This is a genomic window from Pantoea sp. CFCC18179 (assembly GCF_059412405.1).
Map to the genome: position 1 here is coordinate 112,247 of NZ_JBNBPM010000008.1, position 57,671 is coordinate 169,917.

The window sequence follows — 57,671 nt, forward strand, 5'->3', positions numbered from 1 at the left end:
TGATGTTCTTTCCATATTCATCTCCCTAAGAATAATTTGGATTGCCATAACGGCAGACACGCCACAAAAGGTGGGCGTAAATTAATAAGCGAAATGTCGTTATCGAGTTCTAGCGGAAATTAGCTCAACCGATTATAAACGGCCTCCGAGTTTTAATTCCAACATCGATTCACCCTGCGGTAATAATTAACAGGTTAATTGTTCAGGCGCGCTGTACTAAGTGCAAAATTAATCGTTGATAAGACAACGCAGATGTAACTGCATATAATTTTAGTCGCGATGTTTTTAACCTTTGCTCGCGTTTAGACATCAATTCGCCCATTTAAAATCCAATCATTGCTGGAGTTAATCAAAAAACTTCTGCGGATATTCCGATTCACGTTAAATTGAATAAATATGAAAGTCGCATTTTTCTCTATCGTTATCAGAGCAGAAGTGATTTTTCAGGCAAGTTTACGCAAGTCTGTGTGCAACTGTTTCCACATTTACGCCTCTATTTTTCGCATGCTTAAATTGCTTTAACCATTAATCGCGCAACGCGGATGGCGTGGATTAATATAATGCGCGCCCGATCACAACGCTTTTCGGATTAAACCTAAGCGCGGCGGCGCTATGTTTTTCACCTTCCTTTATATGTTCAGAGTTATCCCGCTTTTCGACTTAGGATTACCAGATAAATCATTTAAGCCTCGCAGCCTGCTCTGCCAGTATTGACCTCATCAGTTCTGAATATCAGATAATCAATAACTTTCAGTTATAAGGAGTGACTATGCGGGTTATTACGCTGGCGGGCAGCCCTCGCTTCCCTTCACGCTCAACGGCGCTACTGAGCCTCTGCCAACAGGCGCTGGAAGCACGCGGTGTTGAAGTCATTCCGTGGAATATCCACAACTTTCAGCCGGAAGATTTGCTGTATGCGCGCTTTGATTCTCCGGCACTGGCGGCGCTGAAAGCCGATCTATTACTGGCCGATGGCGTGATTGTCGCCACGCCAATCTACAAAGCCTCCTTCTCAGGTGCACTGAAAACCTTGCTCGATTTGCTACCCGAACGTGCGCTGGAACACAAAGTGGTGTTGCCATTAGCCAGCGGCGGCAGTGCTTCACATCTGTTGGCGGTGGATTACGCCCTTAAGCCGGTGCTCAATGCACTTAAGGCGCAAGAAGTCTTGCATGGCGTGTTCGCCACCGACGGGCAAATCACCGATTACGATCGCCAGCCGCAGCTTGATGCGTTGTTAGCCGAACGCATTGATGACGCGCTGGATACCTTCTGGCACGCGCTGCATCGTCGCCAGCCACGTTACGCACAAGCGGTATAAAGGAAGAAAAATGAAAAGGATGTTTTCGGGTCTGTTGCTAGCTCTGTTTACCCTCAGCGCGCAGGCAGTCGATGCACCACAGCAACTGCGCATTGGTTACCAGAAAGGATCGGTCAGCATGGTGCTGGCAAAATCGCACAAGTTGCTGGAGCAACGTTTTCCACACACGCAAATAAAATGGGTGGAATTCCCGGCCGGGCCGCAAATGCTTGAAGCCTTGAACGTGGATAGCATTGATTTAGGCAGCACCGGCGATATTCCTCCGCTGTTTGCGCAGGCAGCGGGCGCCGATCTGTTGTATGTCGGATCAGAGCCGCCGAAACCGCAGGCCGAAGTGATTCTGGTGCCGAAAGATAGCCCGATTCACAGCGTGGCCGATTTGAAAGGCCATAAAGTAGCGTTCCAGAAAGGCTCCAGTTCGCACAACTTGCTGCTGCGCGCGCTGGAACAAGCTGGGCTGAGTTTCAAAGATATCCAGCCAACCTATTTAACACCAGCCGATGCCCGCGCGGCCTTCCAGCAAGGTGATGTCGATGCGTGGGCGATATGGGATCCCTACTACTCCGCCGCGCTGTTGCAAGGCAACGTGCGCGTATTGGTGGATGGCAGCAAACTCAATCAAACCGGTTCTTTCTATTTAGCCACGCGCAAATATACCGAAGCCAACGGTGCTTTCGTGCAGCAGGTTTTGCAGGGATTCAGCGATGCCGATGCCCTGACGCGCAGTCAGCGCGATCAAAGCATCGATTTACTGGCGCAGGCGATGGGCTTGCCGAAACCGGTGATTGCCAGCTATCTCGACCATCGTCCACCCACCACCATTACGCCGGTCAGCGCCCATACCGCGCAGGCCCAACAGCAAACCGCCGATCTGTTTTATGCCAACCATTTGATGCCGGTGAAAGTCACCATTGCTGACCGCATCTGGCATCCACAATCGGCGCAGCCATAAGGAATTCAATCATGAGCATATCCGTATTTTGGTTTCTTCCGACGCACGGCGATGGTCACTATCTTGGCACCGCAGAAGGTGCGCGCCCGGTGGATCATGGTTACCTGCAACAGATTGCGCAGGCCGCAGATCGCCTTGGCTTCGGCGGCGTGCTGATTCCGACCGGTCGATCCTGTGAAGATGCGTGGCTGGTAGCGGCGTCATTGATTCCGGTTACTCAGCGTTTGCGGTTCCTGGTGGCGTTGCGTCCGGGGGTGATTTCGCCGACTCAAGCCGCACGTCAGGCAGCCACGCTGGATCGCCTGTCGAATGGCCGCGCGCTGTTTAATCTGGTGACCGGCGGCGATCCCGAGGAGTTGGCTGGTGACGGCGTGTTCCTCGATCACCGCGAGCGCTATGAAGAGTCCGCCGAATTCACCCGCGTGTGGCGTCGTGTTGCCGAGGGCGAAACCGTTGATTACGAAGGCAAGCACGTCAAAGTTCGCGGTGCACGCCTGATGTTTAAGCCGGTGCAGCAACCGCGCCCGCCGCTGTGGTTCGGTGGTTCATCCGAAGCCGCGCAGGATCTGGCCGCTGAACAAGTTGATGTTTATCTAACATGGGGCGAGCCGCCCGCATTGGTTAAAGAAAAGATTGAGCAGGTACGCGCCAAAGCCGCTGCACAAGGCCGCACAGTGCGTTTCGGTATTCGCCTGCATGTGATCGTGCGGGAAACCAATGAGGAAGCGTGGCAAGCCGCGGATCGCCTGATTGCGCATCTGGACGATGCCACCATCGCCAAAGCGCAAGCGGCGTTTGCGCGCACCGATTCTGTGGGTCAACAACGTATGGCGGCATTGCACGGTGGACACCGCGACAAGCTGGAGATCAGCCCGAATTTGTGGGCGGGTGTTGGTTTAGTACGCGGCGGCGCGGGCACCGCGCTGGTTGGCGATGGCCCAACTGTAGCGGCGCGCATGCAGGAGTATCAGGATCTCGGCATCGAAACCTTCATTCTTTCCGGTTACCCGCATCTGGAAGAAGCTTATCGCGTTGGCGAATTGCTGTTCCCGCACCTGGATCTGGCGATTCCTGAAGTGCCGAAACCGCGCGTGGTGCAAGCGCACGGTGAAGCGGTCGCCAATGATTTCACGCCGCAGAAAGTATCACAGAGTTAAGGAGCAGATGATGGCGAACGTTAAAAAGCAGCTGAGTAATGCCGTGCTGCCGTGGGTGCTGCCGGTGGTGTTGATCGCCGTGTGGCAACTGGCATCGCAGGTGGGTTGGTTATCGACGCGCATCTTGCCGTCGCCGGAAAATATTCTTATCACCTTCTGGAAACTCACGGTGAGCGGCGAGTTGTGGCAAAACCTGGCGATCAGCGGCTGGCGCGCTGCCATCGGTTTCTCAATTGGCGGTTCGATTGGTTTGATTCTGGGATTGATTACCGGCACCTCGCGGGTGGGCGAACGTCTGCTGGACACCTCGGTGCAAATGCTACGTAACGTGCCGCATCTGGCGCTGATTCCGCTGGTTATTCTGTGGTTCGGCATCGATGAGTCCGCCAAGATTTTCCTGGTGGCGCTCGGCACGCTGTTCCCGATTTACCTGAACACCTATCACGGCATTCGCAACATCGATCGCGGCCTGGTTGAGATGGCGCGCAGTTACGGTTTATCCGGCTGGAGCTTGTTTATTCAGGTAATTTTGCCCGGTGCGTTGCCGTCAATTATGGTCGGCGTGCGCTTTGCCCTTGGCCTGATGTGGCTGACGCTGATTGTGGCGGAAACCATTTCGGCCAACTCCGGCATTGGTTATCTGGCGATGAATGCGCGTGAATTCTTGCAAACCGATGTGGTGGTGGTCGCCATCATTCTCTATGCCCTGCTCGGCAAACTGGCTGACGTGGCGGCACAACTGCTGGAGCGCGTCTGGCTGCGCTGGCATCCGGCTTACCAATTGAAGGAGAACGCATGAGCAACGCAACTTTGAATCCGGCGCGCCTGAATCGCGGCACGCCAGTTGGCGTGAACAGCGTCACCAAGCAATATGGCGATCGCACCATCCTCAATAACATCAATCTGCATATTCCTTCGGGCCAATTTGTGGCAGTAGTGGGTCGCAGCGGCTGCGGCAAAAGTACTTTGTTGCGTTTGCTGGCGGGATTGGAATCGACCACGCATGGGGAACTGTTAGCCGGAAACGCCCCGCTTTCGCAAGCGCGCGAAGACACGCGTTTGATGTTCCAGGATTCGCGTTTGCTGCCGTGGAAAAAAGTGATTGATAACGTCGGGCTTGGTTTGAAAGGCCGCGAATGGCGCAGCGCCGCGCTGGAAGCATTGGCAGCGGTCGGCTTGGCCGATCGCGCCAACGAATGGCCAGCAGCGTTGTCGGGCGGACAAAAACAGCGTGTGGCGCTGGCGCGCGCGCTAATTCACCGTCCCGGTTTACTGCTGCTCGACGAACCGCTGGGTGCGCTAGATGCATTGACGCGCATCGAAATGCAGGGCTTGATTGAGTCACTGTGGCAGCAACATAACTTCACCGTGTTATTAGTGACGCACGATGTCAGCGAAGCGGTGGCGATTGCCGATCGCGTGTTGCTGATTGAGGAAGGTCAGATCGGTTTGGATTTGCTGGTCGATTTGCCACGCCCGCGCCGTCGCGGTTCAGCACGGTTGGCAGAATTAGAAGCCGAAGTGTTGGATCGCGTGATGAAGCGCGGTTTGACGGAGCAGCCGTTGAAGTTCGCGCAGCAGAGTTAATTCAGGACGCGCGATAAATCGCGCCGCTACGGATGCATGCAGTTTTCCATAGCGGCGCAGTTTATTGCGCGTTGTTTTATCAGGCGTTCAATGCCTTGGTGATCTTCTCGTACAGATCGCCCGACAGCTTATCCAGCCCTTTCAAGGTTTCCAGCGCCTGACGCATCAACGCCTGACGTCCCGCATCGTAACGCTTCAAACGAATTAACGGTTCGATCATGCGCGCCGCCACTTGCGGGTTGCGGGTGTTGAGATCGGTCAACATCTCCACCAGGAATTGATAACCGCTGCCATCTTTGGCGTGGAAGGCTGCTGGGTTAGCAGAAGCAAAAGCGCCAATCAGCGAACGGATGCGGTTCGGATTGCCCATGGTGAACGAACGGTGGTTCAGCAGTTTGCGCACGTTGCTCAACACGTCGGCGGCTGGGCTAGTGGCTTGCAACACAAACCATTTGTCCATCACCAAACCATCCTGATGCCAGCGTTCATCATAGGCCGCCAACAGCGCATCACGGCACGGTAGATTGGCCGCGACGGCCGCTGCTAACGCTGCCAAGGCATCGGTCATGTTGGTCGCTTGCTGATATTGCGCCTGCACCAGTTTGTCGGCTTGCGCGGCATCGCCGAAGGCCAGATAGCCGAGACAGACGTTTTTCAAGCTGCGCTTACCGATCTCCGCATGCTCGATTTTGTATTCGCTGCTTTGGTTGGCCAGATACAGCGCGTAGAACTCGTCGTTGAGTTCGTTCGCCAGCGTGCGCACCAGCGCGTCGCGTACCGCCGCTATCGCCAGTGGATCGATGACGTCGAACAATTCCGCGATTTCATTTTCTGACGGCAATGACAAGATCAACGCTTTCAGCGCCGGATCGCCCTGCTCATCCAGCAATACTGCGCGGAACGCATCGGCAACATGCAGCGGCAGTGAAAGCGGCTGACCTTGCTGATGGCGTGCCACGTTCAAGCGAATATAGGTGGCGAGCAAGCTCTGCGCCGCATCCCAACGCGCGAAATCATTACGCGCGTGACGCATCAGGAAGGTCAGTTGCGCATCACTCCATTTATAGTCGAGCTTCACTGGCGCAGAGAATTCACGCAACAGCGATGGCACTGGCTGGAAATAGACGTTATCGAAGATAAAGGTCTGGAATTCTTCGGTCACGTTCAACACATGATGCACCGGATGGCCGTTATGTTGCAGCGGAATGACCTTACCTTCGTTATCGTACAGTTCGATATCCAGTGGAATATGCAGCGGCAACTTCTCTTTCTGCTCGGCAGTGGCCGGTGTGCGCTGAGACACGTGCAGCGTGTACTGCTCCAGTTCTGGATTGTAGTCATCGCGCACCGTCAGAATTGGCGTTCCCGCCTGGCTGTACCAGCGACGGAACTGCGACAAATCAACGTTAGACGCATCTTCCATCGCCTGCACAAAATCGTCACAGGTCGCTGCGCTGCCGTCATGACGCTCGAAGTACAATTGCATGCCTTTCTGGAAATTCTCTTCGCCCAGCAAGGTGTGCATCATGCGGATCACTTCAGAACCTTTTTCGTACACGGTTAAGGTGTAGAAATTGTTCATCTCGATCACCTGATCCGGACGGATCGGATGCGCCATCGGGCTGGCATCTTCGGCAAACTGTGCACCACGCATCACGCGCACATTATCAATACGGTTAACTGCACGCGAACCGAGATCCGAGCTGAACTCCTGATCGCGGAAGACGGTTAAACCTTCTTTCAGGCTGAGCTGGAACCAATCGCGGCAAGTGACGCGGTTGCCGGTCCAGTTATGGAAATATTCGTGGCCGATCACCGCTTCAATGCCGAGGTAATCTTTGTCGGTGGCGGTTTCCGCTTTTGCCAGCACATATTTGGAGTTAAAGACGTTAAGGCCTTTGTTCTCCATCGCGCCCATGTTGAAGAAATCTACCGCGACGATCATAAAGATATCGAGGTCATATTCGAGATTGAAACGCTCTTCATCCCACTTCATGCTGGCTTTCAATGACGTCATCGCCCAATCGGCGCGATCCAGATTGCCGCGATCGACGAAGATTTCCAGCGCCACATCGCGGCCTGAACGGGTGGTAAAACTGTCGCGCAACACATCAAAATCACCGGCCACCAGCGCAAACAGGTAGCACGGTTTTGGGAATGGATCTTGCCACTTCACCCAATGACGACCATCTTCATGGCGGCCGCTTTCCAGCTTATTGCCGTTCGACAGCAAGTAAGGATAACGCGCGGCATCAGCAATAATGGTGGTGGTAAAGCGCGCCAGCACATCGGGACGATCCAGATACCAGGTAATATGGCGGAAACCTTCGGCTTCACATTGGGTACACAGCGCTTCGCCGGATTGGTACAAGCCTTCCAGCGCGGTGTTTTTGTCTGGGTGGATGTCGTTAATGATGGTCAGCGTGAAGTTTTCGGGTAATTGGCTGATGATCAGCGCGCCGTCTTCTTCACGGTAATGCGACCATGGATTGCCATCCACCGCCAACGACACCAGCGTCAGATCTTCGCCATCCAGACGCAATTCAGCATCTGTTGCACCCAAACGCTTCACCTGACTCACCGCAGTGACGCGCGTGGCGGCGGCATCCAAATCAAATGTCAGATCGATATCAGTAATGGTGTAATCCGGCGCACGGTAATCGTGGCGATATTTAATTTGCGGCTGTTGCGTCATAAGTCCTTCTCGCATCTCTCATCGTTAATATGTTGTCCCGTCAAAGTCTAAGCGGGTTGTGCCTTTGTTACCACGTACAATGCGTGCGAGGGTGCAAAAGGCTACAATTCATTAACAATGGCACAAATGACCCTCGACCTGCCACCCGCAATTATGGTGTGATCGCGGTCATTACTGTTTTATACTCCTGCGTCTTTATGACTTTGTTGAACACCGGGCTTTGCTCCGCGGAAGAGGATGCTGAAACGCACCATGACTGGACATGCTTCCCCGATTTTGACCACGCTGCTTGATACCGATGCGTACAAGCTTCATATGCAGCAGGCCGTATACCATCGCTATTATGATGTCCCGGTTACGGCGGAATTTCGCTGCCGTGGCGACGAACTGCTCGGTATCTATGCGGATGAAATCCGCGCGCAAATTGACACGCTGCCTGCGCTCGCCCTGAGCGACGATGAATATCACTATCTCAGCAGCCTGCCTTTCTTTAATAACGATTACCTCAATTGGCTGCGCCAGTTCCGCCTCGATCCCTCACAGGTGAATGTCCGCAACAATAATGGCCACCTGTCGATTCAAATCAGCGGCCCCTGGCGCGAAGTGATTTTGTGGGAAGTACCGCTGTTGGCCCTGATCAGCGAAGTGGTGCATCGCCATCGCACGCCAGAGTTTGGCGTTGAACAGGCGGTGGCGCATTTGCAGCACAAGCTGGTCGATTTCCACCAGCAAGTGGGCGATTTGGATATGTCGCGCTTCCAACTGATGGACTTTGGTACGCGCCGTCGTTATTCCAAAGCGGTGCAAGGCGCGATTGTCAGCACCTTGAAAGCCGACTTCCCATGGTTAGTGGGCACCAGCAACTACGATCTGGCTCGCCGCTTGCAACTCAATCCGGTCGGCACCCAAGCACATGAATGGTTCCAGGCGCACCAGCAAATCAGTCCGGTGTTAGCGAATAGCCAACGTGCCGCGCTGCAGTCATGGCTGGATGAATATGATGATCAGCTCGGCATCGCGCTGACCGATTGCATCACCATGGATGCCTTCCTGCGTGACTTCGGCCCAGGCTTTGCCCATCGTTATCAAGGCCTGCGGCACGATTCGGGCGACCCAGTGGAATGGGGTGAAAAAGCCATTGCGCACTATCAACGTCTGGATATCGATCCGAAAAGCAAAACGCTGGTGTTCTCCGATAACCTCAATCTTGAGAAAGCGCTGGCGCTGTATCGTCACTTTGGTCAACGTGCCAACGTGGTATTTGGTATCGGTACAAGGCTGACCTGTGATATTCCTGGCGTCACGCCGCTGAATATCGTGATTAAACTGGTGAGCTGCAACGGCAAACCAGTGGCGAAACTCTCCGACAGTCCGGGCAAAACCATCTGCCAGGATAAAGCGTTTGTCCGCGCGTTGCGCAAAGCCTTCGATTTGCCGCTGGTAAAAAGAGCCAGCTGATTCTCATTGCAGGGTGCTTGCACCCTGCTCTCACGCAACAAATCTCCTGTTAATCCGGCAATTTTGCTTGTTTCCTGTTGGCTCGTAAGTAACATAGCAAAACCCCGGAATGGGGATTTTATTGACCCTTCTTCTTATATATAGAGAGATATTTATGAGCGTAGTGCCTGTAGCGGATGTACTGCACGGCCGTGTCGCGGTTGACAGTGAAGTCACCGTACGTGGTTGGGTGCGTACCCGAAGAGATTCAAAAGCCGGTCTTTCCTTCATCGCCGTTTATGACGGTTCCTGCTTTAATCCCGTTCAGGCCGTCGTCAATAATTCTCTGAATAATTATCAGGACGAAGTGCTGCGTCTGACCACCGGCTGCTCAGTGATTATTACCGGCAAAGTGGTTGAGTCGCCGGGTGAAGGTCAGGCATTCGAACTGCAAGCCACCAACGTGGAAGTCACCGGTTGGGTGGATGATCCGGATACCTATCCGATGGCGGCGAAACGTCACAGCATCGAATATCTGCGTGAAGTCGCGCACCTGCGTCCGCGTACCAACCTGGTGGGTGCTGTCGCGCGTGTTCGTCACACGTTGGCGCAAGCGCTGCATCGCTTCTTCCACGAAAACGGCTATTTCTGGGTGTCGACCCCGCTGATCACCGCTTCGGATACCGAAGGTGCTGGCGAGATGTTCCGCGTTTCAACGCTGGACCTGGAAAACCTGCCGCGCGATCCGCAGGGAAAAATCGATTTCGATAAAGATTTCTTCGGCAAAGAAGCCTTCCTGACCGTTTCCGGTCAGCTCAACGCGGAAACCTATGCCTGCGCCTTGTCCAAGGTTTATACCTTTGGCCCAACCTTCCGCGCAGAAAACTCCAACACCAGCCGCCATTTGGCTGAATTCTGGATGCTGGAGCCGGAAATCGCTTTCGCTACGCTGGACGATGCGGCTGCACTGGCTGAATCCATGCTGAAATACGTGTTCCAGGCGGTTCTGAATGAACGTGCTGATGACATGGCATTCTTTGCCGAGCGCGTCGATAAAGATGCCATCGCGCGTCTGGAGCGTTTCGTCACCACTGACTTTGCACAGGTGGATTACACCGACGCGGTTGAGATCCTGCTGAAGAGCGGTCAGACCTTCGAAAACCCGGTTTCATGGGGTGTTGATCTGTCGTCTGAACACGAGCGTTATCTCGCCGAGCAGCACTTTAAAGCGCCGGTGGTGGTGAAAAACTATCCGAAAGACATCAAAGCTTTCTATATGCGCATGAACGAAGATGGCAAAACCGTGGCAGCGATGGATGTTCTCGCGCCAGGAATCGGTGAAATCATCGGGGGTTCACAACGTGAAGAACGTTTGGATGTGCTGGATGCGCGTCTGGCTGAAATGGGTCTGAATAAAGAAGATTATTGGTGGTATCGTGATCTGCGTCGCTATGGCACTGTGCCACACGCTGGCTTTGGATTAGGTTTCGAACGATTAATAGCCTATGTCACGGGTGTACAAAATGTAAGGGATGTTATCCCCTTCCCACGTACGCCACGCAATGCGAATTTCTGATTTTCGCCATTAATTATAAGTAATTCATATATATAAAGAGGTCGGCCTAGCCGGCCTTTTTTTATTTTTGTAAATTTAGAGTTCTCTCACAAAGTTCCCAATATTTTACATTTTGTAATACATATTTTCCTTTTGATACTTAATCGAGAGATTTGAATCATTTTCGGGCTAGAATTAGCAACCCTGTGATGGAAAGATGCGTGCAGACACAGGAGACATCAAACTTCTCTCAAGGTTCCTGTAAAGGTTTCTTGACGGCAGTGGCAGATGTCCAAATAACTCCAATGAGGGTAATAAATAATGATGAAGCGCAACATTCTTGCAGTGGTTATTCCAGCTCTGTTAGCTGCTGGTGCAGCAAACGCAGCAGAAATTTATAATAAAGACGGCAACAAGCTGGACCTGTACGGTAAAGCTGTTGGTCTGCACTATTTCTCTGATGATGCTGGCAGCGATGGCGACCAGACTTATGTTCGCTTCGGCTTCAAGGGTGAAACCCAGATTAATGACCAACTGACCGGTTACGGCCAGTGGGAATACAACGTTCAGGCTAACAACTCTGAAGGTTCTGACGCACAAGACGGCAACAAAACCCGTCTGGGCTTTGCTGGTCTGAAATTCGGTGATGCCGGCTCAATCGACTACGGTCGTAACTACGGCGTTGTGTATGACGCAATCGGCTGGACCGACGTTCTGCCAGAATTCGGTGGCGACTCTGGTTATTCAGATAACTTCATGAACGGTCGTAGCACCGGTCTGCTGACCTACCGTAACACCAACTTCTTCGGTCTGGTTGACGGTTGGAACTTCGCAGTACAGTACCAGGGCAAAAACGATCGTTCTGACATCCGCCGTGCCAACGGTGACGGCTATGGCCTGTCAACTTCATACACCTCACCAATCGGTGTTGGCGTAGCAGCAGCTTATAGCAGCAGCGATCGTACTAACCTGCAATCTGCAGGCACAGTGGTTGATAGCGACGGTACTGCAGTAGCAACTGGTGTTGGTGCTGGTAAGCGTGCTGAAAACTGGGCAACTGCTCTGAAATATGACGCTAACAACGTATACCTGGCTGCAATGTACGGTGAAACCCGTAACTCAACGCCAATTTCAGGCGCACAAGCAACTCTGGCTGACGGTACTCAAACTACCGTTTCTGGCTTCGCTAACAAAGCTCAGAACTTCGAAGTTGTTGCACAGTACCAGTTCGACTTCGGTCTGCGTCCGTCCATCGCTTACGTGCAGTCTAAAGGCAAAGACATCGAAGGCGTTGGCGATGCTGACCTGGTTAAATACATCGATGTGGGCGCAACCTACTACTTCAACAAAAACATGGCTACCTATGTTGATTACAAAATCAACCAGTTGAACGATGACAACCCACTGGGTCTGGCTACCGACGACGTTGTAGCTGTTGGTCTGGTATACCAGTTCTAATCACCTGATTAGCATTGTGTAAGACCTAAAAACGGAGCCTTCGGGCTCCGTTTTGCATTTCAGTGATCGGCTTCTCAATTAGCGCCACTACTTTATACACTCGACTTATTTCTTTTTTATGTCAGCGGTTGGCAAGCGTGTCGTCTAACGCTAACCTGATAGCTCATTTCGCTAAAGTTCACGCAACTGGACCTGACTCATGTTTGAATCGATCTCTGCCGCACCCGCCGATCCTATTTTGGGATTAGCTGACCTGTTCCGCGCCGATGACCGCCCGAATAAAATCAACCTTGGCATTGGTGTCTATAAAGATGAAACCGGTAAAACTCCGGTGCTCACCAGTGTTAAAAAGGCTGAGCAATATCTGCTGGAAAATGAAACCACCAAGAATTACCTCAGCATTGATGGCTTGGCTGATTTCGCTCGTTGCACACAAGAATTATTGTTCGGGAAAGAGAGCACACTGATCTCTACGGGACGTGCTTGCACGGCGCAAACCCCCGGTGGCACCGGCGCATTGCGTGTCGCAGCAGATTTCCTGGCGAACCAGACTAGCGTCAAACGCGTTTGGGTGAGCAATCCAAGCTGGCCAAATCACAAAAATGTGTTCAATGCCGCTGGTCTAGAAGTGTGCGATTACGATTACTATGACGCGGTATCGCATAGCCTTGATTTCAACGCGATGCTGGCATCGCTGCAAGAAGCCAAAGCTGGTGATGTGGTGCTGTTCCACGGTTGCTGCCATAACCCAACCGGCGTCGATCCTTCGGCTGAGCAATGGCAGCAGTTGGCGCAGCTGTCACAGGACAAAGGCTGGCTGCCACTGTTTGATTTCGCCTATCAAGGTTTTGCGCGTGGCCTGGACGAGGATGCTGAAGGTCTGCGCATTTTTGCCGCTTCACATCAGGAACTGATTGTCGCCAGCTCTTATTCCAAAAACTTTGGTTTGTACAACGAACGAGTTGGTGCACTGACGTTGGTTGCCGCTAATAGTGATGTGGCGAAAACATCGTTCAGCCAGGTGAAATACACTATCCGCGCTAATTACTCTAACCCACCGTCACACGGTGCGGCCGTAGTCGCGACCATTCTTAGTAACGAAGCGCTGCGCACTATCTGGATTCAGGAACTGACCGATATGCGCCAGCGTATCCAGCGTATGCGTCAGCTGTTTGTGAATACGCTGGCGGAAAAAGGTGCGAAGCAAGACTTTAGCTTCATTATCAAGCAAAACGGCATGTTTTCGTTCAGCGGCTTGACCAAAGATCAGGTGATTCGTTTGCGCGAAGAGTTCGGCGTTTATGCTGTAAATTCGGGTCGCGTCAACGTGGCCGGTATGACGCCAGACAATATGTCTGCGTTGTGTGAGGCGATTGTCGCGGTGCTTTAATCGTTATAGCGATAAAACATAATGGGCCATTACGGCCCATTTTTTTATGCTTGCAGGAATGGATTACTGATTCGTTCACGTCCCAAGGTTGAAATTGGACCGTGGCCAGGCACAAAAGTCACATCATCGCCGAGCGGCAGCAGCTTGGTTTTAATCGCTGCGATTAAATCACTATGACTGCCCTGCGGGAAATCGGTTCGCCCGACACCACCGTTAAAAATCACATCGCCAGAAATGAGCAGGCGGCCAGCGCGGTCGAAAAACACGATATGTCCCGGTGTATGGCCAGGACAAAGCAGCACTTCCAACGTCGTATTGCCAAGTTGCACCGTTTCACCCTCTTCCAACCAGCGATCTGGCGCAAGCGGCGCGCATTCCGGCAAACCAAACATACGGCTTTGGGTGGGCAGATTATCCAGCCAGAATGCATCAAGCGGATGTGGCCCAACAATTGGCACCTGATAATGTGCTGCGAGCTCCGCTGCGGCGCCAACATGATCAAGGTGTCCGTGGGTGAGCAAGATTTGTGACGGCGTTAAACCACGCTCAGCCAGCACGGCTTTGATGGTTTCCGCATCGCCACCGGGATCAACCAGTGCGGCTTGTTGGGTTTCATCATCCCAAATGACTGAACAGTTCTGGGAAAAAGCCGTAACCGGAATAATTAGGTAATTCATAGCGCTCCATGACCGACACACGCAGCGCTGCCGGTATCAGGACCAGTGCCTTGCAGGCCCGGTATCTATGTGTACGAAGTTGCTGCGCGGGTAATATCCTACACCACCAGCGCGCATAGATAACGCCGCTTTGCGAACATTGCTCAACGAAATTCCCTCAATATGGAAATCCATCGCTTGTCCTTTGGTGTGATAGCTCTTCTTCGCCACGCCAGGACCAGATTCACGCAACATATTGTTGGTCGCCAGCGTGCGATAACCCGAAATCAGTTGAACGGGTTTACGCGTATCCAACAATGTTTGTAAGCGATAAAGCTGATCAAACAGGTGTGGATCGATGTTCTTGACTTGGTTGGCGCGGTAATCGCGGAAGAAGTGATTTAAGCGGGCTAACTCATCCTTGTCATAACGCTTACCATTGAAAAACTCAGTTTTGAGGGTTTCGCCGGTGTGAAGGTTACTAAGTGTCAATACTCGTGGGCGTGCGGTTGAAAGCGAAGCCAGTGCGGAGCCAGGAAGCAATGACAATCCAGCTGCTGCGCCTCCAATTAACAGTAATCGACGACGTTGAGAATCAAAATTAGCCATGAAGCGGGGTTACCTATTTAAAGCGGATGAAATATGCGCAAAAAGTGCACAGGCCGAACATTAACTGTCGCCTGGCACTCAGTCAACCCAGAGAATGGCACAACATGACCAAAACCAGCTCGAAATCAACTTTTCGAGACTGGTCTTGGGAAATTTCTGATTAAAGGAGGATAAACAAATCAAGCACTAAAGTAGCAATTGTCCTGCTTTACTTAAGACCTGGCTACCGGAACGGGCAGGATTATCATAATTGTAAATATCTGTACGATATTGCGGTTGTCCATCATCAGCAACCCAAGCGGTCAGATAGTAGAGGTTAACTGGGATACGATGACGAATCGACACGTAACGGGTGTTTCCCTCTTTCAACGTGTCAGAAATGCGACCATCGTTCCAGCCGACGTCCTGCAACAGCAAATCGGCCAGTTCCGAAGCTTTGTTCACACGCACGCAGCCCGAACTTAACGCACGGATATCGCGTTGGAACAGCGTGTGGTTCGGCGTGTCATGCAGATAGATAGCATCGGAACTTGGCATATTGAATTTGTAACGACCTAACGAGTTAGTCGCGCCGGGTGCCTGACGAATGCGGTATGGGAAACTGGCGGCCGAGACCATATGCCAATCAATCATTGAAGGATCGATCACTTCTGCATCCGCGCTCCAGCCCGATAACAGCGTGTAGCCGTGCTTATACAAATAGCTCGGATCCTGTTTCACCTTCGGCACAATATCCTGACGCACCAGCGTGGTCGGCACATTCCACGGTGGATTGAGCACCACATTATTCAAAGCGCTACGCATCAACGGCGTTTTGCGGTCCGGACGTCCCACAATCACGCGTGAAGATAGAATTGTCGCGCCATTGTTGTAGTAGGTCAGGGAATAGTTTGGGATGTTGACCATGATGCCGTTGTGCATGTCATCTGGCAGCAAACGCAAACGCTGGATATTCAGCGCCAGCAGCGAGGCACGCATCTGTGGTGACACATTCAGCCATTCACGGGTACGCGGACCAATCGCACCATCATCGGCCAATCCCTGCCAGTGCTGGAAGCGCTTAACGCCTTCCACCAATGTATTGTCATACACATTGGGGCCAGACGCTGGCGGAGGAGCAACAGCATTATTGGCTACTTCAGGGGTTTGAGCGAGAGCTGAACCCGCGTCGATATCATCAAAGTTAGCGGCAGACGGGCTGACCGCGACTGGCTGATTACTCTGGCTCACCGGAACCGGCGCGGTAGGCACCGCATCTTCCGCTGGCGTTGGCGTGCTGCTGTGACTGGCAGTTAACATGCCGGTGCGTTGCAAAATCTCACGCAGTGCAGGCACATCATTGCTCACCTGTCCCGGACGCAGCGTGCCTTTGTCCATCAGCTGCGGCCACGGACGATGATCGGTCAATAAGGTTTTCAGCGCATTGTGCATCAAGGCATATTGCGGATGTTGCGGCTGCAAGGACATAACAAAGCTACGACTGCCGCCACCGTTCACCGCATTCTGCCATTGGTTGATCGCTGCCAGCGCTGGCATGGTGAGTTTGTACGGCACGTTGCTGTAAAGCCAGGTTTCACCCTGTGTTGGCACATTCGCAACAAATTGCAGATAGCCCAGCATCGCATCACTCAGCACCACATCGCGCGCGAAGCCTTTGATGTTGGGATTGGTCAGCCGCTCAACCCAGCGTGTAAACTGCGGCTGTACGCCGGAAAGTGCCACTTCCGCCAGTTGCTGCTGGAAAGCCTGCACAGCATCATGATCCTGCCACAGCGGCGCCATATTGCGCGACGCATAAATGCCGGCTAAGCCAGGCAAGTAGAAAGGTTGTTCTGCGGCGCTAAACGCCTGCTGAATCTGATGCTGGCTGGCTGCAACAGTCATCGTGCTTTGCGTGGAGTTGGGCAACGTAGACGTGATCGCCGCATAGCTGGTAGCCAGCGGAGATAATACCAGTGATAAACCGAGTGCAATTGCAGCGCGGTTCATTTTGCTCTTATTGTTCAGCAACATCCCTGCCCCCTTCTCACCAATGACACAGCGCCCTGAAATCGCCATGTACAACCCTACTCATAATGTTGAGTATACGAATAAAAAACGGCATCTGCCTCTAAGTGCCGATGCCGTTTACAGATTAAACGTAGTGCTGTTTTTTAACCAGATTCAGCGCTAGGTATTTTCTATTTCCAGACCTAACCCTGGGTTTTCTTGTTTCACCGGCGAAGGATCCGCAGAGAAGCCTCGCAAACCAACCACATGCACGTGTTCGGTGTTGTTAAACACTTTACGTACCAGTTTGTAAGTGGTGCCTTTCTCAGGACTAATATTCTCTGGCGCTGCGATAACCAGCTGCATTTCCAGACGTTCGCATAGCTCAAAAAGTGTAGCGATGGAACGCGCATCAAGACGCGCCGCTTCATCAAGGAACAACAGACGGCACGGAGAAATGTCTTTGCCACGCAGACGACGAGATTCCTCTTCCCAGCTTTGCACCACCATCACCAAAATCGACATACCGGTACCGATCGCTTCACCGGTAGAAAGTGCGCCACTTTCGGCACGCAGCCAACCGTCAGATCCACGGTTAACTTCCACTTCCATTTCCAGATAGTTGCGGTAGTCGAGCAGCTCTTCACCAATGGTTTGCGGCGTGCGCTGGCCCATATCGATTTGCGGATTCAGACGTTGATACAGCTTCGCCAGCGCTTCTGAGAAGGTTAAGCGGTTGCTGGTAAACAGATCCTGATGCTGTTCATGCTCTTCCGACAGCGTATCCAGCAGCGTTGAATGTGCCTCACGCACGTTAACGTTGAGGCGCACGCTACGCACCTGACCAAAGCTCACGGCTTGCAAGCCCTGGTTCAGTTGGCGAATACGGTTTTGCTCACGCTGAATGGTTTTGCGAATGATGTTCGCTGCACTGCGAGAGCTGATCGCCAGCGTCTGTTCACGCGCGGTCAACTCTTCGGTCAGGCGGTTCAGTTCGATTTCCATCTGCTCGATGGCTTCAACCGGATCGTCAGTACGAATGATGTCCTGACGAATACGCTCGCGCAGATGCTGATACACCGCGATAAAGAACTGAATCTTGCGCTCCGGCCGCTTCGGATCTTCGGACATACGCAACACATCGCGCAGATGTTCGTTATCCGCAACCGCCAGACGCAGCGCACCCAATGCCTTATCCGACATCGAGCGCAGTTCATCACCGCTGAGATAAGCCAGTTCACGGCGATGCAGACGACGCTCCACGCCGTTCTCTTTCACCAGACGCAATACCGTGCACCAACCGGCTTTCGCACTGACGACTTGCTCACGGATCTGATGATAATCGCGCTCCAGCTTGCGCAATTTCTTCTGCAAGCTGTCCATTTCCGCTTCGCAGAAGGTGATCTGTTTTTCCAGCTGATTGCGACGCGCACGGTTGTGGCTCAGTGCGGTATACAGCTCATCACGACGCGCACGCGCGCGTTCTTCCGCGCTGGCGTCAGCGTGAACGCCGATATCTTGCATCTCTTGCTGTAACTCTTTCAGCATGTCGCGCTTGGCATCGTAAGAACTTTTCAGCGAGGCCAACACTTGCGAATACTGCGTCAACTGCGCCTGATGTCCGCGCAGGCGTTCGCGCGCGCGGCTGCGCTCGCTTTCCGCATGCTCGAGACGCTGACGCAACTGTTCGTTGAGATCGGAATTGCCGCCCAACATGCCCGCTGAACTTTCGTAGTTAAAGTGCGCACGGCGCTGCACCACTTCAGTCAGGGCAAACGCCTGCTGACGGGCATCGCGCTGCTGCTGCTGGGCCTGTTGATAATCGCGTTGCAGCTGATCGTGCTGCTGCGGATCGCTTTGCAGCACCGAAATCAGCGGCTCCAGCTTGCTGAGTTTCGTGCCATGTTGATGCAGGAAACGCGCGGCTTCTTGCGCTTCTTCAACGCGTTCACGAATCTCTTCGCAACGATCGCCGAGTGTATCATCAAGCAGCAAATTGACGCGCGGCAGTAAGCGGTTCAGTTGGCTCACGCCCTCTTTGGCCTGTTCAAACTGCGCACGTTGCTGCTGATTATCATTTTCGTGCTGCGCCAGCGCGCGCTCCAGCTCACCACGGCGGTTGTTGAGCTGACGAATCAGTGCTTCCGGATCTTCATCAAATGCCACCGCTAAATGGCTGCCAATGAAACGGCTGAAAGATTGATGCAAACGCTGCGTTTTCTGCACATCGAACGACAGGGTGGCATAACGTTCTGCCAACTGTTCACGTTCGTTATTCAGCAATTCCAGCTGGTTTTCACGTGCTGCACGGCCAAACAGCGGTACTTTCGGGAAGCGAGAGTAGCGCCACTGACGCTCCGCGACTTTCACCACCACCGCTTTTTCCAGCTCTTCGACGCTGAACACGCTATCGTCAAACGCTTGCGGATCACCTTCGATCAAATAGAGATCTTCTGGGCAATCGTCGAGTCCGTCGAGTAATTCACGTACCAGCGACAAATCCGGCACCACGATGGCGTGGCGTGATGGGCCATACAACGCCGAGAAGTACGGCGCATCGTCGAGCGTCACGTCGTCGTAAATTTCCGACAGCAGCACGCCGCCGAAACGTTCCGCCAACTGCGTTAGGCGTGCATCTTCCGCGCCGCCCGGTTGACTCAAGCGCTCAATCTGTTGTTCAACTTCACGCTTACGTGCCGCTAATTCGTCGCGCTCAACCGTGGTTTCACGCTCGCGCTCCAGCAATTGCTGCATGAATTCGGTGATTTGCTGGCTGCTGGTCAGCTCCTGACCGGTTTGTTCACTTAATTGCGTCAGAATTTCCTGCGCCGCCAGCCAATGCGGGGCGCGCGCGGTCAATGTAGTGATGCGTTCACGCAGTTGCTCAAGCTCCTGACGCATCAACATGCGACGTTCACCGGCATCCGCTACGCTGCTGTTGAGCTGTTCAATCTGCGCTTCCAGTTCACGCAGCAAGCCATCCAACGCATCTGCATCGTATTGCTGGCCCTGACGTTTACAGAAATCCGCCAGCAAACGTTCGGCATCATGCTGCTCGCGCAGACGCGTTTCCAGTTCATTCAAACGCAGACGCAACGAGGAGAGCTGATCGGCGTGATGACGCTGATTGGCGGCATCGCGCAGCAGTTCACGGCCAACTTGCCACGCATCCTGACGACCGACATCGCCGGCAATGCTGGTGACTAAAGTCAACGCCTGCTCGAACTGGCTGTGCGCGGCTTCGGCCACGCTGAGTTTCTGCTCCAGACGCAGCAACTGCTCGGTGGCTTCTTCTTCGCGCGCCTGGAAGGTTTCCTGCCATTCGGCCGCGTTATCAATGCTTAAGTCCGGCAACTGGCATTGCGTGCGCGCTTTTTCCAGCGCCTGCAACGCTTGCTGATACTGGATGGCGCGCGTCTGCTGCACGTCGAGCGCCTGCTGGAAATCGGCGAGCTGGCTTTTCAGCTCATCCACTTCCACTTCAGCCGCTTCAGCGCGCGCTTCATTCTCTTCCTGCACTTCGCGCGCTTCAGCCACCACTTCGTTCTGTTCTTCGAGGCGATAGGTCAGCTCTTCGAGATCGGCATCGTAGCGTTCGATTTTTTCCTGCTGGCGCATGGCGGTTTGCACCAGATTGAGATGATCGCTGGCACCTTGATAATCGGTTTCCAGATCGCTTTCCGCACCGTTATGCTCCGACAACTCGCGCGCCATTTCGATGTGGCGATACTGCTCGGAAACCAACTGATTACGGCTGGTGAACAGTTCGCTGCGCAGTTGCAGCGCACCGTCGAGATGAATGCGACGCTCATTGGCGTGACGCATGTAGTCGGCGGAAACATAGCTGGTGGCTTCGGAAATCAAATGCTTGAACAGATCGCGATCCGATTGCGTAACGCGAATCGCTTCCAACGTCATACGGTTTTCACGCAGCGCGGCTTCCATATCCTGGAACGCTTTACGCACGCCGCCATTTTCCGGCAGCAGGTAATCACGCAGCGATCGGGTGATGGCGCTGGAAATACCGCCGTACAGCGAGGCTTCGATCAGGCGATAGAACTTGCTGCGATCGCTGGCGTTGCGCAGACGACGCGGCACCACGCCGAGTTCAAACAGTACCGCATGATAATCAGTCACCGAGTTGTACTGGCGGAACTGCACGCCTTCTTGCGCTTCCACGCGCTCCTTCACTTCCGCCAGCGGCACAACGCGCGCCTGACGATTATTAAGGACTTCGGTCAGCATATCGGTCGGCTGCGAATCGCTCGGCAAGCCATGAATACTGAACGGCTTGATATCCACTTTTTTATCGCGCCCAGCCACTTGCTGCAGACGCACGCCGACAATCACGCGTTGATGACGGGAGTTCACCACGTCCAGCACCGAATAACAGACACCCGCACGCAATTTACCGTGCAAGCCTTTATCACGGGAACCGGAGGTCGCGCCAGCTTCAGTGGTGTTACGGAAGTGCAGCAGCGTTAGGTCAGGAATCATCGCCGTCACGAAGGCGGCCATGGTGGTGGATTTACCGGCACCGTTACCGCCCGAAAGCGTGGTCACCAGCGCATCAAGATCAAAAGTACGGGCAAAAAAGCCGTTCCAGTTGATCAGCGTTAGCGAACGAAATTTACCGCGTTCAATCATGCTTGTTCATCCTCCGCGTTATCACTTGCGTCGCTCTCAGCGTCAAAATCGTTATCTGTTTCTTCATTTTCTGCCGCGGCTGGCGTGCTTTCCAGCGTCATCGCTTCGCCATCACGAATCAGGCGCAACTGCGCTTCACGCGCGTCGTCACCGCTGCGCACGTCAGCGCCAAAGCGGAACACCGATTCGGTGATGCGGAATTTGCTGTTGTCGTTGCCCATATACCACACCATGCCGAGACGGCGCAGGCGGCTCAGTGAAGCACGCATTTTTTCTTGCAGCTTGGCGCGATCGAGATCGGAGCCGGTTGAACGCTGGTTCACCAACTTCAGCAATTTGCTTTCATCGGCCAGCGATAGCAACTCGTCATACAGCTCTTGCTGCGTGAAGATGCCTTCATTCGCCAGACGTTCCGGGCTGAGATAGAGATAACAAAGTATTTTGCCGACCATCATATCCAGTTCAGACAGCACCGAACGTGGGATCAAGGTGGTGGAACGCGGGCGTAAATAGAAGAAGCCTTCTGGCGCGCGAATCAACTCGACGTTGTAGCGAGCGTAAAACTCTTCGAGATATTCCTGGTAATCCATCAGGAAGGCGTGATTATCCAGCTCTTCAATACCAATGTGGCGTCCAGCACGTAATTGGCTATCGAGCGCCGGGAAAATCGGGTTAGCCAGAGCCAATGCCAGTTTTACTGGCATCACTTGTTCAATATTTGTCGATGACATGTGCCTGCACCTTGGCTCCGTAATCATTAATGGCCTGCCATTGCGCGGGCAGACCGGCTAAATCAGCTTCGGCCACGCCGAGTCGCACCGCTTGATCGATGACGATACGCGCCAGATCAAAGTGGCGCGCACGTGGATATTGCGACAGGTAATCGCGCATCACCGTGGCGAGATGGAGCGGCTTTTGCTCCAGCTTATAAATTTGCAGCGCTTCTTCGATCATCGCGGCCAACTGCTCGCGAATCTCATTAAACTCTTCGTATTCCATCTCCGGCGGCAACTCGCCCATCACTTCGTCATTACGCAGCGTCATCTCTTCATCACGCATATCGTAAAGGCGATCGGCATTGGCGTAAGTGAGCGCCCATGGCTGGTCGAAGTAGTTCTGCACCGACAAGCGCAAACGCTGCGCAAACACGCGGTTTTTGTCCATGTCGATGGCGGTACGAATAAATTTGTGAACGTGGCGGTCGTAGCCGATCCACAAATCGATGGCTTGCTGGCCCCAACTGATGATGCGATCCAGCTTGTTTTGCAGATCGAACACCAGCTTATCGACAAACCCGAGATCCGGGCTGCTGAGCGTCGCATCCTGAATACGCAACAAATTGGCCTGCAATTTGTCGCCTGCGGCTTCCAGCGTATCCTGCAACTCGCGCAGGGTACCGGAGGTTTCCGACAGCAACATTTCACAGCTGGAGATCGCCGCGCGCCAATCTTTGTTAAGCAGATCGGCGATGTCGGTTTTCACCGCTTGCTGCTGCTCATCCATCAGACGTTGCGTCATATCGATGCTATCGAAGATCTCCGCTACCGAATATTTCAGCGGCGCAAACACGTTGCGATGCCAGTGAAATTCGTCGCCGTCTTCCTCGGCGGCATCCGCGGCGCGTTTCAGCTCTTGGGCGACGATCGACAATTGCATCGACAGGCGCAGCGTGGAGAATTCACGCTGGCGGATGTAATAGTCGGTAATGCCGATGGCCAGCGGCGTCAGACGATATATCGCGTGGCCTTCGGTCAACTCGCTGGTGAAGCGATTAAGTAAACGCTGACGCACCATATCATTGATGGCGTTGTTAGCGCGTACCTGCACGGTTTCGTGGGTTTGTTCGAAAGCCTTGCTAACGTGACGAAATGCGTCAATCAGCTCGCCTTCGGTCATCTCGCCGTCCATACGCTCACCGTTTAAGGTGGCGATAGCCAGCAAAAAGGCCAGACGTTCTACCGGCAGCGCAAGTGAAAAGTCATTCTTGCGCGCCCATGCCACCAATTCGGGGACCGTCTGGGAAAATTCGCTCATAGTTGATCCTTCTACCTGGGTTTGCGCGCGGTCACGTGGATATAGCGCCCTAAGCTTAAAAAGGGCTCCTGGCGACAGAAACGCCGTTCCATCTCAATGATTTCCTCAACGCTCTTCCCTGCGCCGGGTTGCGGCTTCATGTAATCACAGAAGACGCGAATACCAGCACGCCGTTCAATTTCAAATCCGCAATCTGTTAGCCAGCGCGAGACATCATCGGGGTCGCGCGGAAAATCGGGCGACAACGTGCGCTTTTTGCGCTTGCTCATATTGGCGCGCATATAGCCGAAATTGCCGAGCGTCAGGGTGCGGAAGGTCAGGCCGTGCGCGTTGTAAAACATCAATGACAACACGCCGCCGGGTTTTAATGTATGCCACAGCGCTTGCAACACTTCTTCCGGTTGCGCCACCCATTCCAACACCGCGTGAAACAATACCAGATCAACCTGCGTATCCAAATGTTCACCCACCTGCTGGGCGCTAATTTGTTTGAATTGCATGTTGTGGCTCACACCCGCGGCTTGGGCATGCGCTTCGGCCAGCTTGAGCATTTCGCCAGAGAGATCGCATAGCAGCACTTGATGACCGCGCGCGGCGAGGCCACTTGAGATTTGCCCCACTCCGCCACCGGCATCCAGCACCTTTAGCGGCCCATCTGGCAACGTGGGTAACAGGGCGTCGAGTTCGTCCCAGACAATCGCCTGACGCACTTGCCCTTTGCGCGTGCCATAAATGTTCTGTGAGAATTTGTCCGCCAGATCGTCAAAGTTACGATCCTGCATGATGATGGCTCCGCTTTGCTGCATTCAACTTGTGCTATTTTGTCACAGGCTCATCAAGAATGAACCTTTCATGCCACCGTAACTGTCTGGCTGCTGTTTTTTCGGACAAAAGGAGCAATTTCCCATGTTTTTCGCGTTAAAAAAAGTAATTGGCGGGATGTTGCTCCCTTTGCCCCTGCTGATATTGCTGATGGCAGCGGGACTTTTACTGCTCTGGTTTAGCCGCTGGCAAAAAAGCGGCAAAATCCTCATCTCAATTAGCTGGCTCCTGCTGCTGCTCTTAAGCCTGCAACCGGTCGCCGATCGTTTGCTGTTGCCGCTCGAAGATCGCTATGCAACATGGAACGGAAACGAGCCGATCGATTATATCGTGGTACTGGGTGGCGGCTACACCTTCAATCCGAATTGGGCACCGAGTTCGAATTTGATCAGCAATAGTCTGCCGCGTGTTACTGAAGGTGTGCGTCTGTGGCGACGCTATCCACAGGCGAAGATGATTTTTACTGGTGCGGCAGCGGGCGAGAATCCGCGCAGCAGTGCCAGCGTTGCGGCTGAAGTGGCGGAGAGTTTGGGCGTGCCGCGTGAGGCCATTATTCAGCTCGATCAACCTCGTGACACGCAAGATGAAGCAAGAGTGGTGAAACAAACCATTGGCCAACATCCGTTCTTGTTGGTGACGTCAGCCAATCACCTGCCACGTGCCATGCAGTTTTTCCAACGTGCCGGCATGAACCCTTTAGCTGCACCGGCTAATCAGCTCGCGATCACTTCGCCGTTAAATTGGTGGGAACGTGTGCTCCCTTCGCCGGTTTGGCTAAGTCACAGTGAACGGGCGATCTACGAAACGTTGGGGCAAACATGGCTGCGATTGCGCGGCGGCGATCTCGACTCATCCCAACCAGGGGAGTAATTGTTCGCGGGCGTTATCAAAACGTGGGCGATCAAATTGCCCGCTGCTCACCAGGGTGTCGATGCAATCCCAAAGCTGATATAACCAGCGCCGCCAGAGGAAACCTTCCGACACGGGAGCGCGCTGCAAATAGTGTTGCAGCAATGACGCTTCGGCTCCGCTATCTGCCAGGCGCATCAAATCATATTCGCGCGGTGCCCAGAGAATATTGCCCGGCTGCATCATCGCAATCAGTTGATCGCTATGCGCTTCCTTGAGCATGCTGGCTAAACGCCAGTTACCGTGCACCAGCACACATGGATCGTCGAAGCCGGTAAACATGCGTGGCAAAAGTTGACGACTGCGGAACAGAATCTGTCGATCTTCCAGCGTGAAAAATGGCGGCGAAAGATAGCCCAAAGTTGACCACAACACTTCAACCCGCTGGCGATACCACGCAGGCCAGTTGTTTTCCTGCACGCTGTCTACGCTGCCGACTAAACCATGGCTGTCTATGCGATGCCACGCCAACACGCCTTCCACCATCTGCTCGCACAGCTGCTCCCAGCGCGCAGCATTACGTGCCGGCGCTTCCGCCGATACACCATTAAAACGCGCCATCAGCAGCATTTCGTGTACCGGTTTTTGCTGACTGAGCACCAAGCCGAATACCGCAGGCACCGCAACTAAACCATCGTGACTGAGCATGGTGAGCTTTTTGGCTTCCAGCGCAGCGCGTCCCTGATGACGAAAATACTTCGCCACCAATGGCATCGGTTTTCCGTCGTTATCGTACAACGCGTAAAGCCGCGTTTGCGCCTGTTCGCTGATAGTTTCAAGACGGCTGATGCTTTCACCTAGCACCAACGTCAATTCTGAACGGAGCTGTTCCATGCGATATCCTCCGAAATAAAATGGCTAGAATATGCTGGAGGCGATGGCGGCGAGAAACCTAGCGCCAGATCAAACTTTACGGCCAGCAAGAGGCGCTGGCCGGTCGGAGATTAGCCCTGCATCGCGCGGCGAACGCGCTCAAGGTCTTCCGGCGTATCCACTCCCACGCTAGGAATGGTTTTTGCCACCGCAACGTGAATTTTTTCACCGTACCACAACACCCGCAGTTGTTCGAGCAGCTCAATGTGCTCCAGCGGGCAAGGCTCCCACGCGATGTAGCGACGAACAAATCCAGCGCGATAGGCATAAATGCCTAAATGGCGCAGCAATGTGTCACCGATTTGCTCACGTGAACGCGCGTAACGCTCGCGATCCCACGGAATGGTCGCGCGTGAGAAGTACAGCGCATAGCCCTTGGCGTCCATCACCACTTTCACCGCGTTGGGATTAAAGGCTTCTTCCGCATCGGTAATCGGCACTGCCAGCGTCGCCATCCCCGCCTCGGACTGCGCTAAATTGCCCGCCACTTGACGCACAATCTCAGCCGGTATCATCGGCTCATCGCCCTGCACGTTGACGATAATGGTGTCATCGGCAAATTGATATTTCTCAATCACTTCCGCCAAACGCTCGGTGCCAGATTGATGATCAAGTCGCGTCATGCACACTTCACCGCCAGCCGCAGTCACTGCTGCTGCGACATCGGGATGATCGGTCGCAACTATCACACGATCAGCACCCGATTCACGTGCGCGCTCCATCACGTGCAGTACCATCGGTTTGCCTTGAATATCCACCAACGGTTTGCCCGGCAGGCGCGTTGACGCATAACGTGCAGGAATAATGGCAACAAAACTCATGGATGAATCTCTTCAACAGATAACGTGCGCGCTTCAACCTCCAGCAGCACCGGAATACCGTCGCGAACCGGGTAAGCCAGGCCGTCAGGCTTGCAAATCAGCTCTTGCTGTTCTTTGTTGAAATACAATTTTCCGTTGCACACTGGGCAGGCAACAATTTCGAGTAAACGATGATCCATAATCTTCTCCTTCAGGACCGATTTAGTCAGCTAGCATAGCATATTTACCTTGGCGCTTATGATGGCAGGCACTTGCAATATCGCGCTTTCAAACACTAATCAGCCAACGATTTGACCACGCATCCAGCAGTTCAGCCGGGGCATTTTCAATAATCACTTCATTCGCGCCTTGCCATTGGGCAAAGCGATTAATGACTTTTTGCACATCATTGAGAAATGCATTGCTGATGCGCGTATCGGGTTCTAACCAAAGTGCACGAATCACCAATTGCTGTGCCTGGCGCTCCATTTTGGCATCAATACGGGCTTTCAATGCGCCACGGTGCAATACCGGCAAGACGAAATAACCGTATTTGCGCTTTTCTGCTGGCGTATAGCACTCAATGCGATAATCGAAATTGAACAGCTCGAGCGCGCGACGCCGATCCCATACCACCGGATCGAACGGCGACAACAGCGCGGTATGAGTTGCTGTTAAGGGATTTTCCAGTAAGGGCAATAAACTGCGATGTAGCCACATTTCGCCCAATTGCTCGACTTCAACCTGCACGATCTCGCCGCGCTCAGCCGCATCGGTTAACCATGATTTAAGGGGTGCACGCTTGAGGCGATAGTAATCCGCCAGCCAAGTTACACGGAAAATGCCGAGGCTACGCGCACTGTGATTCAGCATGCGTATCACGGCGTCGTCTTCACTCAAGGCATGCTCTTTATCAATCCAATCCGGCATTACACGGCTGTGTAGATCGTAAACGCGCTGGAAATTACGTCGTTCAACCACCATCAATTTGCCCGCGCTAAACAAATTTTCCAGGTGACGTTTGTGCGGCTTCCAAGCCCACCAGCCCGGTTTAATTTGTTTGTCATTACTGAAGTCAGCGGCTCGCACGGGGCCGTTGCTGGCAATGTGCTCCAGCAGCTCAGCAATTTCCTGTTGATGTTCTTCAACCCACTCGGCGTTATATTTCCAGCCCAGTCGCTGCGGCTCTAACATCCGATGGCGTAGTAAAGAGTAATCTTCAAACGGAATGAAGCAAGCTTCATGCGCCCAATATTCAAACAGCGATCCCGATGCCAGCGCCTCTTCCAGCCAATTGGTCGGATAGGTTCCAAGGCGACTGAATAGCACCAGATAAGGACTGCGCGCCACCACATTAATGGTGTCGATTTGCAGCAGAGACATTTGACGAACGGTGGCGTGAATATCGGCAAACCGCGCCCGACGGCCAAGTGGACGCAGAAGCCCCTGAGCAGCTAAATGCAGATGACGAGCAGTTTGGAGCGAGAGGGAAGCGGTGAGATTCATGGCTCTTTTCCCTTTCAGAAAATTAACGCACGCGAGTGCAGAGGTGGGCAATATCATCCAGCAAGATAGCTACTTTGGTTCCCTGCAAATGCGCATCAACCGGCAGATACCACCAATTCGGACGCGCGAAACTGCGGCATTTCACCGCATCTTTTTCCGTCATCAGCAAACATTGACCGTCATGCGTTAACAAACGTAATTCGTCTTCGCTATAGGCATGGTGATCGGCAAAAGCAACTTCCGCGATGGTGTTGACGCCTTGCTGCTTGAGAGTGTCGAAGAAGCGAGGTGGATGACCGATACCGGCCATAGCGACAATATTCGACAGTTGGTTTACTTCCGCCGTCTCGCCGCTAATTAAATTAATCGCTAGACCTGGCTGCAACGTCATGGCGATTTCGTCAGCCTGTGCCGCACCGCCGTTAACGATCACCGCATCGACATCTTGCAGCCGTGATGCACGCTCGCGCATCGGTCCGGCCGGTAACCACCAGCCATTACCAAAACGGCGCATCCCGTCCACCACCACGATTTCACGATCGCGCTGCAACGCATAGTGTTGTAGCCCATCATCCGTGATGATCACATCCACATCCTGCGCTGCGAGTAAGGCTTCCACCGCCAGACGGCGCTGAGGAGCAACCGCCACCGGTGCCCGCGTACGCTGGGCAATCAAGACAGGTTCATCACCAGCCTGAGCCGTTGGCGTTTCAGCCGTAACCAATAACGGATAGCGTTCAGCTTTACCGCCGTAGCCACGGGAAACCACGCCGGGACGTAATCCACGCTGCTGCAGCTCTTGCACCAGCCAGATAACCACAGGCGTTTTACCATTGCCGCCGGCAGTAAGATTGCCGACGATGATAACCGGACAAGGTGCTCGCCAGCTTTTGCGCCAACCGCGTTGGAAGCTGAGGCGAATCAGCCAGGTGATCGCCCCATACAGCAAGCTTAGCGGCCAAAGCAGCAGCCACAGTGGCGAGCGACCGCTCCAGATGCGTTCAATCATTGACCAAACTGCAGTTTGTGAAGTTGCGCATAGGCACCCTTCTGTTCCAGCAGAACAGTATGCGTACCACGTTCAACAATACGACCATCTTCCACCACCACAATTTCATCGGCTTTTTCGATGGTCGACAGGCGGTGCGCAATCACCAATGAGGTACGGTTCTTCTGTAACTCATCCAGTGCGGCCTGGATTGCACGTTCTGATTCGGTATCCAACGCCGAGGTGGCTTCATCAAGGATCAGAATTGGGCAGTCACGCAGTAACGCGCGCGCAATCGCAATACGCTGGCGCTGTCCACCTGACAACAGCACGCCGTTTTCGCCAATCACCGTATCAAGACCGTTGTCCATTTTCTTGATGAAATCCATTGCATGCGCCATGGTCGCTGCTTGTTCTATCTGCTCACGGGTGTACTGCCCGGTGCGCGCATAGGCAATGTTATTGGCAATGGTGTCGTTGAACAGATGCACGTTCTGAGAAACCAATGCCACCTGATTACGCAATGAACTCAAGGTGTATTCGCGCAGATCGTGCCCATCTAGCAAAATCTCACCGCTATCGATATCGTAGAAACGCGTCAACAAACTGGCCATGGTGGATTTACCGGAGCCTGAACGCCCAACCAGCGCGACCGTTTTGCCTGCTGGCAGTGACAAGTTGATATCGCGCAACGCTGGGATATCACGACCTGGGTAGGTGAAAGTCACATTACGGAATTCAACATCACCTTTGGCGCGAGCCATTTCACGCTTGCCCGTATCCACTTCTTGTTCGCTGTCGAGGATGGAGAACAACGTCTGGCATGCCGCCATACCGCGCTGGAACTGCGCATTGACGTTAGTCAGCGATTTCAGCGGACGCATAAGTGCGATCATCGAAGAAAACACCACGGTGATGGTACCGGCAGTCAGTGTATCCATCACGCTTGGGAAGCTTGCCGCGTAAAGCACAAATGCCAGAGCTAATGAGGCAATGAGCTGAATAACCGGATCAGAAATGGAGGACGCTGAGACTAACTTCATGCCCTGCTGACGCATCTTATTGCTGACTTGCGAAAAACGCTGGGCTTCAACTTCCTGACCACCAAAAATCAGCACTTCTTTGTGCCCTTTCAGCATCTGTTCTGCGCTGGTTGTCACCTGCCCCATGGTGTTCTGCATGTTCTTGCTGATGTTACGGAAGCGTTTCGACACCGTACGAATAGCGAATGACACGATAGGTGCTAAGACGATGAGAATCAGCGACAGCTGCCAGCTGTAATAGAACATCATGATGAACAAACCAATGATCGAGGCACCTTCACGCACGACTGTCACAAGCGCACTTGAAGAGGAAGAGGCAACCTGTTCCGAATCGTAGGTAATACGTGACAACAATGTGCCAGTGGATTGCTGATCAAAGAAAGTAACCGGCATCCCCATCATATGGCCGAATAAACGGCGACGCATGTTCATCACCACGTTGCCAGAAACCCAGGAAATACAGTAGCTAGAGATATAGCTGGTCACACCGCGAACCAACATCAAACCAATTACGACTAAAGGCATCCACAGCATTACGGATCTGTCAGCTTTACCGAAACCATCATCCAGTAAAGGCTTCAACAGAGAGAGCATCAGGGTATCGCCTGCCGCATTGAGTATCAGCGCCACGGCTGACACATACAGGCCAGCCTTGTGGGGCGCAATCATCGGCCAAAGTCGACGGAATGTCTGCCACGTTGAGAGATCTTTATCTTGATGCATTATTTATTCACGCTGTTTGAAATAGCCGCTCATTCTACCTGGATTCACGTTTGACGCCAAACCACTGATGATACCAGCGGGGCATTATTTGCTCTCTTAAGCCCTTAATTTGCCAATGACCTTGCTGAATACCAATGTGAATCTGACCGGATTGTGCTGTGTCGAACCATAGATAGCCATTCTCTCGATAGCGCTGCACTACGGCTTGGGCGGGCATACGCCAGGCGTTGTAACGCGCCACTGACGCAAATGCAGCTTGTCCTGCAACATTACGTAACAGTAATGGCCCTGATGAAGTACGGCTGCCATGATGTGGTACCTGCAACAGTGTGGTGTTTAGCTTCTCTTTTTCCAGGGCAACAATTTTTCGTTCGGCATCTAATTCAATATCACCTGTGAGCAGCAAGCTAACTTGCCCATCATCCACACGTACCACGCAGGAATCATTGTTTTGCCCTTGCGCATGATGAGCTGGCGGCCATAACGCGGTGAATTGCAACTTTCCCCACTGCCACTGCTGCCCTCGATGGCAAGGAAGGTGCCCATTTTCCATCAATGCACTGCGTATACTCAGCATTGGATTGGCGTCGAGCAATGAGTTTAGACCACCTCGGTGATCAAGATGCTTGTGGCTGAGTATCAGAGAATGCAAACTTTTGCCCTGAAATTGCAGCCAAGGCAAAATTACGCGTGAACCGGCATCATCCTTCTTCCAGCCAGGGCCTGCGTCATACATCACCACTTCATTTCCTTGTGTGATGGCGATGGCTAATCCGTGCCCCACATCAATCATGTCAATTTGCCAATCATCACGCTGAGTATTGGCGCGCCAAAATGTGATCGCAAAAAACAGGCTAAAAGTCGGCATGATGCAGTAATAAATGAGACCACTTCGCCAGAGGAGTAATCCTCCCCAAAGCAGCGCTATAGCTGGCAGGCTATCACTCCATGCCCACCACCCGACTGGTAACCACTGCAATCCCTGCAGCACTTTGTTTATAGACAAATCGGCAAGTGACCATAACCCCGAAGATGCCGATGCTATAGGCATCAACATCGCCAGCAAGATCAGGGGAACCGTGATAAAGGACACCACCGGAACGGCCATTAAATTTGCCAGCAGAGCACTTAAGCTAATTCCGTGGAACAGATAAATTTGTAACGGGGCCATGAGCACCATCATGCCAATCTGGAGATGCAGCAGTTGCAGCAGCAGCCATCTGCGTTGGGCACGTAAACGCAGAGGCAAAGGAAACCATTGATACCAGCCAATCAGCATTGCTACTGCCAGCGCTGACAACCAGAAGCTTTCTGATAATACCGTTAGCGGATCAAGCGCCAGCAATCCGCCGACACACAACGTCCACACTTGCCAACCACTTGCTTGCCATCCCGCAGTGCGCATTCCTAGCCAAAGCATCAACGCAAACGTGGCACGTTGAGCCGGTGCATGACTGCCTGAAATCCAGCTATATGTCACAGCAGCCATCACGCTGATCAGCAGTGGAAATAAGTAACCGATTAATTGAGCAGGCAGGAATAGTTGTAAAGCACGAGCCAGTAGCCATCCTAGACTCGCTGCGAGCGCAATATGCATGCCTGAAATGGCCATCAGATGGGCAGTACCCGTTTCACGCAACAGTTGGCGTTGCTCTTCTGTCATGTCATCGCGCATACCGAATGCCAGCGCTTTCACGATTGCAGAGTTTTCTAATGAAGCGAACATCGGCAAGTGGTAATTGATTAAGCGCGTCCGCCAACTACACATCAGTGATTCCGGCTGTTGGCTGAGAATCCGCCCCTGGAATGGAGAATGGTTAGACAACGCAAAACGCTGCAGATCGAATTCACCTTCATTTAATCTGCCGTGTACTGCGCGCATTTGCAGTTTCATTTGCCAGCGTTGGCCCGCGCAAAAATGCACATCTGATTGAGAGTTATTGAGCGTGACAAATATTGGCGGAAATTGATAATGCTCCCCAATACGTACGATTTGTGCTGTTAACTGTTGTTTCTCACCTCGAACTTCCGTGATAAGAACGCTAGTTTGTAAAGGCGAGGCAACTAACTGCTCAATGCTATTCACCAGTTGGCGTGCTTCAAGTAGTGCCCATGTCAGCAGCACTAGCATGATACCAGTCATCCGAAACCATGAACTCTGATTTAGCCCCATAATTATCGCGCAACCAGTAATCGCGGCTATTGAACCCAATTCAGGAATTTGCGCCAACACACCTAATGGTAAGACCGCGACGATCATCATCCTTGCTAGCACGATACAATTAATCTGCATTTACACTCTCCCTGATGTGAACAAGAGTGTGACGAGAATGGACAAGGGATGCTGCTAAGGAAATGTGAATTATCGAGGCAAGTTGAAGTATTTTTCAGCTGTTACATTTTGGATAGCATGGTTTTAGAAGCTGGCTCTCATTGCTGAATTTTGTCCAAAAAAAACGACACTCGAAAGTGTCGTTTTTGTCGTTCGGTAACGGCTTAGCCGTAGATATTCGCACGGTCACGCAATTCTTTGCCCGGCTTAAAGTGGGGAACGTATTTACCTTCCAGATCCACTTTATCACCCGTTTTCGGGTTACGACCCGTACGTGGTGCGCGGTAATGCAAAGAAAAACTGCCGAATCCCCGGATTTCAATGCGCTCGCCTTGTGCCAACGTAGTGGCCATGTGCTCAAGCATCTCTTTGACCGCATCCTCAACGACTTTCGCCGGGATATGAGTATGCTGGCCAGCAAGTCTTTCAATTAGTTCTGACTTGGTCATGTAACCTCCGGTTAATCCTTGATTGGAAAGGTATGACAGCTTTTACCGAAACCGGACGATTTTCATCGTCCGGTGCCTTAGGTCGATTACTCGCCTTTAGCCGCTTTGAACGCTTCAGCCATTGCGCTAGAGAAGTTGCCGCCTTCTTCCTGTTTGGTGTTAACAGTATTGATGGCTTCTTTCTCGTCAGCCTGGTCTTTAGCACGAACAGACAGGCTTACAACGCGGTTCTTACGGTCAACGCCGGTGAATTTAGCTTCAACGTCGTCACCAACACTCAGAACCAGAGTTGCGTCTTCGATGCGGTCCAGAGAAGCTTCAGAAGCGCGCAGGTAACCCTCTACGCCGTCAGCTAATTCTACTGTAGCACCTTTCGCGTCAACTGCAGTGACTTTACCAGTCACGATAGCGCCTTTCTTGTTCAGGGTGATGTAGTTGTTGAATGGATCTTCAGCCAACTGCTTCACGCCCAGAGAGATGCGCTCGCGCTCTGCATCAACCTGCAGTACAACGGCAGCGATTTCGTCGCCTTTTTTGTACTCACGAACGGCTTCTTCGCCAGTCGCGTTCCAGGAGATGTCTGACAGGTGAACCAGACCGTCGATGCCACCGTCCAGACCGATGAAGATACCGAAGTCAGTGATTGACTTGATTTTACCTTCAACGCGATCGCCTTTGTTGTGGGTCTCAGCGAACAGCTGCCATGGGTTAGATTTGCACTGCTTCAGGCCCAGGGAGATACGACGACGCTCTTCATCGATGTCCAGAACCATTACTTCAACCACGTCGCCTACGTTTACAACTTTAGACGGATGGATGTTTTTGTTGGTCCAGTCCATTTCAGAAACGTGTACCAGACCTTCAACGCCTTCTTCGATTTCTACGAAGCAGCCGTAATCAGTCAGGTTGGTAACACGACCAGTCAGCTTAGTGCCTTCTGGATAGCGCTTAGCGATAGCTACCCATGGATCTTCGCCCAGTTGCTTCAGGCCCAGAGATACACGAGTACGCTCGCGGTCGAACTTCAGCACTTTAACAGTGATTTCGTCGCCCACGTTGACGATTTCGCTCGGATGCTTAACGCGTTTCCAAGCCATATCGGTAATGTGCAGCAGGCCGTCAACACCGCCCAGATCCACGAATGCACCGTAGTCAGTGAGGTTCTTAACGATACCTTTAACTTCCATGCCTTCCTGCAGGTTTTCCAGCAGCTGATCACGTTCAGCGCTGTTTTCAGATTCGATAACTGCACGACGTGAAACCACGACGTTGTTACGTTTCTGATCAAGCTTGATTACTTTGAATTCAAGCTCTTTGCCTTCCAGGTGCAGAGTGTCGCGAACTGGACGAACGTCTACCAATGAACCTGGCAGGAACGCACGAATACCGTTCAGCTCAACTGTGAAGCCACCTTTAACTTTGCCGTTGATAACACCGGTAACAGTTTCAGCGTCTTCGTAAGCTTTTTCCAGCGTGATCCAAGCTTCATGACGTTTAGCTTTCTCACGGGACAGCAGGGTTTCACCGAAGCCGTCTTCTACTGCGTCCAGCGCAACGTCAACTTCGTCGCCTACCTGGATTTCCAGTTCGCCGGCTGCGTTCTTGAACTGCTCTGCAGGAATTGCAGATTCAGATTTCAGACCCGCATCAACCAGAACTACGTCTTTGTCGATAGAGACAACAACGCCACGAACGATGGAACCCGGACGGGTTTCGATTTCTTTCAGGGACTCTTCAAAGAGTTGAGCAAAAGATTCAGTCATATTGATAATCTTAGGATTCTTCAATTTAACGTCCACCTGACTTCATTGTCGGATGGGGTTGTTTCACATGCCCTGCACCGGGTCCTTGGTACAGGGTTACAGCAATTCGGTTGCCGAAAGATTAAATGCCTAGCTTCTGCTTAGCATAATCAAGCGCCTTTTCAATCACTTGCTCAATTGACATACTGGTTGAATCCAGTACCAGAGCATCTGTGGCAGGCACTAAAGGTGCGATGGCGCGATTACGATCACGGTCGTCGCGTTCCTTTATCTCGGATAAAAGGCGATCAAAGTTAACACTAAAGCCCTTCTCCTGCAACTGTAGCATACGGCGATGCGCGCGCTCTTCCGAACTCGCGTCGAGGAAAATTTTTACTGGTGCATCCGGGAAAACTACGGTTCCCATATCACGTCCATCCGCAATTAACCCAGGGTCTTCACGGAAAGCGCGTTGACGACGTAAGAGTGCTTCACGTACGCGCGGAAAAGCAGCAACGCGCGAAGCGGTATTGCTTACTTCCTGCGTGCGAATTTCACCAGTCACATCTTCACCTTCCAGCACCACTTGCATTTCACCGTCTACTGAGAGGAAACGGACATCAAGATGCGCAGCCATAGGTACCAGCGCTTCTTCAGATTCAATGTCCACTTGATGATGCAGTGCAGCCAAAGCCAATACGCGATAGATAGCGCCTGAATCCAATAAGTGCCACTGCAACGACTCCGCCATCGCTTTACATAAGGTCCCTTTACCCGCGCCACTTGGCCCATCTATGGTAATAACCGGGGCGATTGCCGTCATTGTTCTCTCCTGTTACTGCGTGCTTTTTGTCAGCCTTCTTGGCCATCTGGATTGCGCGACATTATACGCTGCCCGCGTCAAGTTCGTTACCCTTTAGCGTAGACAGCGCTAGAAATATAGACAGATTCAGAACAATTTCCGCCGGATAAGGCCAAATGTAAGCAAAGAAACCCGGCGCTGATGCACCGGGAGGAGAGATTAGGCGATATGACTGATTTTCGCCAACTGCTGGAAATAATCCGGGAAAGTTTTTGCCGTACAGCCAGGATCGAGAATCGTTACGGGAGTATCTGATAGTGCCACCAGTGCAAAACACATCGCCATGCGGTGATCGTTATACGTCCCAATATCAGCATGTTGCAACTGCGCTGGCGGTGTCACACGAATGAAGTCGTGCCCCTCTTCCACTTCGGCACCCACTTTACGTAATTCAGTAGCCATTGCTGCCAGGCGATCGGTTTCTTTTACGCGCCAGTTGTAGATATTGCGCATCAGCGTAGTGCCTTGTGCAAACAGCGCAGTGGTGGCAATGGTCATCGCCGCATCGGGAATGTGATTCATATCCATATCGATAGCGGTGAGTGAACCACGCGTGCAGGAGATGTAATCATCGCCCCACTCTATTATCGCGCCCATTTTTTCCAACACATCAGCAAAACGGATATCGCCCTGCACGCTATTACGGCCAATACCTGTAACGCGAACAGTGCCGCCTTTGATGGCTGCTGCAGCAAGGAAATAAGAAGCTGATGAAGCATCACCTTCAACCAGATAGTCACCTGGTGATTGATATTGCTGCTGGCCTTTAACAACGAAGCACTGGTAATTCTGATTATCGACTTCAACACCGAAGCAGCGCATCAAGTGCAAGGTGATATCAATGTAAGGCTTGGAAACCAAATCACCTTTGATCGTGATGGTGGTGTCTTGTTGCGCCAACGGCGCTGCCATCAACAGAGCGGTTAAAAACTGGCTTGATACGCTACCGTCTACACTGACTTCTCCACCAATAAATCCGCCGTTGAGGCGCAAAGGTGGATAATCGGTCTGCTCCAGATAATCGATATTTGCTCCGCCCTGACGAAGAGCATCAACAAGGTGACCAATCGGGCGTTCTTTCATGCGTGGTTCGCCGGTCAATACCACCGACTGCTGTCCTAAGCACAGCGCGGCCGCTAACGGACGCATCGCCGTACCGGCATTGCCGAGAAACAGCTCAAGAGGTTGATCTGCATGTAAAGGTCCCGCATTGCCGACTACTTCGCAAACAGTGCGATCCGCCGAAAGCGTGAAACTAACACCCAATGCTTCAAGCGCATTGAGCATGTGTTTGACATCATCGCTATCCAACAAGTTGGTCAGCCGAGTCGTGCCGTTTGCCAGCGCAGCCAATAACAGCGCACGGTTAGAAACACTTTTTGAACCCGGTAAGTTTACCGTGCCGTCAACGCGGGCAATCGGCTGTAGAGTCAGGGAGTCCTGCATGTGAAACCAAATCTCCAGAAAATACGAGACCCCATCGTATGACGGGGTCTGCTACCAGTTAAACTGGCATGAATAATACAATTAGCCGTGACGACGTTCGAAGTCGACCATAAATTCAGTCAAGGCTTTCACACCTTCAAGCGGCATCGCATTGTAGATCGATGCACGCATACCGCCAACCACGCGATGTCCTTTAAGCGCGTGAAGACCGGCTTTAAGCGACTCATCAAGGAAGATTTTATCTAATGCTGCGTCAGCCAATTGGAATGGCACGTTCATACGTGAACGGTTCTCCGCTGCAACGTCGTTACGATAAAATGCACTGTTATCAATCACGCCATACAGCAGATCAGCTTTAGCCTGATTAACCTTGTCCATTTCAGCGACTCCGCCCTTCTCTTTCAGCCATTTGAATACCAGGCCTGAGAGATACCAAGCAAAGGTTGGTGGCGTGTTGAACATTGATTCGTTTTCAGCCAACACCTTGTAGTCAAGGATTGAAGGAACCCAACGCTGGGCTTTGCCTAACAGATCTTCACGCACCACCACCAGCGTTAAACCAGCAGGGCCAATGTTTTTCTGCGCGCCAGCATAAATAACGCCATAACGATTGATATCTAGCGGGCGTGACAGAATAGTAGAAGAGAGATCGGCTACCACGACTTTGTCACCGAAGTCCGGTTCTTCATCAATGGCGATACCATCAATGGTTTCGTTGGGGCAGAAATGAACGTAAGCCGCGTCATCATTTAACTGCCATTCACGCATTGGTAACAAAGCCCGTTTACCATCGCGCGTGGTTTTGACATCAATGGTATTTGGTGTACAGAATTTTTCAGCTTCTTTGATGGCGCTATGTGCCCAATATCCGCCGTCAATGTAATCCGCTGATTTCGCGTCACCGAGTAAATTGCCAGGAATCGCAGCGAATTGCGCACGCGCGCCACCGTGGCAGAATAAAACTTTGTAGTTAGCAGGGATTTTCAGCAGATCGCGAAAATCTTGTTCTGCCGCTTCTGCGACAGCAATAAACTCCTTGCTACGGTGACTGATTTCCATCACCGAAGTACCTAACCCGTGCCAGTTTGTCAGTTCTTGTTCTGCGCGACGGAGCACTTCTACCGGTAGCATTGCTGGACCAGAGCTAAAATTATAAACCTGCGTCATTTCCCCTCACCACTGTCATATCGAACGGTTATGAATACTTCACCGGTTTTATCATTGCCTCCTTTAGGCTGCAATCATTAATCCGGCGACGATCACATTTCCAGAGCCAGCCTCACCGCAGCTTATGTCATAAATGTATTACGATACGGAATTTTGTGAGGCGGCTTCAGGAAGCAAATTCAGACAAGTAAGTAGTGGAAAGGCCGCGGTTAGGCTGAGATAAATTTGGCAGACTGAATAGCGAAGCACGCATAAAACCCGTATTATTGCGCGCTTTACGCCCACCCCATCGACTTGAGAGAGCGCCATCATGACGCAAACATTTATCCCCGGAAAAGACGCCGCATTGGAAGATTCCATTGCCCGCTTCCAACAGAAACTGCAAGACCTTGGTTTCAATATCGAAGAAGCTTCATGGCTTAATCCGGTACCTCACGTTTGGTCAGTGCATATTCGCGATCGTGATTGTCCGCTGTGTTTCACCAACGGCAAAGGTGCAAGTAAGAAAGCGGCGCTGGCTTCCGCGTTGGGTGAATATTTTGAACGCCTCTCAACAAACTATTTCTTTGCCGATTTTTGGTTGGGCCAGACCATTGCGGATGGTGATTTCGTTCACTATCCGAATGAGAAATGGTTCCCGTTAACGGAAGATGACAGCCTGCCGGACGGCATTTTGGATGCACGCCTGCGTAAATTCTACGATCCAGAAGAGAGCCTTGGTGCTTCTGAATTGATTGACCTGCAATCAGGTAATGAAGAACGTGGTATTTGCGGCCTGCCCTTTACCCGTCAGTCCGATCAGCAAACGGTTTATATTCCGATGAACATCATCGGCAATCTGTATGTATCAAACGGCATGTCAGCGGGTAATACCGCAAATGAAGCCCGCGTACAGGGTTTGTCTGAAGTCTTTGAGCGTCATATTAAAAACCGCATCATTGCGGAATCTATCAGCCTGCCAGAAATTCCTGCCGAAGTGATGCAACGCTACCCTGGGGTGATTGAAGCGATTGAGCGTTTGGAAGCCGAAGGTTTCCCAATCTTCTCTTATGACGCTTCGTTAGGTGGCAAATACCCGGTCATTTGCGTGGTGCTATTCAACCCAGCAAACGGTACCTGCTTCGCCTCATTCGGCGCGCATCCAGACTTTGGCGTCGCCCTGGAACGTACCGTCACTGAATTGCTGCAAGGCCGTGGCCTGAAAGACCTTGATGTTTTCACACCACCCACCTTTGATGATGAAGAAGTCGCTGAACACGCTAACCTGGAGACGCACTTCATCGATTCCAGCGGTTTGATTTCATGGGATATGTTCAAAGACGATGCGGATTATCCTTTCGTCGATTGGAGCTTCGCAGGCTCGACGCACGAAGAGTTCGATACCTTGATGGCGATTTTCCGCGCAGAAGATAAAGAAGTTTATATCGCGGATTATGAGCACCTGAGTGTTTATGCTTGCCGTATTATCGTACCTGGCATGTCTGACATCTATCCTGCTGAAGATCTGCTCCTGGCAAATAACAGCATGGGCGCACCGTTGCGTGAAACACTGCTTGCGCTGCCTGAAAGTGAGTGGGAGCCAGAAGCTTACCTCGAACTTATTGTGCAATTGGATGAGGAAGGCCACGATGACTTTACTCGCGTGCGCGAACTGCTCGGCTTAGCTTCGGGCAAAGACAATGGCTGGTATACGCTGCGTATTGGTGAGCTTAAAGCGATGCTGGCGCTGGCCGGTGGCGATTTAGATCAGGCATTAATCTGGACTGAATGGACCATGGAGTTTAACCAGTCCATCTTCAGCGAAGAGCGCGCAAACTATTATCGCTGCCTACAGACGCTGCTGCTGCTGGCAATGGAAGAAGAGCGCGATCCGCTGCAATATCATCGTGCATTTACCCGCATGTATGGTCAAGCTGCGGTTGATGCAGCTTCAGCCGCGTTGAGTGGCGAAGCACCTTTCTATGGATTGCAAGCCGTCGACCTGGACTTAAAAGCCTTCCCTGCACATCAATCACTGTTAGCGGCTTATGAGAAATTACAGGCAGCTAAACGACGCTATTGGTCGAAAAAGTAATTATTAATATTTGATGATCGTTTGATTAAAAAAGAGCAAATGGCACTGAAAATCAGTGCCATTTTTTATGATGAAAATTCATATCAAAATAAACCGAATATTTAATAACAATTGAGATTCAATCGTTAATTTATTTTAACAACTTAGAGCATCACAGCTATACCATTCAACTTATTTTGCATAAATTAAAAATTATTTATTTTAATATTTTCAATTATTTAACCACAAAAACCCATCTTTATCGTTTCGCTTACCCGCCACCTTCCAGGCAAATATGATCCATATCAATTTCTGACCTATACTCCTTTGTTAGTATCTTTACAGGCAATTTTTGGAGATAGTTAGTGTGAAAGCTGACAACCCTTTTAATTCATTATTACCGGCAGCAATGGCAAAAGTTGCAGAAGAAGCTGGTGTATATAAAGCTACTAAACATCCCTTAACGACTTTCTTCCTTGCCATCACTGCTGGCGTATTTATCTCTATAGCATTTGTCTTCTATATCACTGCCACCACCGGAAGTGGCGCAATGCCTTATGGCATAGCCAAACTCATTGGCGGTATTTGTTTTTCTCTCGGTTTAATGCTGGTAGTCGTTTGTGGTGCAGATTTGTTCACCTCAACGGTGCTGATCGTGGTTGCTAAAGCCAGCGGGCGGATCAACTGGCTGCAATTGGGCCGACACTGGCTCAACGTTTACGTCGGTAATCTCTTCGGCGCACTGTTCTTTGTGGCATTGATCTGGTTCGCAGGCGAACACATGGTGGCTAATGGAGCCTGGGGATTAAATGTTCTGCAAACTGCAGACCATAAAATGCATCACACTTTTATTGAAGCCGTTAGCTTGGGCACGCTAGCTAATTTGATGGTTTGCCTGGCGGTATGGATGAGTTATTCCGGTCGCAGTTTGGTAGACAAGATGCTTGCAATGATTTTGCCCGTCGCCATGTTTGTTGCTTCAGGTTTTGAACACAGCATCGCCAACATGTTCCTCATCCCAATGGCGATCGTTATTCGCGATTTCGCCAGCCCTGAATTCTGGCAAATGGCCGGTTCAAGTGCAGCACAATTTCAATCACTCAATGTTGGCGATTTTATTGTCAACAACCTCATTCCTGTGACCATCGGCAACATTATCGGCGGTGGATTGCTTGTAGGTTTGACCTACTGGGTAATCTATCTGCGTGGCAACGAGCCGGTGCATTAATTAATTGGTATAGGCGCGCTCAATCAGCGCGCCAATGCATCAAAGTCTCCCTAAATAAGGCAGGTATATCATGTCCGAACTGAATGAAAAAATGGCGTCAGCCTGGGAAGGATTTAGCGCCGGCGAATGGCAGAATAGCGTCAATGTCCGTGACTTTATCCAAAAAAACTACACGCCGTATGAAGGTGATGAATCCTTCCTGGCAGGTGCAACTCCGGCAACAGATAAGTTGTGGGAAAGCGTGCTTGAAGGCATCAAAATTGAAAACCGCACGCATGCTCCGGTCGATTTCGATACCGACTTAGCGTCAACCATTACTTCGCACGATGCCGGTTACATCAGTAAATCACTGGAAAAAATTGTTGGCCTGCAAACTGAAGCGCCTCTGAAACGTGCCATCATTCCATTCGGTGGCATCAAAATGGTTGAAGGCTCTTGTAAAGTTTATGGTCGCGAACTCGATCCAGCGCTAAAAAAAGTCTTCACTGATTATCGTAAAACTCACAACCAAGGCGTATTTGATGTTTATACACCAGACATCATGCGCTGCCGCAAATCAGGCGTGCTGACCGGTTTACCAGATGCCTATGGCCGTGGCCGCATCATTGGTGACTATCGTCGCGTTGCCTTGTACGGCATCGACTTCCTGATGAAAGACAAAGTGGCGCAGTTCAACTCTCTGCAAAGCGATATGGAAAACGGCGTTAATCTCGAAGCCACCATTCGTTTACGTGAAGAGATTTCTGAACAGCATCGCGCATTGGGCCAGATTAAAGAAATGGCTGCTAAGTACGGTTCTGATATCTCACTGCCAGCGACAACCGCGCAAGAAGCGGTGCAGTGGACTTACTACGGTTATCTCGCTGCGGTTAAATCGCAGAACGGCGCCGCAATGTCATTTGGTCGCGTATCAACCTTCCTTGACGTGTATATCGATCGTGATATTCAGGCCGGTAAACTGACTGAAGAAGATGCGCAGGAACTGATTGACCATCTGGTGATGAAACTGCGTATGGTGCGTTTCTTGCGCACCCCAGAATACGATGAGCTGTTCTCTGGCGACCCAATTTGGGCGACAGAATCTCTGGCAGGTATGGGCGTTGATGGGCGTACCTTGGTGACTAAAAGCACCTTCCGCTTCCTGAACACGCTGTACACCATGGGTCCTTCTCCGGAACCTAACATGACCATTTTGTGGTCTGAAAAACTGCCGGTTAACTTTAAAAAATACGCTGCTAAAGTCTCCATCGATACCTCTTCATTGCAGTACGAAAATGATGACCTGATGCGCCCAGACTTCGACAACGACGATTACGCAATTGCTTGCTGCGTGAGTCCAATGATTGTCGGTAAGCAGATGCAGTTCTTTGGTGCACGCGCCAACCTCGCCAAAACTCTGCTGTACGCAATCAATGGCGGTGTGGATGAGAAATTGAAAATGCAGGTTGGCCCGAAAGAGAAGCCAATTACTGATGAAATTCTCGATTTCGACGTCGTGATGGAGCGTTTGGATCACTTCATGGATTGGCTGGCTAAGCAGTACGTCACTTCCCTGAATATCATCCACTACATGCATGATAAGTACAGCTACGAAGCTTCGCTGATGGCGCTGCACGATCGTGATGTTTATCGCACCATGGCGTGTGGTATCGCAGGTCTGTCAGTCGCGGCTGACTCACTGTCTGCGATTAAATATGCCAAAGTAAAAACTATCCGTGATGAAGATGGTTTAGCGGTCGATTTCGAAATCGAAGGCGAATATCCGCAGTTCGGTAACAACGATTCACGCGTAGATGATATGGCTTGCGATTTGGTTGAACGTTTCATGAAGAAAATTCAGAAACTGCAAACCTACCGTAACGCCGTGCCAACGCAGTCGGTTCTCACCATCACTTCTAACGTGGTTTATGGTAAGAAAACCGGTAATACCCCAGATGGACGTCGTGCTGGTGCGCCATTCGGTCCAGGTGCAAACCCAATGCACGGACGCGATCAGAAAGGTGCAGTTGCTTCATTGACCTCCGTAGCGAAACTGCCATTTGCTTACGCCAAAGACGGTATCTCTTACACCTTCTCCATCGTGCCAAATGCGCTGGGTAAAGATGATAACGTGCGTAAAACCAACCTTGCTGGCCTAATGGATGGTTACTTCCACCATGAAGCCAACATTGAAGGCGGTCAGCATTTGAACGTCAACGTGATGAACCGTGAAATGCTGTTAGATGCCATGGAACATCCAGAGAAGTACCCACAGCTTACCATTCGCGTGTCCGGATATGCTGTTCGCTTCAACTCGCTGACCAAAGAGCAGCAGCAAGATGTTATTACACGTACTTTCACTCAGTCGCTGTAATCACACTTAGTTTAGATTTAAAGGCTCCTGCGGGAGCCTTTTCTCCACAAGTCTATTTTACCAGTTTTCTATTGCTGGCGACCTGGCAAAATCGACTTTCACTTTTCGAGCACAACATAGATTGTGCTGCCTGAGGTTCAGGCTCACATGGAGAACACATCGCAATGTCAAGCATCGGTCGTATCCACTCTTTTGAATCCTGCGGCACTGTAGACGGTCCGGGAATTCGCTTTATCACCTTTTTCCAAGGCTGTCTGATGCGCTGCTTGTATTGCCATAACCGCGATACATGGGACACACATGGCGGTAAAGAAGTTACCGTTGATGAATTGATGAAAGATGCACTCTCTTACCGTCACTTTATGAATGCATCCGGGGGCGGCGTAACGGCCTCTGGCGGCGAAGCAATTCTGCAAGCCGAATTTGTACGTGACTGGTTCCGGGCATGCCAGGCTGAAGGAATTCATACTTGCCTTGATACCAACGGCTTTGTTCGTCGTTATGATCCAGTGATCGATGAGCTACTTGAAGCCACTGATTTAGTGATGCTCGATCTTAAGCAGATGAATGATGATGTGCATGAAATTCTGGTGGGTGTATCCAATCATCGCACGCTAGATTTCGCCCGCTATCTACAGAAGAAAGGTAAACGCACGTGGATTCGCTATGTGGTGGTACCGGGCTACTCTGATGATGATGATTCCGTTCATCGTTTGGGTGAATTCACTAAAGATATGGATAACATCGAGAAAATTGAATTGCTGCCTTATCATGAATTGGGCAAGCACAAATGGATTGCCATGGGTGAAGAGTACAAATTGGATGGCGTAAAACCGCCAAGCAAAGAAACCATGGAGCGAGTGAAAAGTATCCTCGCCAGTTATGGTCATGAAGTGATGTATTAATGACATAAAAAAGGGAGCCGCTTGGCTCCCCTTTTCAATTCTGCAAATTTAGGCATGTGCCACAGGTGTTGCCTGATGATCGGCTTTCCGCAACAGCATCACCAGATACACCAACGCGACCACCGCAATCATCACAAACAGCAAGCGATCAGAATAATTCTGCATCAGCATTGATGTCATTCCTGGCCCCACCAAACTGCCAACCGTGTAGCTGAACAGCAACGCCTGATTCATCGCGACGAGCTCATGATGCGCCACCGTTTCACACGCCCAAGACATTGCCACCGGATAAAGCGTGAAACCTGCCAAGCCCAACACAAACAGCGCCGGAGCCATCGCCGCATCCCCAAGCATGGCAATAGCACCTAAAATAACCACGAAAACCTGCACACGAAGCACCATTAGGCGACCAAAACGATCGGCCAGACGCCCAATCGGCCACTGCCCAACGATGCCTGAACTGACTAACAAAGCCATCCAATATCCAACGGTGGCATCGCTCATGCCTTGATGTGACAGATACAGCGGCATCAATCCATAAAGCGACCCCAACACGATGCCGGAGATGATGCACCCATTGATACCAAGGCGAGAGCTACGACGGCGCAGCATAATCCAAATACGTCCGGTCGAAGCTTCCTCCGTTGCCGCGCTGGCATTGGCCTGCACGAAAACCACTGGCAACACGGCGCAAATAATTAACGCAGTTACCCATGGAATCACATGCAGTAATTCTGTCGATACGCGACTCACTAACAATTGACCGGCAACCGTACCGAGATAGTAAATAATCATGTATGCAGCCAGTAGTTGACCACGATTACGAACCGTTCCACTGCACAACAGTGCACTTTCAACTACTACCCAGATCAAGGCACAACCGACGCCAGCCATGAAGCGCAACATGGTCCAGCTGTAAAAACCGTCCAGCAGAACCATGCCCATCGTAGCCAACGCGAACAAGACGCTAGCCAGATAGAAACAACGGTTGAAGCCGTAACGATTGATCAGCCAACCCGCCAGCAGTGTGCCCAGCAAGTTTCCGGTGTAATACGACGAGCTAGCCATACCCACTTGCCAGGTTGGCAATAAATCATGAGTAAGCCAAAGCGGCACTAACGTATTAAGCACAGCGATAGACACCGTCATGAGCATTAAGCCGCAAAGCAGCAAAACGACGGGGCGCGACCAGGTTGACATAGGGAGTAAAACCAAAAGAGATGACAATAATTGCGCGCAGTTTGCCATTAGCTATTTTAAAGTCAATGTGCAAAAAATAGCCGCCGCACAATTTGCTGCAGAACAATTTATTTTTTTTATCTTCAGCAGGTTACGGAGGGTAAGAACTTTCTTGGGATATTCTCTATCTATTTGAATTTGTGATTTTTACTGTCTGGGATGCATATGCTATCGATAACGTTTATTTGTGATTAATTCCTAGTGAAAAATAATTATTTTATCGCTTAAGAAACAAAAAACCCGGCATTGCCGGGTTTTTCAGAAAGTGTGTTGATTAACCAACAAATTCCAAGCCGCCCATGTAAGGACGCAACACCTCTGGCACTTCAATACGGCCATCAGCTTGTTGATAATTTTCCAACACCGCGACCAGAGTACGCCCCACCGCAAGACCTGAACCGTTCAACGTATGCATCAAACGAGGTTTCTTATCGGTTTTGTTACGGCAGCGAGCTTGCATACGGCGCGCCTGGAAATCACCCATGTTAGAACATGATGAGATTTCGCGATAAGTATCTTGCGCTGGCAACCACACTTCCAGGTCGTAGGTTTTAGCGGAGCCAAAGCCCATATCGCCGGTGCAGAGCAGCACTTTACGGTATGGCAGATTTAGCAGCTGCAGCACTTTTTCTGCGTGGCCTACCAACTCTTCCAGCGCATCCATTGAGGTTTCAGGCGCAACAATTTGTACCATCTCAACTTTATCGAACTGGTGCATACGAATTAAACCGCGAGTATCGCGGCCGTATGAACCGGCTTCTGAACGGAAGCATGGCGTGTGTGCAGTCAATTTGATCGGCAGAGATTCTTCTTCAACGATCTCATCACGCACCAGATTGGTCAGCGGCACTTCTGCGGTTGGGATCAGCGCGTAGTTGCTGCTGCCTGCTTCTTCGCCGAGTGGCTTAGTATGGAACAGATCTTCACCAAATTTCGGCAATTGACCGGTGCCATAGAGCGTTTCCTGATTCACCAAATAAGGAACGTAGGTTTCGAGATAACCGTGCTGCTGCGTATGCAAATCCAGCATAAACTGGCTTAAAGCACGATGCAGTCGCGCGATTTGACCTTGCATCACGATGAAACGTGAGCCGGTCAATTTAACCGCAGCAGCGAAATCTAGCCCTTTGGCGGCTTCACCCAGCTCAACGTGGTCTTTTACCGCGAAATCAAATTGGCGCGGCGTGCCCCAACGGCTGACTTCCTGGTTTTCGCTATCGTCTTTGCCCAGTGGAACTTCGTCTACTGGCAGGTTTGGCAGCGCCAAAGCAAAATCACGAATTTTGTTCTGCAAGACATCCAGTTCTGCTTTAGCCGCATCCAGGCGTTCGCCCAGTGCGTTCACTTCCTGACGCAGCGGCTCGATGTCTTCCCCACGTGCTTTGGCCTGACCGATGGATTTGGATCGGGAATTGCGCTCAGCCTGTAGATTTTCAGTTTCTACCTGCAACACTTTACGGCGCTCTTCGAGCGAACGTAAGGTTTCCACATCCAGTTTAAATCCTCGGCGTGCCAGTTTTTCTGCGACTGCGTCTGGCTCGTTACGCAGCAGGTTGGGATCGAGCATGCTAATCCTGTGTAATAAAAGGTTGATTGAACGAAAGGCGGGATGCATCCCCATGGAATGCAATGAAATCCTTGCTCACCTTACCGTAAGGTGTTTATCAGCGGTAGCGTTTTATCGGGCTATTTTGATCCTGCTCAGCCAGCCAGGCGAGTTTTTCGCCAATTTTCCCCTCAAGTCCGCGTGTGCTCGGCTGATAGTAGCGAGTTTGTGCCATTTCAGGCGGGAAATAGACTTCGCCAGCGGCATAAGCGTTGGTTTCGTCATGTGCATAACGATACTCCTTACCCAGCCCCATTTCCTTCATGAGTTTGGTTGGCGCATTGCGCAAATGCTCCGGTACATCGTAATCCGGGAACTCACGCGCATCACGCATTGCCGCTTTAAAAGCGGTATAAACCGCATTGCTTTTCGGGGCGCTCGCGAGGTAAACGATAGCTTGAGCAATCGCCCTTTCGCCCTCGGCCGGCCCGACGCGAGTAAAACAATCCCACGCAGCAAGTGCGACCTGCATACCACGCGGATCAGCGTTACCGACATCTTCCGAGGCGATCGCCAGCAAACGCCGCGCAACGTACAGCGGGTCGCCACCCGCGGTGATGATACGCGCATACCAATACAACGCTGCATCCGGCGCGGATCCACGCACTGACTTATGCAATGCGGAAATCAGATCGTAAAAACGGTCGCCTTTATTATCAAAGCGCGCCGCTCTTTCTCCAGACACTTCATTAAGCAATTGCGGTGTTAACTCTCGCTGATTCGCGGCATTGAGCTCTGCCATATCCGCCATCATTTCCAGCGTATTTAACGCACGGCGTGCATCACCATTCACCAGCTCGGCGATCATGCGCCGCGTATTTTCTGGCAGTACAATGTCGCTTTTGCCATAGCCGCGATCTTCATCCTGCATCGCTTGCAACAGAACTTGCTCAATGTCAGCGGTGGTCAACGACTTCAACAGGTAAACACGTGCCCGCGACAGCAACGCTGAGTTCAGTTCAAATGAAGGATTTTCTGTGGTGGCACCAATAAACGTGATGGTGCCATCTTCGATATGCGGCAGGAACGCATCTTGCTGGCTTTTATTGAAACGATGTACTTCATCAACAAACAAGATGGTGCGACGGCCAACCTGGCGGTTTTGACGTGCGCGCTCAATCGCTTCTCGAATCTCTTTAACGCCAGAAGTGACTGCCGAAATACGCTCAACATCGGCTTTGCCATAATGTCCGATTATTTCGGCAAGCGTGGTTTTGCCTGTCCCCGGAGGCCCCCACAAAATCATCGAATGCAAATGCCCTGCTTCAATTGCACGCGGCAGCGGTTTGCCAGGTGCTAGCAGATGCTGCTGCCCAATATATTGCTGCAATGTAGCCGGCCGCATACGCGCAGCCAGCGGCTGAAACTCATTCGATGGGGCAAAATCCAGAGACAGGTTACTCACTGTGACCTCACTGACGTTGATCGTCTACCGTTACCCCTTTTGGCGGCGTAAAGGTAAATTTGTCTGGGCTAATTGCACCGTTATTTTGGCTTTTCAGCTGATAATCACTGTGCTGACCATCCTGCTCAATAGCGCTGAACTTATTAATGGTGCCGGAGGAGGTCACATTAATGGTGAATTGCTTGAGGTTCCCATCGCTGCCTTTCGGGGTTAGCTCGAAATTATCGCCCTGCTGCTTAATGTTGTATTGCTTCCAATCGCTTGGTTGGTTACGCGCAATCAACATAAACGGCGTATTGCTGGCTGCGTTTTGCAACAAACTTACGCTGGCTTGCTCAACAAACGGATTATAGAACCACAGATTTTTGCCATCAGAAATGATTACGCTTTCATCGGGTGCAGTCATGTGCCAGTTGAACAAGCTCGGTCGTTTTACCCACAATTCGCCTTCGCCATCCTGCACATTGGCGCCGCCAGCATCGGTCACTTTCTGGCTGAAGCTGGCATGGAAGCTATTCACTTTATTCAGACGCTGTTGTAAATCGCTTGACGCATCCGCCAATACTGATGCGGAAACAAAGCTGGCCAACAGGCCGCAGGCAATAACGTGTAATTTCATCTGATTCGATTCCTTATTCATTGTTTCCCGACACTTACACGATTAAACGTAGTTGCCGTCCTGTCACTTTGACAGGAGAAAAAGCCGAAAGCTCCCAGTGATATGGGGTTTAATCACCAGATAAACAATGGGCCAGTATTCACTGGCCCATTGGATGGCAATTACCTGCGAACATTACATCTCATGCGGTGGCGGAGAAAGCACCTCGCGGTTGCCGTTGTGTCCAGGTTCAGAAACGATGCCCTGCGCTTCCATCTGTTCGATGATGCGCGCAGCACGGTTATAACCAATTCGGAACTGACGCTGCACCCCGGAAATTGAGGCGCGGCGTTTCTCAACAATGAAGGCAACGGCTTGATCGAACAACGGATCAAGCTCTTCATCGCTTATACCGCCGCCAGCACCTTCACTCTCTTCACCCGCCGTAATGCTTTCGATGTACTGCGGACGACCACGCGCTTTCCAATCTTGCACAACCGCGTGCACTTCCTGATCGCGAACAAACGCGCCATGTACACGAACCGGCATAGAGGAGTTAGGCGGCATATACAGCATGTCACCCATCCCCAGCAGGGATTCCGCGCCGCCTTGATCGAGAATGGTACGTGAATCGATCTTGCTGGAAACGGTGAATGCGATACGCGTCGGAATGTTGGCCTTGATCAAACCGGTGATGACATCAACCGATGGACGCTGTGTAGCGAGCACGAGGTGAATACCGGCTGCACGGGCTTTTTGGGCCAAACGTGCAATCAATTCCTCAACCTTCTTACCAACCGCCATCATCAAATCAGCGAATTCATCAACCAATACGACAATATACGGCAGTTTTTCCAGTACCGGCGGCGTGGTATCCATGCTGTCGCCCGGCTTCCAGAACGGATCTGGAATTGGGCGGCCCATCGCGGCTGCTTGTTCAATCTTCTCGTTGTAACCTGCAAGATTACGCACGCCAAGCGCGGACATCAGCTTATAGCGACGTTCCATCTCACCAACACTCCAGCGCAGCGCATTCGCGGCATCTTTCATATCAGTAACGACTTCGGTCAGCAGATGCGGAATACCTTCGTATACCGACAATTCCAGCATTTTCGGGTCGATCATAATAAAGCGCACTTCTTCCGGCGTGGCTTTATACAACATGCTGATAATCATGGTGTTGACGCCGACTGACTTACCAGAACCGGTAGTACCGGCAACCAGCAGGTGAGGCATCTTGGCCAGATCGGCCACAACCGGCTCGCCAGCAATGTCTTTACCCAGAACCACCGCCAGCGGTGAAGGATTGTCGCGGAATTTCGGGCAATCCAGCACTTCTCGCAGATAAACGGTTTGGCGATGCTTGTTCGGCAGTTCCAAACCGACATACGGTTTGCCAGGAATAACTTCAACAACACGCACCGCAACCGCTGAAAGCGAACGCGCCAGATCACGCGACAAGTTAGAAATGCGTGATGCCTTAACGCCTGGAGCCAAATCCAACTCAAAACGGGTAATTACTGGACCTGGCGAAATGCCCACCACTTCGGCCTTCACGCGGTAATCAGCCAGGCGCGCTTCGACCAGACGCGCGGTTTGTTCCAATGCAAACATATCTACTGGTTCGGCTTCGACCGGAGGCGGTGTAAGCAGATCCAGCGTCGGCAGCGGCGTAGACGGTTTTTCCAGCGGCTGTTCGTGACGTACTAAGAATGGATGGAACAAACTGTCTTGCACAGGCGCAGCAGGTTTTGCTGGCGCTGGCGGCGCAGAGTAGTCTTCCTGTTCCGGTGACGACCACGGACTGTTTTCTTCACTCAACGATGGCAGCGTTTCTGATTGTGGCGCCGCAGGCTGTTGCCACTGTGCAGGCGCTTCAGGTTCTGGCGTCGCCGAAAGTGTAAACAGCGGCTCGCTTGGACTGTCATCAACCAGATCTTTCATTGGTGAGAAATCAAAGGCGGATGACGTATCAAGATTAAATACCGGCGCAGGTTTCTCTTCCGGCTCGTTATAGCGTTGCTGCTGTTGATCGGCAAATTGACGCGCGAGTTGCGCTTGTTGCAATGCATCCTCATCTTCAGGTTCTTGCACGTCCTGCCAGCGATCACCATAACGATTCTGCTGCTGCGACTGGAAAGCTTCGCGCAATTGCGCTTCCTGTAATGCTACATCATCTTCATGCGCTGGCGTGCTATACGATGCCGACACTTCAGGTTGCTGCTGTTCCGCTTCCTTAGCCTGCTCTTCCGCCATACGTTGTGAAGGCAACTTAATGCCATATGAAGCCAACTCGCGTCGCGTTGGTAGCTTCACTTTATTTGGACGTGGCAATTCTGGACCGATGCCCTGCTTCACCTGCGGGTTGTAATCGCGCTCAGGCACGATATCAAACGCCGGGGAGTAAGCAGCAGGTGACGCTTTTACCGCACCCGCAGCCATCGATGCCGCAGCGACAGTATTCAGGGATGCCGATGACTGCGCAGCATCCTGCCAGTTGCCCATGCTTGGACCGTCATCGTCATCAGCACGAGAGAATGGCGAAGGTGCAGGTTCATTCGGCACTTCAAAGCGATAAAGCGGCGTTGAAGGTTGTGCGATGGGCTCTGGAGCCGGCGCGATAGGCTGATGAATTGCATCGGGTGCTGGCTCCACAGGACGAGGCGGCGCAGCAGGTTCCACTGACGCGCCTGGACTTGCGACATTAGGCGCTTGTTGGGCTGCCTGAGTTGTAACTGCAATCGCAGCAGCGGTCGCGGCACTGGCTTTCGCCAATAGCGGATCGTCGCCTAATGCTGCAACAGCAGGTTCGTCAAGCTTGCGCGGTTTCGCCAACAACACGTCATCGTCTTCACTATCAGACTGCGCAGCATGCATCGGAGGTGGCGTATTTTCAGCCTGCTCCTGGTCTTCATCTTCGTACTCATCTTCTTGCCAAGGCTCATCATGGCGAGAACGGTTGCTGGCAAATGTCAGCACACCCATTACCACGCCACCAATCTTCTCGGCAATGGTTAGCCATGACCAACCGGTGTACAGCGTAATGCCTGCCGCCCAAACACACAGCAACGTCAAAGTGCCGCCAGCGGAACTGAACCACGGTGCCATCGCATTACTCACCAGGCTGCCAATGACGCCGCCCGAAGCAAAGTACCAGATATCATCGACGTTGAGCGCAGCGAGACCGCAAGTTGTCACCACCAAAGCCAGCACACCAATCAGGCGTAAGCCGACGGCAAAGTAGTCGATGTAATCGTGGCGATCGCGTTGGCGGAAGGTGATCCAACAAAGACCAATAATGACGGGAGGAATGGCGTAAGCCATCACGCCAAAAATGAACAATAGCGTATCAGCCAGCCATGCGCCGACACTGCCACCCAGATTATGGATAGGTTCATGCCATGCGGTTTGCGACCAGCTTGGATCCGAAGGGTTAAAACTAACCAACGACACCATCAAATAGACGGCGAACAAGGCCACAAGAATCAGCAACGCTTCCAGCAGACGACGTCCACTGCTCAGCGGTTGTAACGAAACATCTTTATCTTCTGTATATTCCTGGCTCAAGAGAACTCTCCAGGTGCCTGTAAATTAAGAAGGCAACAACGTCGGGCATGCCCGACGCTGGTCCTGTATGAATTCACAGGAGTGTACCGAAATCCTGCAAGCTTTGCACCTGCCCTGCACTACCGGGTTTTGATCACCAGACGATTGCTCTGTTTGACCTCTTCCATCACCACGTAAGTACGGGTGTCGTTTACGCCCGGCAGGCGCAGCAAGGTTTCACCCAGCAGCTTACGATAGGCGGACATATCCGGTACGCGGGTTTTCAGCAGGTAGTCAAAGTCACCGGAAACGAGGTGACATTCTTGAGTTTCCTCAAGTTTTTGCACTGCGGCGTTAAATTGCTCAAACACATCTGGCGCACCACGATTCAGAGTAATCTCAACGAATACAAGCAGCGAAGCATCCAGATAATGCGGGTTGAGTTGTGCGGTATAGCCGAGAATGAAGCCTTGACGCTCCAGACGACGTACGCGTTCAAGACAAGGCGTTGGCGATAACCCAACACGTTTTGAAAGCTCGACATTGGAAATTCGACCGTCTTTCTGCAGCTCATTTAGAATGTTTCTGTCGATACGATCTAAATCTTTTCCGGGGCGTTTCTTATTGTCTACCATTATTATTGTCTCTCTTAATTCCTTCCCTTTACCTGCCACACCCTGAAAACGCTCATTGTTCAGGGCCTTACTGAAGTGAAGACCATAAGCCTGTGCAGTAATGCGACCATCCGTATGACGCATGTTGTCTGTCCACATCATGCGTCATTACCAATGTCAGGCTGAGTTTATTCGGCTAAAAAGCCCAAAACAGAAATGAAATCCTGTTTTGAAGCGCTAAATATTCTCTGCTTCTCCCAATGTTTTCGCAAAAGCGCAGGCGATTGTCAAAGTAAAACATCCAAATTCAGTACAAGATGCCAGATAGAGTTCTGGGTTGCTGTTTTTAAATGAGAATTTTTATGCTGCTGCACCACTAATTGCCGAGCTTTGCCCCCTTTTGGCGCAACAGGCGTGCAGAATTTGCACTCATCGTCTACGCCGCTCGCAGTGATTGTTAACAAAATTGCTGAAGCCTTTTTTTGCGACGTTAATTTCCCTACAATCAAAAACTATGTTGTCAGAAAAAAATTGAGGAACGCATGAGTACCGCCAAACACAGTAAGCTGCTCATTTTGGGCTCCGGTCCTGCTGGATACACCGCTGCGGTATACGCCGCGCGCGCTAACCTAAATCCAGTGTTAATTACTGGTTTAGAGAAAGGTGGCCAGCTGACCACAACCACTGAAGTGGAAAACTGGCCTGGCGATCCCAACGATCTGACCGGCCCAGCGTTGATGGAACGTATGCAAGAGCATGCGGAGAAATTCAACACCGAGATCATTTTTGACCACATTCACACCGTAGATTTGCAAAATCGCCCGTTCCGTTTAGTGGGTGATAGCGGCGAATACACCGCGGATGCCTTAATTATCGCCACTGGCGCATCAGCACGTTATCTCGGCCTGCCATCGGAAGAAGCCTTTAAGGGCAAAGGCGTTTCTGCCTGTGCTACCTGTGATGGTTTCTTCTATCGCAACCAGAAAGTCGCGGTGATTGGCGGCGGAAATACCGCCGTTGAGGAAGCGCTCTATTTGGCTAATATCGCTGCTGAAGTGCATCTGATTCATCGCCGTGATAGCTTCCGTGCAGAGAAAATCTTAATCGATCGCCTGATGGAAAAAGTGCGCAATGGCAACATCGTTTTGCACACTGACCGCACCCTGGATGAAGTGGTTGGCGATCAGATGGGCGTGACCGGTGTAAAACTGCTTTCAACCAAAGGTGAAGCACCTGAATCGCTGGACGTTGCCGGTCTGTTTGTTGCCATTGGTCACAGCCCAAATACCGCGATTTTTGATGGTCAGCTCGATTTAGAGAACGGCTACATCAAAGTGCAATCCGGTTTGCACGGCAACGCAACGCAAACCAGCATCCCTGGCGTGTTTGCGGCTGGCGACGTTATGGATCATATTTATCGTCAGGCAATTACTTCAGCAGGCACCGGTTGTATGGCCGCGCTGGATGCTGAACGTTTCCTCGATGGTTTGGTTAAAAACGATAAGTAAGTTGTTAATAACCTGATCATAATCATCAGAAGGCGACCTGTTTTGGTCGCCTTTTTTGTTACCTGCGTGCTACAGTTCTGGCGCCCGACATTGCTGGGTTTTCATCCGGGATTCGCATCTCTTTTGAGTTACCAAACGGCATCGCATGAACAAATCACGGCAACAAGAACTTCTCCGCTGGCTTCGTCAGCAACGTCATCATGGCGCACGCAGTTTGCGAGCGGCTTCGGTATTTGGATTCGCCAGTGCCCTGGTGCTGATCGCCCAAGCTTGGTTGCTGGCTTCGCTGTTGCAAAATCTGATTGTGGCGCAGCAACCGCGCGCATCACTCCTCAGCGATTTCCTGTTATTACTCATTTGCTTCGTATTACGTGCGGGCTTTAATTACGCACGTGAAATGGCTGGACACCGAGCGGGCGTTGCCATTCGCCGTGCATTACGCCAGCAAGTATTAAACCGGCTGGATGAGTTGGGCCCGGCGTGGATTCAGGGCAAACCTGCGGGCAGTTGGGCGACTTTGCTGCTCGAACAAATTGAAGAGATGCAGGAATATTACGCGCGCTATTTGCCGCAGATGTCGTTGGCCGTTTTTATTCCGTTAGCTATTTTGATCGCGATTTTCCCGATTAATTGGGCTGCCGGACTTATTTTGCTGGTCACCGCGCCGCTAATCCCGCTGTTTATGGCGATGGTTGGCATGGGTGCGGCAGATGCCAACCGCCGTAACTTTCTTGCCCTCGCCCGCCTAAGTGGCGACTTTTATGATCGTCTGCGTGGCCGTGAAACACTGCGTCTGTTCCATCGTGCTGCCGCCGAACAGCAGGCTATCGCCGCCAGCACCACCGATTTTCGTCAGCGCACCATGGAAGTGTTGCGATTGGCTTTCCTCTCTTCGGCAGTGCTGGAATTTTTTGCCTCACTGGCGATTGCGGTAGTCGCGGTATACTTTGGTTTTTCCTACCTGGGCGAGCTAAATTTTGGTCATTACCACACTGGCGTCACGCTGTTTGCCGGTTTTCTCGCCTTAATCCTGGCCCCCGAATTTTTCCAGCCGCTGCGCGATTTAGGCACCTTCTACCATGCTAAAGCCCAGGCGATTGGTGGCGCTGATGCGCTGGATACCTTCCTGCGTGAAAGCCCGGATGCAGCTAACGCACCTGCTACGGATGCATTTTCTTCCAATTCGGCGTTGAACATTCAAGCGCAGGATTTGGTGGTGATGACAGCAAACGGCCACGCACTTTCGCAGCCGCTGAATTTCATGCTGGAAGCAGGCAAACGCGTGGCATTGGTTGGGCAAAGCGGCGCGGGAAAAACGGCGCTGATGAATGTCTTGCTCGGCTTTTTACCGTATCAAGGTTCTCTGCTTATTAATGGACAGGAATTGAGAGATATCAATCGCGAAAGCTGGCAGCAGCATCTCGCCTGGGTTGGTCAAAATCCTCATTTACCCGCATTAACGCTGCG

General features: G+C 51.7%; 42 protein-coding genes and 1 pseudogene (2 of these 43 running past the window's edge). 16 read left to right on the forward strand and 27 right to left on the reverse strand.

What is annotated here, in order from left to right; translation table 11 throughout:
- Nucleotides 1-15: the beginning of a hypothetical protein gene (locus tag ACPUC7_RS16195; protein WP_494923682.1), read on the reverse strand. 813 nt of this gene lie to the left of the window's left edge; the window shows 15 of its 828 coding nt (coding positions 1-15); the start codon lies at nucleotides 13-15; the stop codon falls past the left edge of the window.
- Between the two features lie 754 nt (nucleotides 16-769).
- Here ACPUC7_RS16195 and ssuE point away from each other — a divergent pair.
- The 5 genes from ssuE to ssuB are packed head-to-tail and all read left to right on the forward strand — an operon-like array spanning nucleotide 770 to nucleotide 5,017.
- Complete coding sequence (gene ssuE / locus ACPUC7_RS16200; protein WP_494923683.1) at nucleotides 770-1,321, forward strand: NADPH-dependent FMN reductase; 552 nt, start codon at nucleotides 770-772, stop codon at nucleotides 1,319-1,321.
- A 19-nt stretch (nucleotides 1,322-1,340) separates the two neighbouring features.
- Nucleotides 1,341-2,273, forward strand: a complete 933-nt coding sequence (locus ACPUC7_RS16205) for a sulfonate ABC transporter substrate-binding protein (protein ID WP_494923756.1) — start codon at nucleotides 1,341-1,343, stop codon at nucleotides 2,271-2,273.
- 11 nt (nucleotides 2,274-2,284) lie between these two features.
- Nucleotides 2,285-3,430 carry an FMNH2-dependent alkanesulfonate monooxygenase gene (ssuD, locus tag ACPUC7_RS16210; protein WP_494923684.1) on the forward strand — a complete coding sequence of 382 codons (1,146 nt, stop codon included), beginning with the start codon at nucleotides 2,285-2,287 and terminating at the stop codon, nucleotides 3,428-3,430.
- 10 nt (nucleotides 3,431-3,440) lie between these two features.
- Nucleotides 3,441-4,229 (forward strand): aliphatic sulfonate ABC transporter permease SsuC, encoded by a 789-nt coding sequence (gene ssuC / locus ACPUC7_RS16215; RefSeq protein ID WP_494923757.1) that lies wholly within the window; start codon nucleotides 3,441-3,443, stop codon nucleotides 4,227-4,229.
- Entirely contained in the window at nucleotides 4,226-5,017 is a 792-nt protein-coding gene (gene ssuB / locus ACPUC7_RS16220) for an aliphatic sulfonates ABC transporter ATP-binding protein (protein WP_494923685.1), read from the forward strand. The genes ssuC and ssuB overlap by 4 nt, the downstream gene beginning before the upstream one ends.
- Before the next feature lie 79 nt (nucleotides 5,018-5,096).
- Here the strand turns inward: ssuB and pepN are convergent, their stop codons facing one another.
- Nucleotides 5,097-7,712, reverse strand: coding sequence for an aminopeptidase N (pepN, locus tag ACPUC7_RS16225; protein ID WP_494923758.1), 2,616 nt, complete (start codon nucleotides 7,710-7,712; stop codon nucleotides 5,097-5,099).
- Between the two features lie 252 nt (nucleotides 7,713-7,964).
- On the opposite strand from pepN, the gene pncB reads away from it, so the two are divergent.
- From pncB to ACPUC7_RS16245, 4 genes are all read left to right on the forward strand, one after another.
- Nucleotides 7,965-9,170: a nicotinate phosphoribosyltransferase gene (pncB, locus tag ACPUC7_RS16230; RefSeq protein ID WP_494923759.1), complete on the forward strand. Its 1,206-nt coding sequence runs from the start codon at nucleotides 7,965-7,967 to the stop codon at nucleotides 9,168-9,170.
- A 154-nt stretch (nucleotides 9,171-9,324) separates the two neighbouring features.
- On the forward strand, nucleotides 9,325-10,725 hold the full coding sequence (gene asnS, locus ACPUC7_RS16235; protein ID WP_494923686.1) for an asparagine--tRNA ligase: 1,401 nt from the start codon (nucleotides 9,325-9,327) through the stop codon (nucleotides 10,723-10,725).
- Nucleotides 10,726-11,025: 300 nt separating this feature from the next.
- Nucleotides 11,026-12,162 (forward strand): porin OmpF, encoded by a 1,137-nt coding sequence (gene ompF / locus ACPUC7_RS16240; RefSeq protein WP_494923687.1) that lies wholly within the window; start codon nucleotides 11,026-11,028, stop codon nucleotides 12,160-12,162.
- A gap of 199 nt (nucleotides 12,163-12,361) precedes the next feature.
- Nucleotides 12,362-13,552: an amino acid aminotransferase gene (locus ACPUC7_RS16245; protein ID WP_494923688.1), complete on the forward strand. Its 1,191-nt coding sequence runs from the start codon at nucleotides 12,362-12,364 to the stop codon at nucleotides 13,550-13,552.
- 44 nt (nucleotides 13,553-13,596) lie between these two features.
- On the opposite strand, the gene ACPUC7_RS16250 is transcribed toward ACPUC7_RS16245, so the two are convergent.
- From ACPUC7_RS16250 to cmoM, 7 genes and pseudogenes are all read right to left on the reverse strand, one after another.
- On the reverse strand, nucleotides 13,597-14,229 hold the full coding sequence (locus ACPUC7_RS16250) for an MBL fold metallo-hydrolase (RefSeq protein WP_494923689.1): 633 nt from the start codon (nucleotides 14,227-14,229) through the stop codon (nucleotides 13,597-13,599).
- A gap of 36 nt (nucleotides 14,230-14,265) precedes the next feature.
- A complete protein-coding gene (gene mepK / locus ACPUC7_RS16255) occupies nucleotides 14,266-14,817 on the reverse strand; it encodes a peptidoglycan L,D-endopeptidase MepK (protein WP_343551762.1) in 552 nt (183 codons plus the stop codon).
- Nucleotides 14,818-15,003: 186 nt separating this feature from the next.
- Nucleotides 15,004-16,695: pseudogene (gene ldtD / locus ACPUC7_RS16260) on the reverse strand (L,D-transpeptidase); the annotation flags it as partial.
- 291 nt (nucleotides 16,696-16,986) lie between these two features.
- Nucleotides 16,987-21,453, reverse strand: coding sequence for a chromosome partition protein MukB (gene mukB / locus ACPUC7_RS16265; RefSeq protein WP_494923690.1), 4,467 nt, complete (start codon nucleotides 21,451-21,453; stop codon nucleotides 16,987-16,989).
- On the reverse strand, nucleotides 21,450-22,184 hold the full coding sequence (gene mukE / locus ACPUC7_RS16270) for a chromosome partition protein MukE (RefSeq protein WP_494923691.1): 735 nt from the start codon (nucleotides 22,182-22,184) through the stop codon (nucleotides 21,450-21,452). The genes mukB and mukE overlap by 4 nt, the downstream gene beginning before the upstream one ends.
- Nucleotides 22,165-23,487 carry a chromosome partition protein MukF gene (gene mukF, locus ACPUC7_RS16275; RefSeq protein ID WP_343551758.1) on the reverse strand — a complete coding sequence of 441 codons (1,323 nt, stop codon included), beginning with the start codon at nucleotides 23,485-23,487 and terminating at the stop codon, nucleotides 22,165-22,167. Before mukF ends, mukE begins: the two co-directional genes overlap by 20 nt.
- A gap of 11 nt (nucleotides 23,488-23,498) precedes the next feature.
- Nucleotides 23,499-24,269 carry a tRNA uridine 5-oxyacetic acid(34) methyltransferase CmoM gene (cmoM, locus tag ACPUC7_RS16280; RefSeq protein ID WP_494923692.1) on the reverse strand — a complete coding sequence of 257 codons (771 nt, stop codon included), beginning with the start codon at nucleotides 24,267-24,269 and terminating at the stop codon, nucleotides 23,499-23,501.
- A 124-nt stretch (nucleotides 24,270-24,393) separates the two neighbouring features.
- Here cmoM and elyC point away from each other — a divergent pair, with 124 nt between their 5' ends.
- Nucleotides 24,394-25,179: an envelope biogenesis factor ElyC gene (gene elyC / locus ACPUC7_RS16285; protein ID WP_494923693.1), complete on the forward strand. Its 786-nt coding sequence runs from the start codon at nucleotides 24,394-24,396 to the stop codon at nucleotides 25,177-25,179.
- Here the strand turns inward: elyC and ACPUC7_RS16290 are convergent.
- From ACPUC7_RS16290 to serC, 12 genes are all read right to left on the reverse strand, one after another.
- Nucleotides 25,159-26,052 carry a YcbJ family phosphotransferase gene (locus ACPUC7_RS16290; protein WP_494923694.1) on the reverse strand — a complete coding sequence of 298 codons (894 nt, stop codon included), beginning with the start codon at nucleotides 26,050-26,052 and terminating at the stop codon, nucleotides 25,159-25,161. The two genes, elyC and ACPUC7_RS16290, sit on opposite strands and share 21 nt — an antisense overlap.
- Nucleotides 26,053-26,162: 110 nt before the next feature.
- Complete coding sequence (gene kdsB / locus ACPUC7_RS16295) at nucleotides 26,163-26,912, reverse strand: 3-deoxy-manno-octulosonate cytidylyltransferase (RefSeq protein WP_494923695.1); 750 nt, start codon at nucleotides 26,910-26,912, stop codon at nucleotides 26,163-26,165.
- Complete coding sequence (locus ACPUC7_RS16300) at nucleotides 26,909-27,091, reverse strand: Trm112 family protein (protein ID WP_007887424.1); 183 nt, start codon at nucleotides 27,089-27,091, stop codon at nucleotides 26,909-26,911. Before ACPUC7_RS16300 ends, kdsB begins: the two co-directional genes overlap by 4 nt.
- An 88-nt stretch (nucleotides 27,092-27,179) precedes the next feature.
- The gene (locus ACPUC7_RS16305) at nucleotides 27,180-28,397 is read right to left on the reverse strand and encodes a winged helix-turn-helix domain-containing protein (RefSeq protein ID WP_494923696.1); all 1,218 of its coding nucleotides are present in this window, start codon (nucleotides 28,395-28,397) and stop codon (nucleotides 27,180-27,182) included.
- Between the two features lie 22 nt (nucleotides 28,398-28,419).
- On the reverse strand, nucleotides 28,420-29,406 hold the full coding sequence (gene lpxK / locus ACPUC7_RS16310) for a tetraacyldisaccharide 4'-kinase (RefSeq protein WP_494923697.1): 987 nt from the start codon (nucleotides 29,404-29,406) through the stop codon (nucleotides 28,420-28,422).
- Nucleotides 29,403-31,151 carry a lipid A ABC transporter ATP-binding protein/permease MsbA gene (msbA, locus tag ACPUC7_RS16315; RefSeq protein WP_494923698.1) on the reverse strand — a complete coding sequence of 583 codons (1,749 nt, stop codon included), beginning with the start codon at nucleotides 31,149-31,151 and terminating at the stop codon, nucleotides 29,403-29,405. Before msbA ends, lpxK begins: the two co-directional genes overlap by 4 nt.
- A gap of 34 nt (nucleotides 31,152-31,185) precedes the next feature.
- Nucleotides 31,186-33,444 (reverse strand): DNA internalization-related competence protein ComEC/Rec2, encoded by a 2,259-nt coding sequence (locus ACPUC7_RS16320; RefSeq protein WP_494923699.1) that lies wholly within the window; start codon nucleotides 33,442-33,444, stop codon nucleotides 31,186-31,188.
- Nucleotides 33,445-33,647: 203 nt separating this feature from the next.
- On the reverse strand, nucleotides 33,648-33,932 hold the full coding sequence (gene ihfB, locus ACPUC7_RS16325) for an integration host factor subunit beta (RefSeq protein WP_003849360.1): 285 nt from the start codon (nucleotides 33,930-33,932) through the stop codon (nucleotides 33,648-33,650).
- 86 nt (nucleotides 33,933-34,018) lie between these two features.
- On the reverse strand, nucleotides 34,019-35,695 hold the full coding sequence (gene rpsA, locus ACPUC7_RS16330; protein ID WP_494923760.1) for a 30S ribosomal protein S1: 1,677 nt from the start codon (nucleotides 35,693-35,695) through the stop codon (nucleotides 34,019-34,021).
- Nucleotides 35,696-35,816: 121 nt separating this feature from the next.
- Complete coding sequence (gene cmk / locus ACPUC7_RS16335; protein WP_494923700.1) at nucleotides 35,817-36,497, reverse strand: (d)CMP kinase; 681 nt, start codon at nucleotides 36,495-36,497, stop codon at nucleotides 35,817-35,819.
- Between the two features lie 198 nt (nucleotides 36,498-36,695).
- Nucleotides 36,696-37,982 (reverse strand): 3-phosphoshikimate 1-carboxyvinyltransferase, encoded by a 1,287-nt coding sequence (gene aroA / locus ACPUC7_RS16340; RefSeq protein ID WP_494923701.1) that lies wholly within the window; start codon nucleotides 37,980-37,982, stop codon nucleotides 36,696-36,698.
- Between the two features lie 81 nt (nucleotides 37,983-38,063).
- Nucleotides 38,064-39,149 (reverse strand): 3-phosphoserine/phosphohydroxythreonine transaminase, encoded by a 1,086-nt coding sequence (serC, locus tag ACPUC7_RS16345; protein ID WP_494923702.1) that lies wholly within the window; start codon nucleotides 39,147-39,149, stop codon nucleotides 38,064-38,066.
- 310 nt (nucleotides 39,150-39,459) lie between these two features.
- On the opposite strand from serC, the gene ycaO reads away from it, so the two are divergent.
- The 4 genes from ycaO (at nucleotide 39,460) to pflA (ending at nucleotide 45,688) form a co-directional block, all read left to right on the forward strand.
- Nucleotides 39,460-41,223 (forward strand): 30S ribosomal protein S12 methylthiotransferase accessory factor YcaO, encoded by a 1,764-nt coding sequence (gene ycaO / locus ACPUC7_RS16350; RefSeq protein ID WP_494923703.1) that lies wholly within the window; start codon nucleotides 39,460-39,462, stop codon nucleotides 41,221-41,223.
- Nucleotides 41,224-41,569: 346 nt separating this feature from the next.
- Entirely contained in the window at nucleotides 41,570-42,430 is an 861-nt protein-coding gene (gene focA / locus ACPUC7_RS16355; RefSeq protein WP_494923704.1) for a formate transporter FocA, read from the forward strand.
- Nucleotides 42,431-42,500: 70 nt separating this feature from the next.
- The gene (pflB, locus tag ACPUC7_RS16360; RefSeq protein ID WP_343554573.1) at nucleotides 42,501-44,783 is read left to right on the forward strand and encodes a formate C-acetyltransferase; all 2,283 of its coding nucleotides are present in this window, start codon (nucleotides 42,501-42,503) and stop codon (nucleotides 44,781-44,783) included.
- Between the two features lie 164 nt (nucleotides 44,784-44,947).
- Nucleotides 44,948-45,688 carry a pyruvate formate lyase 1-activating protein gene (pflA, locus tag ACPUC7_RS16365; protein ID WP_494923705.1) on the forward strand — a complete coding sequence of 247 codons (741 nt, stop codon included), beginning with the start codon at nucleotides 44,948-44,950 and terminating at the stop codon, nucleotides 45,686-45,688.
- 48 nt (nucleotides 45,689-45,736) lie between these two features.
- On the opposite strand, the gene ACPUC7_RS16370 is transcribed toward pflA, so the two are convergent.
- From ACPUC7_RS16370 to lrp, 6 genes are all read right to left on the reverse strand, one after another.
- On the reverse strand, nucleotides 45,737-46,888 hold the full coding sequence (locus tag ACPUC7_RS16370) for an MFS transporter (RefSeq protein ID WP_494923706.1): 1,152 nt from the start codon (nucleotides 46,886-46,888) through the stop codon (nucleotides 45,737-45,739).
- Between the two features lie 313 nt (nucleotides 46,889-47,201).
- Nucleotides 47,202-48,494 carry a serine--tRNA ligase gene (gene serS, locus ACPUC7_RS16375; RefSeq protein ID WP_494923707.1) on the reverse strand — a complete coding sequence of 431 codons (1,293 nt, stop codon included), beginning with the start codon at nucleotides 48,492-48,494 and terminating at the stop codon, nucleotides 47,202-47,204.
- A 97-nt stretch (nucleotides 48,495-48,591) separates the two neighbouring features.
- Entirely contained in the window at nucleotides 48,592-49,938 is a 1,347-nt protein-coding gene (locus ACPUC7_RS16380) for a replication-associated recombination protein A (protein WP_494923708.1), read from the reverse strand.
- Nucleotides 49,939-49,945: 7 nt separating this feature from the next.
- Nucleotides 49,946-50,557 (reverse strand): outer membrane lipoprotein periplasmic chaperone LolA, encoded by a 612-nt coding sequence (lolA, locus tag ACPUC7_RS16385; protein WP_343554578.1) that lies wholly within the window; start codon nucleotides 50,555-50,557, stop codon nucleotides 49,946-49,948.
- A 174-nt stretch (nucleotides 50,558-50,731) separates the two neighbouring features.
- Nucleotides 50,732-54,103, reverse strand: a complete 3,372-nt coding sequence (locus tag ACPUC7_RS16390) for a DNA translocase FtsK 4TM domain-containing protein (protein ID WP_494923709.1) — start codon at nucleotides 54,101-54,103, stop codon at nucleotides 50,732-50,734.
- A gap of 119 nt (nucleotides 54,104-54,222) precedes the next feature.
- Nucleotides 54,223-54,717 (reverse strand): leucine-responsive transcriptional regulator Lrp, encoded by a 495-nt coding sequence (gene lrp, locus ACPUC7_RS16395; RefSeq protein ID WP_006118610.1) that lies wholly within the window; start codon nucleotides 54,715-54,717, stop codon nucleotides 54,223-54,225.
- Between the two features lie 521 nt (nucleotides 54,718-55,238).
- On the opposite strand from lrp, the gene trxB reads away from it, so the two are divergent.
- Together trxB and cydD are read left to right on the forward strand one after the other, a co-directional pair.
- On the forward strand, nucleotides 55,239-56,204 hold the full coding sequence (trxB, locus tag ACPUC7_RS16400; RefSeq protein ID WP_494923710.1) for a thioredoxin-disulfide reductase: 966 nt from the start codon (nucleotides 55,239-55,241) through the stop codon (nucleotides 56,202-56,204).
- Between the two features lie 145 nt (nucleotides 56,205-56,349).
- Nucleotides 56,350-57,671, forward strand: partial view of a heme ABC transporter permease/ATP-binding protein CydD gene (cydD, locus tag ACPUC7_RS16405; RefSeq protein ID WP_494923711.1) — the 5' portion only. Its footprint extends 448 nt past the window's final position; 1,322 of the gene's 1,770 nt are visible here — the first part of the coding sequence; it begins with the start codon at nucleotides 56,350-56,352; its stop codon lies off the right edge, out of view.

What these genes read in the sequence shown, in the direction of transcription:
- ssuE (WP_494923683.1), top strand. Translation starts at nt 770, where the DNA reads ATGCGGGTTATTACGCTGGCGGGCAGCCCTCGCTTCCCTTCACGCTCA.
- ACPUC7_RS16205 (WP_494923756.1), top strand. Translation starts at nt 1,341, where the DNA reads ATGTTTTCGGGTCTGTTGCTAGCTCTGTTTACCCTCAGCGCGCAGGCA.
- ssuD (WP_494923684.1), top strand. Translation starts at nt 2,285, where the DNA reads ATGAGCATATCCGTATTTTGGTTTCTTCCGACGCACGGCGATGGTCAC.
- ssuC (WP_494923757.1), top strand. Translation starts at nt 3,441, where the DNA reads ATGGCGAACGTTAAAAAGCAGCTGAGTAATGCCGTGCTGCCGTGGGTG.
- ssuB (WP_494923685.1), top strand. Translation starts at nt 4,226, where the DNA reads ATGAGCAACGCAACTTTGAATCCGGCGCGCCTGAATCGCGGCACGCCA.
- pepN (WP_494923758.1), bottom strand. Translation starts at nt 7,712, where the DNA reads ATGACGCAACAGCCGCAAATTAAATATCGCCACGATTACCGTGCGCCG.
- pncB (WP_494923759.1), top strand. Translation starts at nt 7,965, where the DNA reads ATGACTGGACATGCTTCCCCGATTTTGACCACGCTGCTTGATACCGAT.
- asnS (WP_494923686.1), top strand. Translation starts at nt 9,325, where the DNA reads ATGAGCGTAGTGCCTGTAGCGGATGTACTGCACGGCCGTGTCGCGGTT.
- ompF (WP_494923687.1), top strand. Translation starts at nt 11,026, where the DNA reads ATGATGAAGCGCAACATTCTTGCAGTGGTTATTCCAGCTCTGTTAGCT.
- ACPUC7_RS16245 (WP_494923688.1), top strand. Translation starts at nt 12,362, where the DNA reads ATGTTTGAATCGATCTCTGCCGCACCCGCCGATCCTATTTTGGGATTA.
- ACPUC7_RS16250 (WP_494923689.1), bottom strand. Translation starts at nt 14,229, where the DNA reads ATGAATTACCTAATTATTCCGGTTACGGCTTTTTCCCAGAACTGTTCA.
- mepK (WP_343551762.1), bottom strand. Translation starts at nt 14,817, where the DNA reads ATGGCTAATTTTGATTCTCAACGTCGTCGATTACTGTTAATTGGAGGC.
- mukB (WP_494923690.1), bottom strand. Translation starts at nt 21,453, where the DNA reads ATGATTGAACGCGGTAAATTTCGTTCGCTAACGCTGATCAACTGGAAC.
- mukE (WP_494923691.1), bottom strand. Translation starts at nt 22,184, where the DNA reads ATGTCATCGACAAATATTGAACAAGTGATGCCAGTAAAACTGGCATTG.
- mukF (WP_343551758.1), bottom strand. Translation starts at nt 23,487, where the DNA reads ATGAGCGAATTTTCCCAGACGGTCCCCGAATTGGTGGCATGGGCGCGC.
- cmoM (WP_494923692.1), bottom strand. Translation starts at nt 24,269, where the DNA reads ATGCAGGATCGTAACTTTGACGATCTGGCGGACAAATTCTCACAGAAC.
- elyC (WP_494923693.1), top strand. Translation starts at nt 24,394, where the DNA reads ATGTTTTTCGCGTTAAAAAAAGTAATTGGCGGGATGTTGCTCCCTTTG.
- ACPUC7_RS16290 (WP_494923694.1), bottom strand. Translation starts at nt 26,052, where the DNA reads ATGGAACAGCTCCGTTCAGAATTGACGTTGGTGCTAGGTGAAAGCATC.
- kdsB (WP_494923695.1), bottom strand. Translation starts at nt 26,912, where the DNA reads ATGAGTTTTGTTGCCATTATTCCTGCACGTTATGCGTCAACGCGCCTG.
- ACPUC7_RS16300 (WP_007887424.1), bottom strand. Translation starts at nt 27,091, where the DNA reads ATGGATCATCGTTTACTCGAAATTGTTGCCTGCCCAGTGTGCAACGGA.
- ACPUC7_RS16305 (WP_494923696.1), bottom strand. Translation starts at nt 28,397, where the DNA reads ATGAATCTCACCGCTTCCCTCTCGCTCCAAACTGCTCGTCATCTGCAT.
- lpxK (WP_494923697.1), bottom strand. Translation starts at nt 29,406, where the DNA reads ATGATTGAACGCATCTGGAGCGGTCGCTCGCCACTGTGGCTGCTGCTT.
- msbA (WP_494923698.1), bottom strand. Translation starts at nt 31,151, where the DNA reads ATGCATCAAGATAAAGATCTCTCAACGTGGCAGACATTCCGTCGACTT.
- ACPUC7_RS16320 (WP_494923699.1), bottom strand. Translation starts at nt 33,444, where the DNA reads ATGCAGATTAATTGTATCGTGCTAGCAAGGATGATGATCGTCGCGGTC.
- ihfB (WP_003849360.1), bottom strand. Translation starts at nt 33,932, where the DNA reads ATGACCAAGTCAGAACTAATTGAAAGACTTGCTGGCCAGCATACTCAT.
- rpsA (WP_494923760.1), bottom strand. Translation starts at nt 35,695, where the DNA reads ATGACTGAATCTTTTGCTCAACTCTTTGAAGAGTCCCTGAAAGAAATC.
- cmk (WP_494923700.1), bottom strand. Translation starts at nt 36,497, where the DNA reads ATGACGGCAATCGCCCCGGTTATTACCATAGATGGGCCAAGTGGCGCG.
- aroA (WP_494923701.1), bottom strand. Translation starts at nt 37,982, where the DNA reads ATGCAGGACTCCCTGACTCTACAGCCGATTGCCCGCGTTGACGGCACG.
- serC (WP_494923702.1), bottom strand. Translation starts at nt 39,149, where the DNA reads ATGACGCAGGTTTATAATTTTAGCTCTGGTCCAGCAATGCTACCGGTA.
- ycaO (WP_494923703.1), top strand. Translation starts at nt 39,460, where the DNA reads ATGACGCAAACATTTATCCCCGGAAAAGACGCCGCATTGGAAGATTCC.
- pflB (WP_343554573.1), top strand. Translation starts at nt 42,501, where the DNA reads ATGTCCGAACTGAATGAAAAAATGGCGTCAGCCTGGGAAGGATTTAGC.
- pflA (WP_494923705.1), top strand. Translation starts at nt 44,948, where the DNA reads ATGTCAAGCATCGGTCGTATCCACTCTTTTGAATCCTGCGGCACTGTA.
- ACPUC7_RS16370 (WP_494923706.1), bottom strand. Translation starts at nt 46,888, where the DNA reads ATGTCAACCTGGTCGCGCCCCGTCGTTTTGCTGCTTTGCGGCTTAATG.
- serS (WP_494923707.1), bottom strand. Translation starts at nt 48,494, where the DNA reads ATGCTCGATCCCAACCTGCTGCGTAACGAGCCAGACGCAGTCGCAGAA.
- lolA (WP_343554578.1), bottom strand. Translation starts at nt 50,557, where the DNA reads ATGAAATTACACGTTATTGCCTGCGGCCTGTTGGCCAGCTTTGTTTCC.
- lrp (WP_006118610.1), bottom strand. Translation starts at nt 54,717, where the DNA reads ATGGTAGACAATAAGAAACGCCCCGGAAAAGATTTAGATCGTATCGAC.
- trxB (WP_494923710.1), top strand. Translation starts at nt 55,239, where the DNA reads ATGAGTACCGCCAAACACAGTAAGCTGCTCATTTTGGGCTCCGGTCCT.